Here is a 56,019-nt window from a genome sequence, read left to right as displayed (position 1 = left end):
TCCAGCGCAGGAAACCGCCGTGGATGGCATTGCCATGGTCGAAGCTGCGCGCATCGACGGCCAGTGGCTGTTCGGGGTCGGCTTCGGCCACCCAGCGCAGCACCGGCACCTTGTCCAGCGCCCCGATGAAGGCGAACAGATCACCCGCGCCCTTGTCCTGGTAAGCCGTCATGGTCGCCGCGTCGGGCAGCTCGGCCTGCGCCAGCAACGACGCGGTGACATCCTGCAGCGGTGCGGCTCCCTGTGCGATATAGGCGCGCATGCCCATGGTGGTTGCCGGGCAGTCCTGCAGCTGCACCAGATACCCGGTGGTACCGCCACGGCCGGAGAACGACCGCATCCAGTAGCGGAAACGCGGCCCGCTGCGATCGGTGACCATGAAATCCTGCTGGCCATCCTGCGCGGGAATGGAAAGTACCTGCACCTTGCTGGCGCCCTCCACGTTGCACTTCAACTGCGCCAGCACCTGCCTGGCAGGTTCGGGCAGCGCAGCGTAGCGACCGCCGGGATGGGCGCTGCCGGAGGCTTCCGGCAGTGCGGGCAATCCCCGATCAGCGGGCAGGGTCTGCGCAGGCAAGGCCTCCGGTTTCGCCGCCGGGCTGGCGGTGGGTGCTGCTACCGGCGCGACGTGTTCCCCAGCGGGCGCGCAGGCGCTGCAGGCCAGCAACAGCATCAACGAAACGCCCGGCATCAGGTGTGATCGGATCATCGCTCAACGCCCTCCCATCGCCGGCGCTTCCTGCAGGTGTGCAGGCGCGGGGGTGGGTGCCGCCTGTTCGCGTGATTGCTGCTGCAGCTGACGCAGGCTGGCTTCCACCGCAGTCTCGCGCACCTCGGCTGCATTGACCCCTGCGCGCAGCGCCGCAGGATCGCCCGGACTGCCCTGCACCAGGAACAGTGTCTCGCCCGCCGCGCGTCCAGCACTGGGATTGCTGGCCACGATCTGGTCGACCCGGGTGATGCCCGCGGCCTTCGCTTCGCGCAGCATCACCAGACTGTAGTCATCGGCATGCTCGGCGTAGCGTCCGCCCAGGGCCTGCAGGCGCGTGCTGATCTGCTGCTGCAGGGCATGATCGCGATGCTGCGGCTGACGGGGATCGTCAGTGGCCGCGAGCGGCACCTCCTGCCCCAGCTCGCGCGCCTGGCCGGGGGCAACCGAGGTCAGCACGTACTGCCAACGGTTCTGCCCGGGCGTGCCGCGCACCGTCGACACGAAGTCGTCGTACTCGCCGCCGCCGATGGTCTGGCAGCCGGCCGAATCGGTGTTGGAGCGGCTGCCACGATGGATCTTGAAGGTGTCGTTGAGGTCCTGCACGCCCTGGGTATCGCGCGCATCGAACCAGCCGTCGCCATTGCTGTCACGCTCCACCCGTCCGGCGCCTGCGGTGATCGCATCCTGCGAGGGGCGCAGCGCAAACTCATCGGGATGGCCATTGCGCGGATGGGTCGTTGCGCGCATCTCGGTGGTGCCCTCGCCCAGGCGCCCCAGGTCCTTGACCCGGTCGCCGTTGACGTCCTCACCCTCGGTCTTGATACGCGGTGCCACGTTGCCGAAGCCCGGGCTGCGCGGCGTGGTCTTGGCATGGCCGTCGTACTGGGCAGTCGGCTCGGTCGTGGCCTGGTTGAACTCACGCACATGGCCGTGGCCCTGCGCATCCTTCCACAGCACCACGATGCGGTCGTCGTAGACGCCACGCCCGCGCGCCTCGGTGGTGCGGTTCTCGTCGCGCAGCCCCAGCACCACGCGGTCCTGCGTTGCCATCGCGTCATTCGCCGCAGTGTTGCCGCGCTGGGCCACGATGCTGCCATACACATCGTACTGCTGGGCCTGGCTCAGCGCTGCGGTCTCTGCCGCATCGGGCATCCGCGGTGGCCGCGTCGCCTCGCCCAGACGATCCAGCATCGGGTTCACCGTGGCCGCATCCGCTGCGGCAACACCACCGCTGCGTCGCAACGCCTCGAGTTCGGTGGCGGCACGCGCCGAAATGTAGCGATCCAGCGATTCCTGCACCACGACACTCTGGCCGTCGTGCAGGGCCTCCAGGCGAACGGCGGCACCGCGCGCGTCGTTCTGTCGTAAAAGCGCGACGACTTCATTGGCCGCCGCGTTGATATCCATCTCAGGCATGGTCGGTCCTTGGGCGTGATCAGTACAGGGTCAGCCTACCCCAGCCGCCCGCTGGGGCTTTTGACGCACCGCACACCCTCGCTCCCACGCCGCATTCAGGCAGATCACGCCATCACTCATCCCCGTGGGCCGCCCATCACCGGCAGGATTACCCCGCTGATGTAACTGGCACAGACCGGCGAGGCCAGGAACACATAGGCCGGTGACAACTCTTCGGGCTGTGCAGGCCGGCCCATATCGCTGTCCTTGCCGAACTCGGCGACGTCCTCGGCCTGTTTGTCGGCCGGGTTCAGTGGCGTCCACACCGGCCCCGGCGCCACGCAGTTGACCCGGATGCCACGCGGCAGCAGCTGGCTGGCCAGCGCCTTGGTGAAGGCATGGATGGCGCCCTTGGTGGCCGAATAATCGATCAGCGCCTTGCTGCCGAAAATGCCGGTTTCCGAGCCGGTGTTGATGATGCTGGCACCCTCGCCCAAGTGCGGCAGCACCGCCCGCGCCATCTGGATGTAGCCGCCGATGTTGGTCTGCAGGGTTTCCTGCAGATGCGCGTCCTCCAGATCCTCCAGGCGTTCGCAATGCAGCTGGAAAGCAGCATTGTTGACCAGGATGTCGATACCGCCGAAGGCCTTGGCCACCTGCTTGACCGCTTTGTTGCAGAAGCGCGGGTCACGCACATCACCGGCGATCACCACGCAGCGGCCGCCTTCGCGCTCCACGTGCTGGCGGGTGATGTCGGCATCTTCGGCCTCGTCCAGGTGCAACACCGCCACGTCGGCGCCTTCGCGTGCGAACAGCACCGCCACCGCACGGCCGATGCCGGAATCGCCACCGGTGACAATCGCGCGCATGCCCTGCAGCTTGCCGCTGCCGGCGTAGTCCGGTGCAAGGAAACGCGGCGCCAACTCCAGTTCGTGTTCATGCCCGGGCTTGGCCAGCTGCTGCGCCGGCATCGCCTCCGGTTGCCGGCGTGTGCCGGCCTGGGTTGCGGGCTTCTTTGTGGCCTTTTTCGCTGCGCGCACGTCCTTGGCCTTCTCCTGGTCCTGCAGGCGTCGCTGTCGGGCCGCGACGCGCGCTGCCCGTGGATCGCTGGCCGCCGCCTTGCGGGTTGCGGTCTTCACCACCCGCGGGCGAGAGGGGTCGGCGACGGTCTTGGTTGCGGTGCTGCCTTTGCGCACCTTCGGCGATGCCTTGCGGCGGACGGGGGTCTTCTTGGCGGTGGCCATGCAGGTCTCCTCGGGGGGAATGGGGTTGCCGGCCAGCGGCCGGCACTACCCGGGGCGGCATCCGCCGCTCCTGCAGTGTCTCCACCTATGCTGTTGGCGGCAGTGAGCGCACCGTGTCCACGATGTGCACGGTATTCATTCCGCCACCACGTGCGGCATCGCACGCTGCACGCAACCACACAAGGAACGCCTCCATGAAACATGCCATCACCACCGCCGTCGTCTGCTTTTCCCTCGCCGCCTGCAGCAGCTCGCCGGTGGCCCAGGTGCAGCCGATCGACGGCGTCATTTCCGGGCAGTGCCACAGCGACATGGTGCGCGGCGCACTGGGCCTGGCCGCTTCGGATGCCACCGTGGCCCGCGCCCGCGTGGACAGCGACAGCCTGCACGTGCGGGTGCTGCGCCACGACGGTCCGCGGGTGCCGCCGGCCAGCGAGGGCGGCGACCGCCTGACCATCGAGAAGGGCCGCACCAACAACATCACCGCGATCTACTGCGGCTGAGCCTGCGCGCCCTGCGCAGCACGCGCAGGGTGGCCTGTTCCCACTGGCGCGGCCCACGCAGGCCGGCCAGCTTCGCCAGTTCGCCGCGCTCCCAGCCGGCGAACACGCACGGGTCGATGTAGGCCTTGCGGCATACCGCCGGGGTATTGCCCAGCAGCGATGCCACTTCGCACACCACCGCGCGCTGCGCCTGCGCCAGCGCGCGCTGGCTGGCCGGTTCCGGCAGCTCGGTGGCAGCAAACGCCTGCACCGCCGCGACGGTGCCGCCCCAGGTGCGGAAATCCTTGGCAGTGAAGTCCTCGCCCATCACTTCTCGCAGGTAGTCGTTCACCGCGCCGGAGTCCACAGGCTGTGGCGTGCCGTCCTCATCGCGGTACTGGAACAGCGCCTGCCCGGGCAACTGCTGCAGGCGCCGTACCAGCAGTCCCAGCCTGCGATCGCCCACGGTCACTTCCTGCAGCTGGCCGGACTTGCCACGGAAGCGCATGCGCACCCGGCCGCCGCGCAGCAGCTCCAGATGGCGGTTGCGCAGTGTGGTCAGTCCGAACGAACGGTTCTGTTGTGCATAGGTTTCATTGCCGACCCGCACCAGGGTGTCGGCCAGCAGCGCCACCACCACCGCCAGCACTTTCTCCCGCGGAAAGCCTGGTCGCTTGAGGTCGCGCGTCAACCGCCGCCGCAGCGTGGGCAACGCCTCGCCAAAGGCGATGATGCGGTCGAACTTGCCAGCGTCGCGCTCCCTGGCCCAATCGGCGTGGTAGCGGTACTGCTTGCGTCCGCGCGCATCGCGGCCGGTGGCCTGCAGGTGGCCGTTGGCGTGGGCGCAGATCCACACGGCGGTATACGCCGGCGGAATCGCCAGTGCACGGATGCGCTGCAGGGTGGTGGCGTCGCGTATCGCGTGGCCATCAGCATCGCGGTAGCTGAAACCCTTGCCGGCGCGGCGCCGGCTGATGCCCGGCTGGGTGTCGTCGACATAGCGCAGGCCGGCCGCGCGCGCGGCCTGTCGTTCGGGGGTGGAGGGTGTTGGCATGCCTGTAGTGTCGCCGTCGCCATGCCGCGATCCTGTCGATAACACAAGACAAACACGTGAGGGCCGGTTCGCCGCTATGCTCGGGTCTTCACAACCCCTTCCGGAGTCATGATGTCGTTCCCGATTCGCGCCCGTTCGCTCTCCGCCCTGTTGCTGCCGGCCGTGCTGGCCCTGACCGCCTGCCAGGCACCGGCGCTGGATGAACAGGATTCGGCCACGGCTCACGCCCAGCAGGCCGCCGAAGCCGCCAAGGCGCCGGCCGACGACGCCGGCAAGGCCACCGAGGCACCGCCGGTCGGCACCTGCGACGCCAGCCAGGTGCAGAGCCTGGTCGGCCAGGCCTACACCGATGCCCTGGGCAAGCAGGCGCAGGAAGACGCCGGCGCCAGCCAGGTGCGCGTGCTCAAGCCCAACGACGTGGCCACGATGGAGTTCCTCGGCGACCGCCTGAACATCGAAGTGGACGACAAGGGTGCAGTCAGCGGCGCGCGCTGCGGCTGAGTCCGACCCGGCGCCGGCACAGGGCTGCCGGCGCTTTCTGTTGCACCTGCAACCGTGTATTGCGGCGCTGCAGCAACCTGTGATCTAGTCGAGGCATCCGGTGGCCTCATGATGCGCTCCAGGGATTGAGCGGGCTTGAGTGTCCCCGTTCAATTCATTCCGCATCGAGGTAGAGATGGCCCCCCGCAACCGCCAAGGGCTTTACGACCCGCGCTCCGAGCGCGATGCCTGTGGATTTGGCATGGTCGCCCAGCTCGACGATCAACCATCGCGCCTGTTGGTTGATACCGCCATCGCCGCGCTTTCGCGCATGACCCACCGTGGCGGTGTCGCCGCCGATGGCCTGACCGGTGATGGCTGCGGCCTGCTGCTGCGCCGCCCCGATGCCTTCCTGAAACTGCTGGCCAGCGAAGCCGACATCGCGGTCTCCGCACGCTTCGCCGCCGGCCTGGTGTTCCTGCCGCACGACGCCGACGCAGCGCAGGCCTGCCGCGCGCAGTTGCAGACGCAGGTGGAAGCGGTGGGCTGCAAGGTCGCCGGCTGGCGCGAGGTACCCACCGATGACAGCGTCTGCGGCCAGCTGGCGCGCGATACGCTGCCGCGCATCGAACAGGTATTCGTCGATGCCGGCGTCGGTCAGGATGATGCCGGTTTCGCACTGGCGCTGTTCCTGGCCCGCCGTCGCAGCGAACAGCAGCTGCGCGAGCATGCCGATTTCTACGTCACCACCCTCACCCCGGATGCGATCAGCTACAAGGGCATGGTGCTGCCGGACAAGCTGAGCCGCTTTTTCCTGGACCTGCAGCGCCGCGAACTGGCCTCCAGCGCGATCGTGTTCCACCAGCGCTTCTCCACCAACACGCTGCCGCGCTGGCCGCTGGCGCACCCGTTCCGCATGCTCGCCCACAACGGCGAGATCAACACCATTGAAGGCAACCGGCGTTGGGCACAGGCGCGCAGCAAGGTGTGGAAGACGCCGCGCTTCGACATCGGTGAATTCGACCCGGTCATCTCCATGCATGGCTCCGATTCGCAGAGCCTGGACAACATGCTGGAGCTGATGGTCGCCGGTGGCATGGAGCTGATCCAGGCGCTGCGCATCCTGGTGCCGCCGGCCACGCAGTCGCTGGAGTTCAAGGACCCTGACCTGGCGGCCTTCTACGAGTTCCACGGCCTGAACAGCGAGCCGTGGGATGGCCCGGCCGGCATCGTCGCCTGCGACAGCCGCTACGCCGTGTGTACCCTCGACCGCAACGGCCTGCGCCCGGCGCGCTGGATGCTGACCGCCGATCGCCACTTCCTGGTCGCCTCCGAAGCAGGCGTGTGGGAAGTGCCGACCGAGCGCGTGGTTCGCAAGGGCAAGCTCGGCCCGGGCGAGATGATCGCCATCGACCTCAAGCGCGGCGACCTGCTCGACTCCGAAGCCATCGACCGCATCAACCGTGGCCGCGCGCCGTACAAGCAGTGGCTGCAGCAGGGCGTGACCTACCTGCAGACCGAGCTGATCGACCCCTCGCTGGTGGAAGAGCCCTTCGACGAAGGCACCCTGCGCAGCTACCACAAGCTGTACCAGCTCAGCAGCGAGGAAGTGGAGCAGGTGCTGCGGCCGCTGGCCGAGACCGAGCAGGAAGCCACCGGCTCGATGGGCGACGACACGCCGATGGCGGTGCTGAGCCAGCGCAGCCGTCCGCTGTACGACTATTTCCGCCAGGCCTTCGCGCAGGTCACCAACCCGCCGATCGACCCGCTACGCGAAGACTGCGCGATGTCGCTGTCCACCCAGCTCGGCAAGGAGACCAACATCTTCCATGCCGGCCCGGAAACGGTGAACCACGTCATCCTCAATTCGCCGGTGCTGAGCCAGCGCAAGCTGCGCCAGCTGCTGAAGATGGACCAGTACGTGCAGGCCAACCGCCTGCTCGACCTGTCCTACAGCGAGGACGAAGGCCTGCGCGCCGGCATCGAGCGCATCTGCGCCGAGGCCGAACAGGCTGCCCGCGAGGGCATGGTGATGCTGCTGCTGTCCGACCGCTACCCGGTGGCCGGGCGGCCGATGGTGCACGCCCTGCTGGCCACCAGCGCCATCCACCATCACCTCTCGCGCCTGGGCCTGCGCTGCGACGTCAACCTGATCGTCGAGACCGGCACCGCGCGCGATCCGCACCACATGGCCTGCCTGCTCGGCTTCGGTGCCACCGCGGTGTACCCGTACCTGGCCTACCAGACCCTGTTCGACCTGGGCCGCCGCGGCATCCTCAAGCTCAGCAAGGGTGGCGAGCAGTCGCAGATCGGCCGCCGCTACCGCAAGGGCGTCTACAAGGGCCTGTCCAAGATCATCTCGAAGATGGGCATCTGCACCGTGGCCAGCTACCGCGGCGCGCAGCTGTTCGAGATCATCGGCCTGGAACCTGAAGTGGTGGACCTGTGCTTCCCGGATACCGCCTCGCGCATCGGTGGTGCCGGTTTCGCGCGCCTGGATGCCGACGCGCGCGAACTGTGCACGCAGGCCTGGGACGAGCAGCAGGACGTGGACGTGGGCGGCCTGCTGAAGTACGTGCACGGCGGCGAGTACCACATGTACAACCCGGACGTGGTGACCACCCTGCAGCGCGCGGCGCGCAGCGGTGACCCGCGTGCGTGGCAGCAGTACTGCGATGCGGTGCATGCGCGCCCGCCGTCGGCGCTGCGTGACCTGCTGGAACTGGTGCCGGCGGCCACGCCGGTACCGCTGGACGAGGTGGCCCCGGCCAGCGAACTGTTCCCGCGCTTCGACACCGCCGCCATCAGCCTCGGCGCGCTGTCGCCGGAAGCGCATGAAGCGCTGGCCATTGCGATGAACCGCCTCGGTGGTCGCAGCAATTCCGGCGAAGGCGGTGAGGATCCCGCCCGCTATGGCACCACAAAGCGCAGCAAGATCAAGCAGGTGGCTTCGGGCCGTTTCGGCGTCACCGCTGAATATCTGGTCAATGCCGAGGTGCTGCAGATCAAGGTCGCGCAGGGCGCCAAGCCCGGCGAGGGCGGCCAGCTGCCCGGCCACAAGGTCAACGAGCTGATCGCACGGCTGCGCTATGCGCGTCCGGGCATCGGCCTGATTTCGCCGCCGCCGCACCACGACATCTATTCGATCGAGGACCTGGCGCAGCTGATCTACGACCTCAAGCAGGTCAACCCGACCGCGCTGGTGTCGGTGAAGCTGGTCAGCCATGCCGGCGTCGGAACGATTGCGGCGGGCGTGGTCAAGGCCGGTGCGGACCTGATCACCATCTCAGGCCATGACGGCGGCACCGGCGCCTCGCCGGTCAGCTCGATCCGTTATGCGGGCGTGCCGTGGGAGCTGGGCGTGGCCGAAGCGCATCAGGCGCTGCTGGCCAACGACCTGCGCGGGCGTACCCTGCTGCAGACCGATGGCGGCCTGAAGACCGGCCTGGACGTGGTCAAGGCCGCGCTGCTGGGCGCGGACAGCTTCGGCTTCGGCACCGCGCCGATGATCGTGCTGGGCTGCAAGTACCTGCGCATCTGCCACCTCAACAACTGCGCCACCGGCGTGGCCACCCAGGATGAGCGCCTGCGCGAGAACCACTTCACCGGCCAGCCCGAGCGCGTGGAGAACTTCTTCCGCCTGCTGGCCGAGGAAGTGCGTGGCTGGCTGTCCTACCTGGGCGCGCGTTCGCTGGAAGAGATCGTGGGCCGTACCGACCTGCTGCGGCAGATCGACGCCGCGCCGCGCGAGGGCGTGCGCGTGGATCTGTCGCGCCTGCTGGCCGACAGCCGCTACGAGGGCAGCCACTGCGCGGCGCAACGCCTGTACGAATCGCCGGACAGCCTGGCCACGCAGATGGACGGCCTGCTGGCGCCGGCCATCGAGCACAAGCGCGGCGGTGAACACCGCTTCCTGATCCACAACACCGACCGCAGCATCGGCACCCGCCTGGCCGGTGCGGTGGCGCGTGCGCATGGCAACCAGGGCATGGCCGAAGCGCCGCTGGAACTGCGCTTCCGCGGCAGCGCCGGGCAGAGCTTTGGCGCGTTCAACGTGGGTGGCCTGCACCTGGAAGTGGAGGGTGAAGCCAACGACTACGTCGGCAAGGGCATGGCCGGCGGCCGCCTGGTGGTGCGCCCGCCGCGCGGCGCGCGCTTTGAGGCCCGCAGCACCGCCATCATCGGCAACACCTGCCTGTACGGCGCCACCGGGGGCGAGCTGTTTGCCGCCGGCCGCGCGGGCGAACGCTTCGCGGTGCGCAATTCCGGCGCGCTGGCGGTGGTCGAAGGTGCCGGTGACCACTGCTGCGAGTACATGACCGACGGTGTGGTACTGGTGCTGGGCAAGGTCGGCCTGAACTTCGGTGCAGGCTTCACCGGCGGCCTGGCCTACGTACTGGACGTGGACCGCGATTTTGTCGACCGCTACAACCACGAGCTGATCGACATCCATCGCGTGTCGGCCGAAGGGTTCGAGAACTACCGCCAGCACCTGCACCGCCTGATCGGTCGTCATCGCGAGCTGACCGGCAGCATCTGGGCGCAGCAGATCCTGGACGAGTTCCGCGATTACATCGGCAAGTTCTGGCTGGTCAAACCCAAGGCCGCCAGCATCGAGTCGCTGACCGAAACCCTGCGCCGCGCTGCGTGATGTTTTCCGGTAGTGCCGGCCGCTGGCCGGCAACGTTCCCCCTTGCATTCCAGAGCCCGCCATGAGCCGCAAGCACGCCTTCCAGTTCCTCGACCTGCCCCGCACCATGCCGCAGCGCATCCCGGTGGAACTGCGCACGTCCGGCGACTGGGGCGAGCTGTATGGAAAGTTCGGCAAGGAAGATGCCCAGTACCAGGCCGGTCGCTGCCTGGATTGCGGCAACCCCTACTGCAGCTGGAAGTGCCCGGTGCACAACGCCATTCCGCAGTGGCTGCAGCTGGTGCAGGAGAACCGCATCCACGAAGCGGCCACGCTGTGCCACAGCACCAACCCGCTGCCGGAAGTCTGCGGCCGCGTCTGCCCGCAGGACCGCCTGTGCGAAGGCAGCTGCACGCTGGAGGAGTTCGGCGCGGTCACCATCGGTGCGGTGGAGAAGTACATCGTCGATACCGCGCTGGCCAGCGGCTGGCGTCCGGATCTGGACGCAGTGCAGCCAACCGGCCACAGCGTGGCGGTGATCGGCGCTGGTCCGGCCGGCCTGGCCTGCGCCGATCGCCTCGCACGCGCCGGCATTTCCGCCGTGGTCTACGACCGCTACGAGCAGATCGGCGGCCTGCTGCAGTTCGGCATTCCCAGCTTCAAGCTGGACAAGGACGTGATCCATCGCCGCCGCGAAGTGCTGGAGGGCATGGGCGTGCAGTTCCGCCTCGGCGTGGAGATCGGACGCGACCTCAGCGTGCAGCAGCTGCTGGACTCCCACGATGCGGTGTTCGTCGGCACTGGCGCCTACCGTTACACCGATGGCGGCCTCGACGGCCAGGACCTGAAGGGCGTGCTGCCGGCGCTGCCGTTCCTGGTGCAGAACAGCCGCATCGTCGGCGGCGATGATCCGAAAGGCCGGCCGATCGCCGGCTGGGAAGACACCATCGCCCTGCCCGATCTCAACGGCAAGCGCGTGGTGGTGCTCGGTGGTGGCGATACCGGCATGGACTGCGTGCGCAGCGCGGTGCGCCTGGGCGCGGCCAAGGTCACCTGTGCCTATCGCCGCGACGAGGCCAACATGCCCGGTAGTGCGCGCGAGGTGGCCAACGCACGCGAGGAGGGCGTGCGTTTCCTGTTCAACCGCCAGCCGCTGTCGATCGAAGCCGGTGCCGACGACGAAGTGATCGGCGTGACCGTGGTCGAAACCCGCCTCGGCGAACCCGATGCCAACGGCCGCCAGAACGCGGTGCCGATCGAAGGCAGCGAATCGCTGCTGGAAGCGGACGTGGTGATCATCGCCTTCGGCTTCTCGCCGACGCTGCCGGCGTGGCTGTCCGAGCATGGCGTGGAAGGCCAGTCCAACGGCCGCATCGTCGCCGGTGGCAAGGACCGGTTGCCGTACCAGACCGCCCATCCGCGCCTGTTCGCTGGTGGCGATGCGGTGCGCGGTGCCGACCTGGTAGTGACCGCCGTGGCCGAGGGTCGCGATGCCGCCGCCAGTATCGTGCGGCTACTGATCCACTGATACCGGCGCCAGCAGCACGGCCAACAGTGCGTGCAGTTCGTGGGTCTCCACCGGCTTGGCCAGGAAGTGCTCGATGCCGGCCGCGCGACAGGCCTCGCGGGTGCGATCCAGCACGCTGGCGGTCAGCGCAATGATCGGCACCTGCGCACGCGTCGGGCAAGGGTCGGCGCGGATCGCCTGCGCCAGCGCGAAGCCATCCATGTGCGGCATGTGGCAATCGGTGATGACCAGGTCGAACGATTGCGCCTGCCAGGCCTCGAAGGCCTGCCGGCCATCGCCGCAGGCGTGCACCTGCAGTCCCAGCTCGCACAGGCGCTGCTCCAGCAGTAGCAGGTTGGTGGGATGGTCATCGGCCGCCAATACCCGGGCCGGCGACAGTGGCCGCATTGCCGACAACGGCAGAGGCCGCGGCTCGGCGGGCAACGCACAGCCAGCCAGCTCCAGCTCCATCCTTACCGTGGTACCCCCGCCTGGCGTGCTGCGCAGCTGCAGCTGCGCGCCCATAGACTCGGCCAGCTCGCGGCAGATCGCCAGGCCCAGACCGCTGCCACCGAAGCGGCGTGTTGTGGATGCCTCGGCCTGGGTGTAAGCGGCAAACACCGCCTGCTGCCTCTCCGGACTGATGCCTACGCCGCTGTCGCTCACCTGCAGGCACAAGCGCTGGCCGCCATCGAATGGCTGCAGCACCTGCACGCGCAGTTCCACGCCCCCTTGCTCGGTGAACTTGAGCGCGTTGCCAGCAAGGTTGAACAGGATCTGGCGCACGCGCAGACCGTCGGCGAGCGATCCAGTCTGCAACGCCGGATCCAGCTCGGCGCGCAGGTACAAGCCGCGGCTGGCTGCGACCGGCATCAGCAGCTGCTGCACCGCGCGCACCAGCGCGCCCAGATCCGTGGGCCGCAGCTGCAGCGGCGCAACCTGGAATCGCTGGCTGTGCAGCACATCGTCGAGGATCTGCCGCAACATCCGCGCTGCATCACCGACCGTCGCCAGCACCTGCTGCTGGCCCGGATCCAGCTCGCTGCCAGCCAATCGTTCGAGCATGCCCAGCAGGGTGCTCATCGGCGTGCGTATCTCGTGGCTCATCGTTGCCAGGAAGTGGGTCTTGGCCTGCGCCACCTGCTCGGCCTCCCGCCGCGCTTCGGCCAGCGCCCGGGTGCGCGACTGCGCCTCGCTGACATCGATCCAGTAGCCACTCCACTCGACATCGCCGTCATCGCAGGACAGCGGCCGTCCATGGGAACGTACCCAACGCCAGCCCTGCGGCGATCGCGTGCGGAAGGTGACGTCGATCGGGCCACGCGCCAGCGCAGCCGCATCGACGGCTTCCATCAGCCGATTGCGATCATCGGGGTGGACCGCTGCCAGCAGGCGCTGCTGGTTGATCAACGCATTTTCCACGCTGATCCCGAACAAGGTCTGCACGTCACCCGCAATCTGCGGAAAACTGTAGTAGCCCGCTGCAGAGCGTCGCGCCTGGTAGACCACCGCCGGCAGATTCGAGGTCACCTCCTGCAGGCGTTGCGCGGCCACGCGGCGGCGTGCGCTTTCACGGTGCACGCGCCAATAGCCGAAGGCATATACCAGCGCGAGCGCCAGCACGATCAGCGAGGCGGTTACCAGCCAACGCAAGGGCGACGGTGACGACTGGCTGCGTGGCACGGCCGGCAGCCAGGCTGCGCGGATCGCCTCGCGCTGCGTGTCAGTCAGCTGCGCCGCGGCGTGCTCGAACGCACTGATGACACCGGCACAGGCGGGCACGGCGGCCAGCACCAGCGCATCGTCGATTCCCGCCGGTGCTGCGACCACCAGCGAATCTCCCCGGTAGCGGCGCAACGCGGCCTCGACCTCGCCGAGATTGGCGATCACGGCATCGACCAGGCCGGTACCCAGCAGCGACAGCGCGTCGTCGATCGGTGCCGGTGGCAGCAGCTGCGCACCCGGCGCCTGCTCGGCCAGCAGCGCAGTCAGCGGCAATGGATCGGGACTGGCCACGGTGCGCCCGCGCAGGGCTTCAAGCCCCATGACCGGCGGCGCATCCTGGCGCCGCACGATCACCTGCGGCAGCTGCAGGTACGGAGCACTGGCCACCCAGCCGATGGGCACCTGCGAACGTGGCCACCCCAGTAGGGCCTGGGTGTCGTGGGGCAACACCCCCTCGGCCACGGCAACGCCCGGCAGTGGCTGCATCTGCAGCGGGCGCTGTGCTTCCAGCAGCGCCAGGTACTCCGCGCTGAGCCCGCGCGCCTGGCCCTGTTCGCTGGAGGACAACGGTGCGCGGTCGGCGGGCCAGGCGATGCGCAGCGGCGACTCGCAGCCAGCGGCGGCAGCTGTCGCGGGCAGCAACAGGCAGGCCAGGACCACGGCGGCGGCAGGCAGGCCAGCGACGTTCACGATGGGCATCCTCATTTCGCGGGCGGAAGTGCACGGCCGCGCAGCGGTACCGCTGTCTGCCACGCTAGCGACGTGCGGACAGGCCGCAATGAAGAAAGTTGTAAAAGCATCCAGAGAGGGGAATGCCGACATACACTGCCGCCTTCACCCGTACCTGCGGAGCATTCGATGCGCATCGGCCTGGCTGCCAACCGTCTTCATCACCACGACGCGCGCGCCGCGCTGTTCCGTTGGTTGCTCAGCAGCGAGGCCGGCCTGCGGGAACTGGGCGTGTCGCTGCACGCGGTCGGCCGCACCCATGACGCGATCGAGCGACAGGGCTTCCTGGCTGGGTATGCGGGCCTGCACCGCTATCCCTACGGGCGCGAGGGTGGCCTGATGAAGCTGGTCGCCGAGGTGGTCGGGATGGGTCCGGATCGGACACTGGATGGAGCGATCTATCTGATTGATCCAGTCGATCCGTCCTCGGTGTTTCCGGAAGCCACGGCATTGAAACGGCAGTGCGTGATCCACGGCAAGCCGTTCATTTCGACCGTGGCCACCGCGCGCGACTGGGTCGAGGTGGAGCGCATCCACGCCGGGCTGGCGGCCGATGCCGGCGCCGACGACCTGCATGCGTTCGAAGGCCAGACGCTGGCGCTGATAGCGCACGATGCGATGAAGCCGGCGATGCTGGCCTTCGCCGATGAGCACTTCGATGTGCTGGCCCGGTTCGGCGAACGCGTGGCGACCGGCACCACCGGCCAGCGCTTGAACGAGCTGGCCTGGAGCCGGGGCTGGCCGCGTGATACGCCGTGGGTGACGCGCTACCAGAGCGGCCCGATGGGCGGTGATGCGCAGATTGCCGACCGGGTGCTGGAGGGGCGTTGCCAGCGCGCGATCTTCTTCGAGGATCCGCATGTGGCGCGCCAGCATGAGGCGGATATCCAGCTGCTGGAGCGCGCGGTGACGACGGTGACCGACCAGGCGGTGTGCATTACGGCGCCGCGGGTGGCGGCGCGGTGGGCGGCGGCGGCGGCGTTGCGGGCGGGGTGAGGATTTCGGCCAACGGCTGAGCCCCTCGTGGTGGGTGGCATCCGACGGCAAAGCCGTGCTTGGCCGGGCGGGTGAGCCATGCAGGGGACGCTGCAAGTCCCCCTCCGGGGCCCGGCCCAGCCGCTGGCGGCTGTGCGTTCAGGCGCTTGCGAAGCAGTGCTTCGCAAGCAAAGCGCCTTCACCCTTGTAAGCTCGGTCGCCGCATCCATGCGGCTCACGCCCCTGCGCAACCCACCCCGCCCGGCCACGGACAGTTTCCGCGCTCACCACGGAAGAGAGAAAGAAGAACAAGAGCGGAGGCGGATCGCGCGCTGCGCGCGCTCTTCTGTAGAGCCGAGCCATGCTCGGCTGCTCTTCGACGTGAAGACTGGAACCCCGCGCTGCGCGCGTTAGCCGAGCATCGGCTCGGCTCTACAACAGCTGGCGCAGCATGGCTTTCAAGCGGCGCCCTTCCAGCTGGAAGTAGTCGCGCTGTTCGCGCCAGGCGGGAAAGCGTTGCTCCACTTCGTGCCAGAACGCGGGCGAGTGATTCGGCTGGATCAGGTGGCAGAGTTCGTGCACCAGCACGTACTCGAACGCGTCGGAGCGGCCCAGCACCAGGGCCAGGTCCAATGCCATGCTGCCGTCGGGCGCCAGCGAGCCCCATTGCGAGGACATCACCTTCAGGCGCAGGCGGCTGGGTGCGCGCGGCAGGGTGGGCAGGTACTTCGGCAACCATCGGCCGACGTCGGCGCGGGTCTGGGCTTCGTAGAACTCGCGTAGCAGACGGCGCAGGGTGGCGTCACCGCCGCGGGTCGGCCACTGCACACAGGCGCCGTGCGCGTCGATCTCCAGGCGCGCGTATCGGCCTTCCTGCCAGCGCAGCGGCAGCAGTTCGCCGCGCAGGGGCAGCACACCGTCTTCGCCCGGCTGCAGCGGTGCCGGCAGGCCCTGGCCCTGATACTGGCGCAGCTGCAGCGCCAGCCAGTCGCGGTGCTGTTCCAGAAAGCGTTCGCCCATCACCAGGCTTGCGCGCGGCGGCAGGGTCAAGCGTGCGCCGCGTTCGTCCACGCTCAGCTTGATGCGGCGCGCACGCGGATCGCGCACGCGCAGTACCTCGATCTCGGCATCCTCCAGGCGCAGGCGAACGGTGTCGCGCTGTACGGTGGCGGGCGGGGTCGGGCTGATCAGGCGGCGCAGCAGACGGCTCATGCGCCCAGCATAGCGCCGCTTCGGGCCGCCGGATGACCGGCGGCCGTCGGGCTGCCTGTTCAGTCAGCCTTGCTGAGCTTGAAGGCTTCTTCCAGCAACAGGAACAGGCGGCGGATCTCGGCGCTCTGCAGGGCGAAACGGGCGTCGAACTCGGCGCGGCGGCCGTCTTCGTCGGCATGCTCCAGCTGGTCCAGCGCACCGTCGAGGAACTTCAGCTTGCGCACGATCAGGTCGTCGCCGATGACGAAGGACAGGTTGTCCTCGAAGATCAGCGCCAGCTTGGTCACCTGCTTGCCGGCGTCCAGGTGCTTGTCGATCTCGTCGCAGCGCAGTTCCTGGTGCTGGCACTTGACCACCGCACCACCTTCCACCGGGTCCTTCATCTCGCACTCTTCGCCCAGGCTCAGCCCGGTCGGCAGCGGCTCGCCGGCGATCCAGCCGGTCAGGATCGAGCGCGGCGCGACTTCGGCGTTCAGCGGCATCGCCGGGAAGCTGCCGAGCAGGCCGCGGATGTCGGACATGAAGTACTCGCCGGTCTTGCGGCTGGAGGTATCCACCGCCACGTAGCCGTGCTGCAGGTCGATGAAGGCGTCGTTGCGCGAGGACTTCACGAACGCGCGCGGCAGCAGTTCATGCAGCAGGTCGTCCTTCATGCGCTTGCGCTCGCGGCCACCCGGGCGGCGGCCTTCCTTCTCCTCGATCTCCTCCAGCTTGCGCTCGAGCAGGTCGTTGACCACCGCCGCCGGCAGGATCTTGTCCTCGCCGCCCACGGTCAGCCACAGGTGTTCGGCGATGCGGTGGGAGAGCAGTTCCTTCTCCTCGCGGCCGAACGGCGAGATGAAGCCGCGCGAATTCATTTCCAGCGCGCCGACCGGCTTCAGCAGGGCGTGCGGCAGCAGGGTGTCGACTTCGGAAAAATCGGTGGTGGTCGGGAAACGGAAGAACGTCAGGTTGCGAAAGAACATGGAATTCCGGATGGCAAAGAGGAAGGGCGACCGACCTTAAACGGTGGGCGTCTCGGGATCTGCGTCGGCGTCGGCCGGGGAACCGGCCAGCCAGGCATGGGCGTCGGGCAGCGGCGCGTCGTCGCGACGGCCCAGCGCCATGAAGTCGAACAGGGTGGTGTCGGCCAGCTGCGAGGGCCGGACTTCGCCCATGGCACGCGCGATCTGCTCGATGCGGCCCGGGTGGTCCTTTTCCCACTGCTTCAGCATCAGGCCGACCTGGCGGCGCTGCAGGTTCTCCTGGCTGCCGCACAGGTTGCAGGGAATGATCGGGAACTGGCGTGCCTGTGCGTACTCGACGATGTCACTTTCGCGCACGTAGGCCAGCGGCCGGATCACCACATGCTTGCCGTCGTCGCTGCGCAGCTTCGGCGGCATGCCCGACAGCTTGGCGTGGTGGAACAGGTTCATGAAGAACGTGGCCACCATGTCGTCGCGGTGGTGGCCCAGCGCGATCTTGGTGAAGCCATGGATTTCGGCGTAGTTGTACAGCGCACCACGACGCAGCCGCGAGCACAGCGAGCACATCGTCTTGCCTTCCGGAATGACCCGGCTGACCACCGAATAGGTGTCCTGCTCGATGATGTGGTACGGCACGCCCAGGCCTGCCAGGTATTCCGGCAGCACGTGCTCGGGGAAGTCCGGCTGCTTCTGGTCCAGGTTCACCGCCACCAGCTCGAACGGTACCGGCGCCTTCTTCTGCAGCTGCAGCAGCACGTCCAGCAGGGTGTAGCTGTCCTTGCCGCCGGACAGGCAGACCATGACCTTGTCGCCGGCCTCGATCATGCCGAAGTCGGCAATCGCCTCGCCGACCTGGCGGCGCAGGCGCTTGGCCAGCTTGTGCTGCTCGCGCTCGGCCACGCGCGGATCACGGGCGGCGCGCGGCTGGGGATCGGGAAGGGAAATCACGGCACTCATGGGCTCCATTCTAACGGCTCGGAGCGGCCACGGCCGGGGGTCGGGATTCCCCTCTCCCGGCAGTCATCAACGCTGTGTATGCTCGGAGGCTGTGGACACCTACAGCCCCGCCGAGATCGTCGAGCACCTCGCCGCCCTGCGCGCCGAGCACCGCCTGCTGGATGAACAGATCACCCGCATGGCCGCCAACGGCGAGGACGAACTGGAAGCCAAGCGCCTGAAGCGGCGCAAGCTGCAGCTGAAGGACTGCATCGCCAGGCTGGAAAGCCTGCAGATTCCCGACGAACCGGCCTGAGCGGTGGCCCATCCACGCATGGCGTGGATCTACTGCTTCGCCCCGGTAGATGCCAACCTTGGTTGGCATGCTGTTCGCCGGGCATCGCCCGGCACTACCTTCAATCCTGTGGCGCCGCCTCGTCCGGGCGTGCCGCTTCCGGGCTGACCCGTTCGATGGTGTGGCGCAGCTCGCGGCCGAGGATGAACTTGGCGTCCTTGGCCCAGGCATCCAGGCGCTCGTCGAACAGCAGCTTGCTGTTCTCGTCCGGCCACACCAGGCGCAGTTCGCGCAGCTTCTGGATGAAACCGCGGAACAGGGACTTGTCGAAGAACTCCGGTGCCGCCGGTGCATAGAGCAGGCTCAGCCGCTGCGCCGCCTGCTGGCACAGGCTTTCCAGCTCGGCGGCGCCGAGCATGCCGGGGCCGTTCTTCACCAGCACCGAGATGGCGATGTAATAGCGCTCGAACGCCTGCTGCAGCGAATGGCCGATCGCACGCAGGCGGAACACCTCGTCGGTCTGCCCCGTATTGCGCGCCAGGATGCCGCCGTCGTCATCGTTGACGTTCTGCAGCAGGCCCTCGCGCACGAACACATCGATGGTCCGGTCGATGCGCAGGGCGAACTCGTCCTCGCTCCACGGCAGGAACAGCTCGGCCTGCAGGAACGGGTACACCGTACGGCCCAGCTGGACCAGGCCGGTGCGGCTCATGCGGCGGTTGTTCTGGAAGCAGCAGGCCACCCACGACGAGGCGGTGAACAGGTGCACCACGTTGTTGCGGAAGTAGCTCAGCAGCACCGCGGTGTCGCCGCTGACGCTGAGCACATCGCCCAGCGGGTGCTTGATGCGGGTGAGGACGTTGATTTCCTCGGCGTGGGCGATGATCCGCTCCGGCGAGTGCGGGGTCACCGTCACCCGGTCCGAGTACGGCATCTCGACCAGCAGGGTCTTGCACAGCTCGATCTGCGCGATCAGGTCGGCCTCGCCCATCGCGTGCTTCGGCGTGGACAGCAGGGCCAGCGCCAGCAGGTTGATCGGGTTGACGTCGGCGGCGCCGTTGATGCGCACCTGGATGCGTTCGGCCAGCGTGTCCACCGTGGTCGACAGCCAGGCCGGCTTCTCGTCCTCGGACACCGCCTCGCCCTTCCACTCCGGCGCCTTCTCGGCCAGCACGTCGTTCAGCGCGATCGGCTCGCCGAAGTTCACCACCACCTGGCCGTAGTTCTGCTTGAGCACCTTGGGGATGCCCCACAGCAGCGACCAGATCGATTCCTTTTCCTTCGGCCGGCCGGACAGTTCGTCCAGGTAGCTGCCGCCTTCCATCAGCTTCTCGTAGCCGATGTAGATGGGCTGGAACAGCACCGGCTTGCGCGGCTGGCGCAGGAACGCGCGCAGCGTCATCGAGATCATGCCGCCCTTGGGCTGCAGCAGGCGCCCGGTACGCGAGCGGCCGCCTTCGACGAAGTACTCCAGCGAGTAGCCACCGGCCACCAGCTGCGCGACGTATTCGCTGAGCACTGCCGAATACAGCGCGTTGCCACGGATCGAGCGGCGGATGAAGAACGCACCGCCCTTGCGCAGCAGGGTGCCGACCACCGGCAGGTTCAGGTTGATGCCGGCCACGATGTGCGGCGGCACGATGCCACGGTCGTACAACAGGTACGACAGCAGCAGGTAGTCCATGTGGCTGCGGTGGCTGGGCACGTAGACCACTTCATGGCCCGGCGCGGCGGCCTTGAACTTGTCCAGATGGTGCACCAGCACGCCTGCATAGATGCGGTTCCACACGTGGCTGAGCATGAAGCTGGCCGAGCGCACCACCGGGCTGGAATAGTCCGCGGCGATTTCCCAGGCATAGGCGTGCGCCTTCTTCCAGGCATCGGCCGGCTTCGAGTTGTCGCGCTTGGCCTGTGCGGCGATCGCCTCGCGCACCGGTTCGGCCGCCAGCACCTGGTCCACCAGCAGGCGCCGGGTCGACAGGTCGGGACCGATCACCGATTCACGGATGCGGCGGAAATGGGTACGCAGCACGCGCTGCAGCTTGCGCACCGTGCGCTCCGGTTCCAGGCCTTCATCCACGGTGCTGCGCAGCGAGATCGGCGGGGCGAAGCGGACGATGGTGCTGCGGCCGTTGAGCAGCACCGCCAGCAGGCGGCGGAAGCGACCCACCAGCGCCCAGTTTTCCGAGAACAGCACGGCGAACCAGCCGCTCTGCTTGTCCGGCGCGCGGCCGACGAAGATCGACACCGGCACCAGGTGCACGTCCAGGTCATCGCGCACGCGATGGGCCTGCAGCACTTTGGCCAGCGAATCGGAGTGGGTCTTGGCGCCGCGCTGCTCGGGGATCAGCGAATTGCTGGAGCTGCGCCGCGACAGCGCCAGGTAGGCGCGCTTGCGCCCGGTCGGGTCACCGGCCAGCGGCACCAGTGGCGACGGCAGTCCGGCCTGGCGGCAGGCCTTGTCCAGGATCAGCGCATTGGACAGGCCGTAGTCTTCCAGCACGTACATGACCGGGCGGCCATCGTTGTACTGGCCCGGGTCTTCCGGTTCGATCTTCAGCGACAGCCACGGCTCGACCAGGCGGCCCAGCAACCGTGCCCACAGCGGGCGGCGGCCAGCCGGACGCGCGTGCGCGGGCGGCGGTACCGGGTTCGGGCCGGTACCGGTCGAGGGGGACGCCGGCACCGTATCGGCGGGCGTCGACTGGGATTCTTCGCCGGGGAACGGCAGCGGGTTCTGTTTCGACATCGGCGCCATTATGGCTTAGGCGGCGGCGTTGCCGCTTCCCCACCCTCGGCGGGGGCTTCAGCCGGTGACGGCGACGCAGCAGCGCGGGCCGCGTCGGCCTTGCGCAGCAGCGCGTCGGTGTCAGCCAGGGTGCGGGTCAGGTACCAGTGGCCCTCGCGGCGGCTCAGCGGCAGCTGCAGGGTCATTTCGCGGCCAGCCAGGTCGTAGTGCAGGCGTACCAGCGCATTGTCGCCCTCCACCGAGAGCAGCTCGCCCCGGACGCTGCGCAGCGCGTCATCCACGCCCAGCCCGTAGCTGCCCAGCACCGCCTTGAGGGTATGGATGAAGGGCGCCAGCTGCTGCAGGCTGCCTTCCATGCCGGCGGCCTGCAGGCCGGCCTCATCGTCGAAGCCGACCTTGCCGGCGGCACCCACCAGCGCGGCGATCGTGCTGCGCGCGCGGGCGCGGTCACTGATTGGTGCCCCCTGCGCCCAGCTGGCGAGGGTTTCCACCAGGGCGATGTAGTGAGCCTGTTGGCCGGGCGTATAGCCCTTCTGATGGCGCAGGTACTGCACGCCGAAGTTGCCCATCGACTGCGCGGCCTGGCGCACGGCACCCGCCTGACCGGCCAGCTGGCGGTCGAAGCTGCGTTGCAGTTCGACGCTGGCATTGGGCGTGCGCAGTGCGGCCAGCATCGGCAGCAGCTGGTCGCCCAGTGGCAGTTCGGTCAGCGGCCACTGGCTGTGGCCCTCGGCCCAGGCCTGCTGCAGGCGCTGGTACTGGTTCGGCGGTACCGACAGCTTCGCGTAGCCGACCAGATCGTCTTCGGCCAGGCGCAGGGCCATCGCCTGCACCGCAGCCACTGGCTCGGCCGCCGGCTTGGCCGGATCGTTGGCCGATTCACGGCAGGCGGCCACGGCCAGCAACAGCATGGCTGCCAGCCCCCATCCACGCGCAGACCTTCCTCGCACTGCCACGCTCATTCACTCGGACTCCCCGGACCGGTCCGCATCTTGCGGCCTGCGACGTGACAGCGGCAAGCCGGGACGTCACGGTTTCCAACCAATGGGGTCAGATCCCTTCTGCCGCAGGCACAAGGGATCTGACCCCAGAACCGCCACCGGCATAAAAAAAGAGCCGGGATCACGGGGATCACAGGCTCTTCAAGCCGGCGCAGGGCCGGTGGACAGTGTTGTGGCACATGTCCGGTCCGAGGACCGGATGGCGGCGATCCTACGCTGCCGCTCAAGTTAAGGCAACACTTCACGTAGTTCGTCATAAATCATTGATTTTATTGAATCACCTGGTGTTTGGGGCCAGGGTCAGGAAATCTACGGCAGGTTTTGCGGCGATTCGGGCACAACCGCTCCCCGGCCGGATGCAAAAACGCCATCCCGCGCGGGTCGGGATGGCGTTAGCGCTTGCAGTCCTGGCAGTGGAATCTCAGCGCGCAGCCAGCGCCGACGCGATTTCCTGCTGGATCGCCCGGGCCGCGGCCTGCGGATCGGCGGCCAGGCGGATCGGGCGGCCGACCACGATGGCATCGGCGCCATCGGCAAAGGCCTGGTCCACGCCAACGGTACGCTTCTGGTCATCACCGACCGGGCCGCCGGGGCGGATGCCCGGGCAGACGATCGAGAACCCGGCGCCGGTAGCGGCACGGATCGGGCCGGCTTCCTGGCCCGAGGCGATCACGCCATCGATGCCAGCCGCCTGGGCGGCCAGCGCGCGCTCGACCACCACGTCCACCGGTTCACGGTCGATGCCCATCTGCGCCAGGTCCGGACGGCCCATCGAGGTCAGCACGGTCACTGCCAGCAGGCGCATGTCGCTGCTGTTGGCGGCGGCGCAGGCTTCCATCATCGCCGGGTGCCAGCCGTGGATGGTGGCGTAGCTGACCGGCCACTGCGACAGGCGCTTGATCACCGCCGCGGCGGTGGCCGGGATATCGAAGAACTTCAGGTCGACGAACACGCGCTTGTCGCGGCGGGCCAGTTCATCGAGCACCTGGAAGTACTCGCCGGAGGCGAGCAGTTCCATGCCGATCTTGTAGAACGCCACGCTGTCGCCGAGGCGATCGACCCAGTCCAGCGCCTGCGCGCGGTCCGGCACGTCCAGCGCGAAGATCAGGCGCTCGTCGTCGCGCAGCGGCAGCGGCGCGCGGCTCACGGTGCGTAGTCCAGGGCGGCGCGCTTGGCGTCGTGGCGGGCCTGGCGCGACTGGCTGTAGTCGTTGTTGAACTGCGCCGGCTCGAAGCCGCCGTAGGTCGGGTTCGGCAGCATCCACCAGCGCTCGCCGAACCAGTCGTGGTACTGCTGCAGCAGGGCGTCACGGCCTTCATTGGTGTTGGCGGTCACTTCCACGAAGTCGCCCAGCTGGTCGCCGAACTGCATCAGCACGCGGTACTTCTGCCCGGCCAGGCGGCGGCGGCAGTTCTTCTCGCTGCCGGCCTGCTCACAGCCTTCCACCACGGTGCCCAGGCCCAGGAACACGCTGTCATCGGCCACCGGCAGGCCCTGCTCGCGCAGGTTGGCCAGGGTCGCGTCCTTCAGGTGCACGGCGCGGTTGGAGATGTACAGCAGGGTCACGCCCTTGGCATTGGCAGCCTTGGCGAAATCGACCACGCCCGGAATGGCCTTGGCCTTCTTTTCGGCCACCCACTGGTCCCAGGTCATTTCATCGTATTCCTTGCCGTCGCGGACCAGGCGCGCCTGGTAGGGCGAGTTGTCCAGCACCGTCTCATCCACGTCCAGCACCACGGCCGGCTTCAGGCCCTTGGCCTCGTTGCCGCGTTCTTCCGGCACCAGCGCATCCCAGTGGGCTTCCTTCAGCGCGGCATCCAGGTGGTCGGCGGCGGCACGGTAGGTCTGCTCGGTGATCGCCTTGTACTCCTGCGCACGCTGCATCCACAGCACCGCATTGAGGTTGTCGTTGGCAGTGGCATCGAGCGCGCCACCGGCCTTGGCGGCGGCGGCCGGGGCCTCCGGGGTTGCGGCTTCAGCGGCAGGCGCATCCACGCGCTTGCAGGCGGACAGGCCCAGCGCCGCGGTAGCGAGCAGGGTCAGGGACAGGGAAACAGGACGACGCATGGATTCACCGGCAATCAGATATACCGGCGCATTTTACCGGCAAAGGCGGTCCCGGGACGGCTATGCTTGGCGGTTGACCCGTTGCCCTTCCGGAGGCCGCCATGACCGATTCCACCCAGACCCCCGACGTCCCCCTGCTCGACGCCGTGCAGGCCCGCCTGCTGGGCTGCCTGGTGGAAAAGGAGGCAACCACTCCGGACACCTATCCACTGACGGTCAACGCTGCCCAATCGGCCGCCAACCAGAAGACCGCCCGCGAGCCGGTGATGAACGTCGATGCCGGCAGCGTGCAGCACGCGCTGCGCCAACTGGAGACGCTGGGCCTGGCCCGCCAGCACTTCTCCTCGCGCGCGGACCGCTACGAGCACCGCCTGCAGGCCGCGCTGGACCTGACCCGGCAGCAGACCGTGCTGCTGGCGCTGCTGCTGCTGCGTGGGCCGCAGACGCTGGGCGAGCTGGTGACGCGCAGCGAACGCCTGCACCGCTTCGCCGATACCGACGAAGCCCGCCACGCCATCGAGCGCCTGCAGCAGCGCGCCTTGCTGGTGGTGCTGCCGCGCGCCAGCGGCCAGCGCGAAGACCGCTACATGCACCTGCTGTGCGGTGAAGTGGACGGCGCGGCGCTGGCGGCGAAGTACGCCAGCAGCGGCGGTGGCAGCAGCGATGCGGTCGACCCGGGCCTGGCCGAGCGCGTGGCCCAGCTGGAAGCGGCGGTGGCCGAACTGCAGGCGCAGTTGGCAGAACTGCGCGGCTGATGGTAGGTGCCGACCGTGGTCGGCACTGCATCTAAATCGTGCCGACCAACGGTCGGCACCCACCGTCAGCTGCTACTGTGCCGGCCAGCGGCCGGCACTACCCGACGTCAGCCGCCCCCGGCGTGGCATACAACCGGCTCGGGCTGTCCACGCCCGGCAACTGGATCACCCCGCGCTCCTGCATGCCCAGGCCCAGCAGGATCTTCCCGGACACCACGTTGTCCAGATCAGTAATGCCATACAGATCCTGCAGGCCCAGCGCTCCGCGCGCATGCGCGAACACCGCGCGTGCCGCCTCACCGGCATAGCCCTGCCCGGCGAATTCCGACAGCACCGCATAGCCGATGTCCGGCCCCGGCAGGCCATCCCGCCGCACCAGCCCGACGTTGCCCAGCCAGGCACCATCGGACAACCGCTCGATGGCATACATGCCGAAGCCATTCAACGCATAGCTGTGCAGCACCCGCAGCGCGATGTATTCCCGCGCCTGTTCTTCGTCGCGCACGTTGCGGTCACCGATGAAACGCACGAAGCCCGGATCGTTGAGCAGGGCCAGCATCGGCGCAGCATCCCGGTCTGGTTCCAGGCGGCGCAGCCGCAGGCGTTCGCTTTCGATGGGATGCATGGGTGGGCTCCGGAAGGAATACCTCGATTTTGCAACGCCAGCGCCCGCCGTGCAGCACGCTCAGGCCAGGTGGGCCACTACGATGCCCAGCCTAGCCACATGCCCCGTCACGCTGGCCGAACAGGATCGGCCAGTAGCGCACGCACAGGCGATGGACGCATGCGGCGATCAGGCAGAACCCCATGCCCATCAGCGCCAACAGCAGCGGTGCGCCCCAGCGCAATCCCGGGTGCTGGATACGAGCCTTGGAAGGCATGCCGCCGGGATATAGCACCTGTACCTGTTCGCCGACCACGTACAGTGGTGCTCCGGTAGCAAAGGACGCGGTGAACTGAATCATCTGCCCCTGTGCGGTCTGGAACCTCACCACCGGGCGATGCAGGGTGATGTCACGTGCGGGCATCCCCTCCATTTCCGACCGGGCATCCTCTGCCTGGACGGCCACCACCGTTCCGGTTACGGAAACGGCCTTGCGCGCGAAACGCTGGACGTCCACGAACAGCCAGGCGGCGGCCAGAAGGATCAGCAGGCCCACGGCAAAGAAAAACAGCAAAAAACATCTGAGGAGGGTGGGCATGGTGCTGGCCGGGTTGATCGATCAGCGTGCCGGTGCCGGCGCTGATCGAATGAAGGAAATATCGACATGGTAGTAGCGCGGATTGCCCGGCATGACATGGACATCCAGTTCACGCCCACTCACCTGTGCACGGGGATCGGCCCAGAGATACGCACTGTGGAAGACATGCCATCGAGTGGTTTCAGGATCGCGCCAGGCGCAGACGATGACGAACGGATGCCGTCCCCCCGAGAATACTCCGCGATCGCGCTTGATCGCCCGGACCTTGGCTTGCACCCGTGTCCCGTGGCGAAGGAGCTGCCTGCGCCGCCATGCCCTCGCCGCCTGCGGCAGGTGCAGAAGTCCCACCCCCAGCAAGAATGGGCCGCCGGTCACTCCCAGTATGACGCTCAGGCCCCAGGGTGATGAGAGCGAACGCACCAGGGCCTTGTCCGGGCGGTCCGGCAGGTACAGCACATCTACATGATCGCCCGTCATGTAGGCACGATGGCGGGTACGACCTGCGAAGAACCGCATCACTTGCCCGCTGCTGGTAGTGAAGTCCACCCAGTACAGGAACTTCACCCCTGAAGTGCGCGAACCACCGCGATCAACACGGATGGCATCCACATGGGTGATCCTGCCATCGGCAATGACCGCCGCATCGAGGAAGCGCCTGGCCCCAACGTAGGCCAGAAGCGCTGAAACAAGCAGGACCAGGCCCAGCCCGAGGAAGGTACGGGTGAGAACAGCAGGGATATCGTTGGACACGATGAAAGACACGGCGCGCACTTCGGGTGCGCTCACACTAGGCCTTAACCCGATGCAGGCTCAAGGCCAGAAGCGTCAATCGGACGGATTGGAATACCACTTTAGTGGCTTTTCGATCCTCAATCGAACAGCGCCTCGATCGCGGCCAACCCCGCCGTCGCGCGCTCCTTCTTGCGCACCGCATCAGCCACCGGATCAGCACCGTCGCGCTGGATCTCCTCGGCCGGAATCTCCTCGAAGAACCGGCTCGGCTTCAGCCGCACATGCTCGCCGAACTTGCGCGTCAGCTTGCTGTAACTCATCCACAGCTGGATCTTGGCGCGGGTGATGCCCACGTACAGCAGGCGCCGTTCCTCTTGCAGGTTGCCCTCGTCCAGGCTGACCTGGTGCGGCAGCACGCCGTCTTCGCAGCCCACGATGAACACGTACGGGAACTCCAGGCCCTTGGAAGCGTGCATGGTCATCATGCGCACCTGGTTGCCGCCCTCGTCCTTGTCGCTGCGCGACAGCAGCGCCAGCTGGCCGGCCAGGTCGGCGGCGGTAGCACCACGTGGGCCACCCTCGAACCACTGCGCCAGTTCCTCGATGTTGTTGGCGCGACGCTGGTAACTGGCCTCTTCCTTGGCCTGCTGGCGCAGTTCGCTGAGCAGACCGGATTCCTTGGCGACCTTGCGGATCATGTCGCCGGAAGTGACCTGCCGGGTCTGTGCACGCAGGTCACGCAGGATGTCGGTGAAGCGCGCCAGGCTGTTGGCCGCGCGCGGCGGCAACTGCTGCAGGGCGCCAATCGCCTCGGCGGCCTGTGCCATCGGCATGTCCTTTTCCTGCGCCAGCTCGGCCAGCTTGGCCAGCGTGCCGGCACCGACGTCACGCTTGGGCGACTGCACCGCACGCATGAACGCGGTGTCGTCGTCCGGGTTCACCAGCAACCGCAACCAGGCCAGCGTGTCCTTCACTTCCTGGCGTTCCAGGAACATGGTGCCGCCGGTCAGGTGATACGGGATGCGCAGCAGCTGCATCGCCTTTTCCAGCGGGCGCGACTGGAAGTTGCCGCGGAACAGGATGCAGAAATCACTCCACGGCACATTGCGCGACTGCGCCACGAAGGCGATCTCGGCAGCGACCTTCTCCGCTTCGTGCTCGCTGTTGCGGCACTCCCACACGCGGATGCGCTCGCCGTCAGCCTGGTCACTCCACAGCTTCTTCAGGTGTTCGTGCGGGTTGTTGGCGATCAGCGCATTGGCCGCACGCAGCACGCGGTTGGAGCAGCGGTAGTTCTGCTCCAGCTTGATGATCTCCAGCGCAGGATAGTCGCGCCCCATCTGCTGCAGGTTTTCAGGGTTGGCGCCGCGCCAGGCGTAGATCGACTGGTCATCGTCACCCACGCAGGTGAAGTTGCCCTTGTCACCGGCCAGCTGCTTGAGCAGCCGGTACTGCGCGTCGTTGGTGTCCTGGCATTCGTCCACCAGCAGGTAGCCGATGCGCTCGCGCCAGGCCAGCGCGATCTCTGGATTTTCTTCCAGGATCTGCACCGGCAAACGGATCAGGTCATCGAAGTCGACCGCGTTGAACGCGGTCAGGCGCAGCTGGTAGCGCTCGTAGACACTGGCCGCTTCCTTCTCGCGGTTGCTGCGCGCTGCGGCCATCGCCTGCTCGGGCGAAAGGCCGGCGTTCTTCGCGCGCGACACCAGGTTCTTCATGTCCTCGATGTCGTCGGGCTTGGCGCCGTACATCAGGTCCTTGATCTGCGCCGCGGCATCGTCGGCATCGAAGATCGAGAATCCACGCTTCAGGCCCACGGCCGCGTGCTCGATCTGCAGGAACTTCAGGCCCAGCGCATGGAAGGTGCAGATCGTCACCTCGTCGGCGTCCTGCTCGCGCAGGCGCTTGGCCACACGCTCGCGCATTTCCTTGGCCGACTTGTTGGTGAAGGTGATCGCCGCGATGCGGCGCGCCGGATAGCGGCCGCAGCCGATCAGGTGGGCGATCTTTTCCACGATCACGCGCGTCTTGCCGCTGCCCGCACCGGCGAGCACCAGCAACGGACCTTCGATGTGCAGGACGGCGGCGGCTTGGGGGGGATTGAGACCGTGCATGGGATGGGGATTGTAACGGGGCCGGGTGACGACCACAGCCGGCCGCCGGTGGGGTTGCTGAACGACTTCGGTGGAGCGGGGCTGCGGCGTACAATCCGTCGATGGCCAAGCTCTACTTCTACTATTCGGCGATGAACGCCGGCAAGACCACCACCCTGCTGCAGAGCGCCCACAACTACCGCGAACGCGGCATGCGGGTGGCGATCCTGACCCCGCGCCTGGATGATCGTGCCGGCGCCGGCGTGGTCGCTTCGCGGATCGGCCTGCGTGCCGATGGCATGGCCTTCGACCGTGACACCGATCTGCAGCGCTGGGTCGAGCAGGACCTGGCCGCGAACGGGCCGATGGGCTGCGTGCTGGTGGACGAGGCGCAGTTCCTGACCCGCGCCCAGGTCTGGCAGCTCAGCGAAGTGGTCGACCAGCTGCGCATTCCGGTGCTGTGCTACGGCCTGCGCACCGACTTCCGCGGCGAGCTGTTCGAAGGCAGCCAGTACCTGCTGGCCTGGGCCGACGAGATGCAGGAGATCAAGACCATCTGCCACAGCGGCAAGAAGGCGACGATGACGGTGCGCGTGGACGAGCATGGGCACGCGGTGCAGGACGGCCCGCAGGTGGAGATCGGCGGCAACGACCGCTACGTGTCGGTCAGCCGCGCGGAGTTCAAGAAGATCACCCGCGGCGAAGGCCGGATCGATCCGGCGCAGGCGCCCCTGCCGCTGTAAAGGGTTCTTTTGCAGGGCTGCGCCCTGTACCTGCTCAACGCAACGGCAACGGCCAAAGCCAAAGCGGCATTCCGTGGGATGGCGGGGCGGTGTGGGTTGGCAGGACACGCCGTAAACCCGTCCATGGGGGCTCGATGGCGCCATCCATGGCGCCAACGGTCCTGCCCACCCACACCGCCCCACCTCTGACAGATCCCCACGGCTGTTGGTAGGTGTCGACCTTGGTCGACACATCTGTCAGATATCGAAATAGATCTGGGGTCAGATCCGTTTTCCTTCGGAAAACAGATCTGACCCCACGAGCTGTTCCAACAGATCGCGCAAAACTGTCGAAGGCGGGGTGGGTCCGGTTGAGGGGGCGTGAGCGCCATGGATGGCGCGACCGAGGCTACATGGACGTATTTACGCCGTCCCCCTCAACCGGACCCACCCCGCCATCCCACGGAATGCCCGCTTTTGACGTTGACGTTGACGTCAGCAGGTGCAGGGCTGCAAGCCCTGCAAACCCATCCCCCCTCTTAGTACAGCGTGCGCTCCGGCGCGCCCGCCGGCGGCGGGGTGTACTGGTACAGCCAGGTTTCCGTAAGCGTCTTGCCGCCACTGCGCAGGAACAGTCGGATGTCGATCTGCTCAGTGCTGCCTTCCGGCGGCACCAGGTCGAACATCGCGCGGTAGCCGTTGATCTCGCGCAGCGGGCGCGCCGACACGATCTCGACCCGGCCACGGCTGGCTTCCACCACCGCTTCAACCTCGCCCTTGTCGATCAGCCTGGCCAGTTCGCCGCCTTCGAAGTCCACCGCGAAGCGCCAGCTGAAATACTCGCGCTTCTTGCCGACCACGCCACCCAGGCCGGTACGGCTGGCCACGCAGTGCGCCAGCGGCGGCCGCGCCGGCGGTTCGGCGCCCCAGTACAGGCGGTAGCCGACCAGCAGCTCCTGGCCCGGCTGCGGCTTTTCCTTCGGGTTCCAGAACGCCACGATGTTGTCGAAGGTCTCGTCCACGGTGGGAATCTCCACCAGCTGCACCGAGCCTTCGCCCCATTCGCCCTTCGGCTCCACCCACAGGCACGGGCGCTTCTCGTAGAACACGCCGTCGTCCTGGTAATGGTCGAAATTGCGGTCGCGCTGCAGCAGGCCGAAACCACGCGGGTTGCGGTCCACGAACATGTTGAAGCGCAGGTTGCGCGGGTTCAGCAGCGGGCGCCAGATCCACTCGCCAGCACCGGTCCACAGTGACAGGCCGTCGGTATCGTGGATCTCCGGGCGCCAGTCCCATGCCATGCGGCGGTCGTTCTCGCCCACCTGGTACATGCTGGTGCACGGGGCGATGCCCAGCCGCTCGATCGCCTTGCGCGGGTAAAGCGCGCTGTCGATGTCCATCAACAGCACGTCGCCATTGGTGATCGCGAAGCGGTAGGCACCGGCCACGCTGGGCGAATCCAGCAGGCCGTAGACCACGATCGTCTCCGAATCGGCCGACGGCTGTTCCAGGTAGTAGGCGATGAAGTCCGGGAACTCCTCCGGCTTGCCCATGCCGGTGTCGATCGCCAGGCCGCGCGCGGACTGGCCGTACTGGCCTTCCTTGCCGACCGCGCGGAAGTAGCTGGCGCCGAGGAAGGCGGCGAAGTCGCGGTCGGTGTCCTTGCGGGTGTTCAGGCGGAAACCGGCGAAGCCCAGATCGGCCGGCAGCTCGCCGTCCTTGATGCCGCTCTTGCCGTAGTTGAACGCCGCGCCGTCATAGGCCAGCTCCTGCGCCTTGCCGTCGACCACATCGAACATGCGCACCGGCGAATGGAAGTACAGGCCCAGGTGGAAGAACTTGGCCTGGAATTTGCCCGGCTGGTCAGCCCACAGTGCATGGTCCTGGCGGTAGCCGATCGACTGGTACTGGTCCCAGTCCAGGCCTTCCAGACGCCCAGGCAGCACCCGCTTGTGGCTCTTGTAGGGCGCCTGTGCCAGCGCGCGCGCCTGGCCCTTCAGGGTGGCGAAGTCGAACGGCTGCGGCTGGCCGAGGCGGCGCAGGCCCATCTGGCCGCTCTTGCTGGCCGCACAGGCGGGCAGGGACGGCAGGCCGAATGCAGCCAGGGCGAGGGAGGCATTGCGGATGAAGTCGCGTCGTTGCATGCAGGCGCGTCAGGCACAGAGGGAAGGTCGGCCATCATAGGCAGACAAACGTTAACGGGCAGCGGAGACGCGCCCTGCCCGTTCAGCTGCCGCTGGCCGCCGGCTCAGCGCTGGCAATGGCTGCACCAGACGCTGGCGCGCTGGCCGATGGTGGCGTGCTTCAGCGTGCGGCCACAGTTCGGGCAGGGCAGGCCGTCACGGCCGTACACCAGCAGCTCCTGCTCGAAGTAGCCCGGCGCACCATCGGGGCTGATGAAATCGCGCAGCGTGGTGCCGCCACGGGTAATCGCGTAGCCGAGGATCTCCTTCACCACGTCTGCCAGGCGCTGGTAACGCCCGCGCGAGATCTTGCCCGCCTCGCGCAGCGGGCTGATGCCGGCCTTGAACAGGCTCTCGGCGGCGTAGATGTTGCCCACCCCCACCACCACCGCCTGGTCCATCAGGAAGGTCTTCACCGGCGCGCTGCGGCCACGGCTGCGGGCGAACAGGTAGTCGCCGTCAAACGCGTCGTCCAGAGGCTCCGGGCCCAGCCCCTGCAACAGCGGGTGGATCTCGCCGGCCGGCTGCCAGAGCAGGCTACCGAAACGGCGCGGGTCGTTGAAGCGCAGCAGGCGGCCGTTGTCCAGGCTGATGTCCACATGGTCATGGGCGCGCACCGGCGTGTCACCGGGCAGCACGCGCAGGCTGCCGGACATGCCCAGGTGCAGCACCGCGCTGCCGATGGCGGTATCCAGCAGCAGGTACTTGGCGCGCCGGCGGATCTCCTCGATACGCTGGCCCGGCAGCAGTTCGACCACTTCCGGCGGAATCGGCCAGCGCAGATCGGCGCGGCGCAGGATCACGCCATGCACGCGGCGACCCTGCAGGTGCGGCGCCAGGCCGCGGCGGGTGGTTTCTACTTCGGGCAGTTCAGGCATGGGGCGATTCTACGCCCGCCCCTCATGCAATCCGTCACCGACCGGTAGCGCCGGGCCATGCTCAGCGCGGTGGCGCCGCCAGCTCTCGCGCATCCAGGACGCCATCACCGTTGGCATCCTGCTTGTGGAAGCGCTGCACGATCACCTGCCGCTGCTGTTCGCGGCTGATCGCCCTGCCCTTGCCGCCGGGCAGCTCGTCTGCGCTCAGCACACCATCGCCATTGCGGTCCATGCGGTCGAAGGCATACAGCATCCACTGCACGTACTCGGATTCACTCACCCGGCCGTCGCCATCGCTGTCCATCCGCTGCAGGTAGCTGGTGGTGTCGGTGACCTGGGCCAGCGCCACGCCCGGCAGCAGCACCGCCAGCAGAAGCCCGTACCCTGCCCTCACGCGCCCACCAGGCTGTAGCCCTTCAGCCGTGCGGCGTAGGCCTGCAACGCGGCGATTCCGCTTTCCTCGGCCTCGCGGCACCAGGCCTGCAGCTGGTGCAGGCGCTCGGCGGCGTCGTGGCCTCGGGCTTCCAGCAACGCGGCCAATCGCGCGCGGTACTCGACCAGGGTGCGGATACGCGGCCGTTGTGCCACCCATGCGCTGAGCTGGGCGCGACTGTCCGGCTTCAGCCAGCGACCGTCGTTGACCAGGCCACGGCGCAGACGGCGCGGCAGCAGACGGCGCAGCTTGGCCCCGGCCTGTGCTGCTTCCTCGCGCAGGGCCGGCATGAACACATTGCGCTGGTAGTCGGTCATTGCCTGGAAGCGGTGCGACAGCAGCGCCTTCAGGGTTTCGGCATCGGGCACGGCGATGTTCGGGCGCACGTCCATGGCCGGTGCCACCCGCAGCACCTTGGCCAGGCGCAGCGCCTGCAGCAGGCGGATCGCACTCCAGCCGATGTCGAACTCCCAGCGCCGCATCGCGAAGCGCGCCGAGCTGGGGAAGGCATGGTGATTGTTGTGCAGCTCCTCGCCACCGATCCAGAACCCCCACGGCGTGAGATTGGTGGAGGTATCGGCGGACTCGTAGTTGCGGTAGCCCCACCAGTGGCCCAGGCCATTGACCACGCCGGCCGCCCAGAACGGGATCCACGCCATCTGGATCGCCCACAGGGCCACGCCGGGCAGGCCAAACAACACGGTATTGATCGCGAACAGCAGCACCGGCCCCAACGTGGCATGCGGGGTATACAGGCGGCGCTCGATCGCATCATCGGGGGTGCCGCGCCCGTACTGCTCGATGTCCGCGCGCTGGCCCCGAGCTTCCCGGTACAGCTCCACGCCGTGCCAGAACACCTTGCCGATGCCGCGGGTGACCGGGCTGTGCGGGTCGTCCTCGGTCTCCACCTTGGCGTGGTGCTTGCGGTGGATGGCTACCCACTCGCGGGTGATCATCGAGGTGGTCAGCCACAGCCAGAAGCGGAACACGTGGGCCAGCGCCGGGTGGAAATCGACCCCGCGATGGGCCTGGCTGCGGTGCAGGTACAGGGTTACCGAGAAGATGGTGATCTGGGTGAAGACCAGCAGCACTGCCAGCATGGCCCACCAGCCCAGGCCGAGCACACCACCGGTCAACAGGGACATCAGGGCATCAGGCATGGCAGCTCTCCGGATCGACGCGGGGATGGCAGACATGATGGGCGCTTGCGTTGCAAACTGCATCCCTGCGGCGGTGATTGCCACCGCCTTCCGTGGCACCGTTCACAGTTGGGGACCTGAGTTGTCGAGCCTTGATCCACGCGCCAGCGCCATGACCGCCGCCCCGCCCCTGGCGGAGCTGCCCCCCTTGATCGAACTGGACCGCGCCACCGTGGTGCGCGGCCAGGTGAAGGTGCTGCACGGGCTCAGCCTGCGCATTGCGCAGGGCCAGCACACCGCCCTGCTCGGCCCCAACGGCTGCGGCAAGTCCACCTTCATCAAGCTGATCACCCGCGAGCTGTACCCGCTGGCCCAGGGCGACGGCACGGTGGCGGTGAAGGTGCTGGGCCAGAACCGCTGGCAGGTGGACCGGCTGCGCTCACAGCTGGGCATCGTAACCGGCGACCTCAGCAGCAACCTGGCCGACATGCCCGGGCTGACCGTGGAACAGGCGGTGCTGTCCGGTTTCTTTGCCAGCTACGTGGTGCCGGCGTTCCGCGAGGTGACCGCCGACATGCGTGCACGCGTTGGCGAGACGCTGGCGATGACCGGCGCGCTGTCGCTGCGCGAGCGCGCCTATGCCGAGCTGTCCGCCGGCGAGACCCGCCGCGTGCTGATCGCCCGCGCGCTGGTCAACCGGCCGCAGGCACTGCTGCTGGACGAACCCTCCACCGGGCTGGACCTGGTGGCCCGCGAGCAACTGGTAGCGACCATGCGGGTACTGGCGCAGCAGGGCATCACCCTGGTGCTGGTGACCCACCACATCGAAGAGATCATTCCCGAAATCGAGCGGGTGGTGCTGCTGCGCGACGGCCGCGTACTGGCCGACGGCACCCGCGCCGAGCTGCTGCGCAACGAACCGCTGTCGGCGGTGTTCGGCGGCGCGATTACGGTGGTCGAGCAGGAAGGCCGCTTGACCGCGTACGCGGGGTAATCGACATGCCGTTGTAGAGCCGAGCCCACGCTCGGCTGCTCGTGATCACGGCAAACGGCAGCCGAGCATGGGCTTGGCTCTACAGGAAGCAATGCAGCGGGCCGGAAAGTCCGGCCCGCCGCAGTTCCTCAGAACCGCAACGCCAGCGCGCGTGACTCGATCGGTGCCATCCGGCTCTGATCCTGCAGCTGCAGGTCGCGCAGCTCGTACGGCGCACCGAAGCCGGCCGGCAATGCGGCCTGGTCGAACGGCAGCACCAGCTGGCCTGCGCCCGGGCCTTCGAACCACGCGGCCGCATGTGCCTGCGCGACCGGCTTCAGCTGGCCATCGCGGGCCGTGGCATACAGCGTGCCGCGTGCTTCGTAGCGGCCGGCCGCAGCCACCTGCAGCGGCAGTGCCACCTGGCGGCTGGCCGGGTCCGGTGCCGCCTGGCCACTGAAGCGTGCGGTCGGGCGTGCCACCGCGAAGGCCACCTTGCCATCGCGCAGCACGCCATCGGCCTGGGCGAACACCTGCAGCTCCCACAGCCCCTGCACGCTGCCGACATCGGCCGGGATGCGCACCTGCGCGCGCAGGCTGCCATCGGTGGTGCGCAGCAGGCGCTGCGGCCAGCTGCGACCATCCGGAGCAACCAGCAGGGCTTCGCCGCCCAGGCCGCCACGACGCGATGCCAGCTGCGCGGTGGTCGCGCCATCTTCCAGCAGCCGTGCCTGCAGCTGCACGTTGCCACCGGCCAGCACCTGCGCCTGGTTGGCCTGCAGTTCCAGCCGCAGCGGGCTGTTCGGCTCCAGCACCTGCACCACGTAGCGGCCCTGTGCCTGCGCGCTCTGCAGCGTGTACGCACCGACTGCGCTGGTCGCGCCGGTACGCAGCATGCTGCTGCCATCGTTGACCGGCATGCCGGCCTCCTGCAGTGCGCGCGCATCGACACTGCGCGCCACGCTGCTACGGCCGGCCGGGTCGCGCACCTGCAGGGTGTTGGCCGGCAGCGCGCGGGCACCGTCGGCCGGGCTCAGCTGAATCACCGCATCCGGTGCCGTCAGCGGCAGGTCCAGGCCGCGCTGCAGCTGCGTGCCATCGACCTGCTGCCAGTAGCTGCGGCTGACCGAGGCATACGGCGTGGTCGCCTGCAGCGGCTGTGCCGGGTCCAGCGCCCAGGCAAAGGCCAGTGGCGCGTGTTCGCTTTCATCGGTGGGCAGCGGTGCGGCCACCAAGGCGGCAGGCACCTGATCGCCCGCACGGGCAGCCTGCAGCGGCTGCGCGGCCTGCGCGGCGGAAAGGGACAGCACTGCCAGCACGGCGCTGGCCAGCAGGGTGGAATGGATCGTCATGGTCGTCTTCCTCACTGGGCCAGGTCGGTGCGCAGGATCGTGCCGAGGCCGAAGCACTCGCGGCGGCTCTGGTTGTGGCTGAGCGGCTCGGCATCCTTGGTGCGCTGCTTGTCGGTGAACCAGGTAGTGCCGGCGGCCTTCTGGCTGCTGCACTCCAGGAAGCCGTCGGAGCAGGACGACAGCCAGTTCTGGGTGAACTCCAGACCAACATTGGCGGCGTAGCCACCGCAGTAGCTGTTGCTGTCCCACACCGCCGATTCCACGTCGCTGCCGACCACGGCGCGGAACGGTTTGGGCAGCGCCGGGCGACCCGCGGTGCCGTACAGGTTCTGTGCGTTGTAGGTGGCCATGCTCGCCACCTGCTGCTGGCGCACCGCGTCGTTCTTGTAACCCAGCAGCCAGCCCAGCGAGGTTTCGAAGGTGTTGCCGTTGAGCACCGCATCGGCCAGCGGCGTGCCGGCCGAGGACGGTGCCAGCGCGTTGACCTTGCGCACCGTGCGGATGATCTTCGGATAGCGGCTGTCGTAGGTCGGGTTGGACAGGATCCAGCGCATCACGTTGCCGCCGTTGGAGTGGGTGATCACCACCAGCTGGGTGATGCCACGGCTGTCGATGAAGCCGGTCAGCTGGTTGGCCAGGCAACCGGCGGCTTCCGGCTTCCACATGTACTGGGTGAAGTCACAGTTGATGACCACATAGTTGCTGCTGTTCGGCAGGCCCTGGCGCACGGTGTCGATGATCGCCGGCTGCCAGTAGTCCTGGGTGGCATTGGTCTGTGCGCCGGTGCCATGCACGAAGGCCACGCCAACCACGTCGGCGGCCTGCGCTTGGGCGGTTGCCAGCCCGAGGAGCAGGGCCAGGACGGTACTTCCTGTTGCGGTGCTGCGCATCGCTTTCTCTCCCTCTGTCAGCGGATCCCCCCGACCCGGCTGGAACTGGACGGCATCTCGATCGCCGTTGTGCCGATGCTCACGGCGCGGCCGCGTGAAAATCCGTGCGCTGCGCCCGGATTCACGAGACTGACGACACTCGATGACGTTTTTCATACTGCTGCGGTGACCATGCCGGGTCTGGCCGTATGACCGATGGCCACTGCGGTGTCGTATACGGGCTGCGATCATGGCGCGATGTTTTTCCTCCGGAGCCCGTCCATGTCGCTGATTTCCCACCCTGCCCGCCCGCTGCTCGGCCTTGCCGTCGTTGCGGCCCTGGCTGGTTGTGCCGCCACCGCCGCCAAGCCGACCGCCGTCGAAGCCAACATCACCACCAAGGCGGTGGGCTATCTCGACAAGGGCGCGGTACCGGCCAGCCTCGACCTGGTGCCGGCACCGCCGGTGGCCGGTTCGGCCGCCCTCGCCCTGGACGAACAGGTCAGCCGTGAAGCCCGTGCGCTGCGTGGCAGCCCGCGCTTCGCCCAGGCCGGCGTCGATGCCGAACTCGGCTTCCCCGAAGGCGCCAACCACTTCTCCTGTGCCGCCGACATCGACGTCGATGCGGTGAAGACCCCGGCGCTGTACCGCCTGCTCGAGCGCAGCCGGATCGACGCCAGTGCCGCCACCAAGGCGGCCAAGAACCACTACCAGCGCCCGCGCCCGTTCATGGTCAACGGTGAGCCGACCTGTTCGCCGAAGGACGAGGAAGGCCTGCGCAAGAACGGCTCCTACCCGTCCGGCCACACCTCGATCGGCTGGGCCTGGGCACTGATCCTGTCGGAGATCGCACCGGACCGCGCCGATGCCATCCAGGCCCGCGGCCGCAACTACGGTGAGAGCCGCCTGGTCTGCAACGTGCACTGGCAGAGCGACATCCTCGAAGGCCGCTTCATGGGCGCCGCCGCCGTGGCCCGCCTGCACGACAACGCCGCGTTCAACAAGGACCTGCTGGCCGCACGCAAGGAGATCGCTGCCGCGCGCAAGGCTGGCCTGCACTCCAGCCGCGACTGCGCAGCCGAGAATGCGGTACTGAAGGTGCGCCCGCAGAGCGCGCTGTAAGGCGCGTGCCAGATCAATCGTTGCCGGCCAGCGGCCGGCACTACCGATGGGTGTGAAGCAGAAGGGCCGGCATTGCGCCGGCCCTTCTTCATTGCATCACGCCATCAACCGCATCAGAACTTCGCGGTGAACTCCACGCCCCAGGTACGCGGCTCGTTGAGGAAGCCGGTCAGGTTGTTGAAGTCGATCGCGCCGACCACGCGGGTCTGGTTGGTCAGGTTGCGGCCGAACACGGCCACGTCGTACTGGCCGTAATCCCAGTTGTAGCCCAGGCGCAGGCCGCCTTCCAGCGAACTACGGCCGCGGAATTCCGGCGACTCGTAGATGAAGAAGTTCACCGCGCTGCGGTAGGCCCAGTCGGTGTAGGCGTACAGCTCGCTGCCATCGCTGAGCGGGAAGCCCACGCGCAGGGTCGCGTTGTGGATCCACTTCGGTGCCTGCGGCAGCGGGTTGCCGTTCACCAGCGCATAGGTCTGGCCGTTGATCACCGTGGTCGGGTCGGTGATGGTGCAGCCACCGCCGCAGATCGCCACCGCCAGGTTCTTGTCCTTGATCTCGGTGTCGTTGTAGCTGCTGCCGAAGGTCAGCAGCACGTTGTCGGCCAGGTAGGCCTCCAGGTCCAGCTCGACGCCCTGGCCGATGGTCTTGTCGGCGTTGAGCAGGGTGGCGGTGTTGTTGGTGCCGCCCACCGCGATCAGCTGCTGGCCGTCCACGTTATAGCGGAACACGCTCAGGCCCAGGCGCGCGCGGCGCTCGAACAGGTCGGCCTTGATGCCGGCTTCGTACGAGATCACCTTCTCCGAATCGGCCTGCGACAGGCCCGGCGCGAAGGCCAGGCGGCCCTGGATCGACGGCGCGCGGAAGCCCTTGGCCACGCGGGCGTAGGCGTTGATGTCGTCGGTCAGCTTGTACACGCCGCTGACATCCCAGCTGACGTCGTTGACGTCGGTGTTGGCCAGGTACGGGCCACTGACCGGGGTACCGAACGGAACGGCCTGCAGCACGCTGGCGCTGAAGTCCTTCTTGTCCTGCGTGTAGCGCACGCCGGCGCGCAGCTTGAAGCGGTCGGTGACATCGAAGTCACCCGAGGCGAACACCGCCCAGGCCTTGTTGCGCTGGTTCTGCACCACGTGGCCGGTCTGCGGATTGCCCGGCTTCAGCGAGTTGTAGTTGAAGTTGTTGATGGTCACGTCTTCATCGAAATAGAAGACGCCGGCCTGCCAGTCGAAACGGCCCCATTCGTTGGACTCGATGCGGAATTCCTGCGTCCACTGGCGGTGGTGCGGCAGGCCATCGGCCGATTCGGACGCGAACGGGATGAAGCCCGGGCCGTAGTTGCCGGCGCCCAGCGATGCCTCGCCGTAGCCACCGTCGATGTCGCCGCGGTTGAGCGATTCGGCGGTTTCGTAGCCGGTGATCGAGTGCAGCGTCACCGAGCCGAGGTTCCACTGCAGGCGCGCGCTGCCGCCCCAGGTCTTCAGGTCGGAGAAGTTGACGCCATCGTTGGCCACCTTGTCGCGATCGAAGTTCTCGACCAGCGAATTGCCACCCTTCTGGATGATGTTGGCGCGGAACAGGCGCGCGGTGCCGTTGAGCTTGCGCTTGTGCAGGTTGAACAGCGCTTCGAAGTCGTCGCCTTCGTACAGGAACTGCACGCGGCCGGCGGCTTCGTCATAGCCTTCGAAACCGCTGTTGGGGGCGCCAACGCGGGTGTTGTCGACCCAGTCGTCGCGGCGCTGGTAGATGGCCGAGACACGTGCCGACCAGCGGTCGGTCAGCGGACCGCCGTACGCGCCCTGCACGTTCCAGCTGTTGTAGCTGCCGTAACCGACGCGGATGTAGCCATCGGCATCCTGCGACGGACGCGCCGAATCGAACTTGACCACGCCGGCCGGGGTGTTGCGGCCGAACAGCGTGCCCTGCGGGCCACGCAGCACTTCCACGTTGGCCAGGTCGAACAGCGGGAAGCCCTTCAGCAGCGGGCTTTCCTGCACCACGTCGTCGTACACCAGCGACACCGGCTGCGACGCATTGAGGTCGAAGTCGGTGTTGCCCAGGCCGCGGATGTAGAAGCGCGGGAACGCACGGCCGTAGGACGACTCGATGTTGAGGCTGGGCACGCGTGCGGCCAGGAAGCGGATGTCATCGCCGGCCGAGCCGAGCACATCCAGCTTCTCGCCCTGGATCGCGCTGACCGCGACCGGCACGTCCTTGGCGTTCTCGACGCGACGCTGCGCAGTCACCTGCAGGGTGTCGAGGGCAACCGGATCCTTGGCAGCGGGGGTTTCCTGGGCGGCTGCTACCAGCGGCAGCAGGGCGGAAAGAGCGGCAACGAGGGGGCGCGCGACCGGAAATCGGCCACGGGAAGTGCGGGTCGGGGACATGGCGGTAGGCTGTGTTTGGAGGGGTGGTAAAACGGCGCTACCAGATAATTGTTGCAATACAGCACCTGCCCCGCAAATGCCCGCCGTTCATGGCCACGTCGCCCCGGCCCCCGCGCCCTCGCTAGACTCGGGGTTTTCCAGCCTCGCGGAGCCGCCGCAATGACCCAGTGGTACTTCCATGCCTCCGCCCAGGCCGAACGCGTCGGGCCGCTCGATGACGAAGCCGCGCGCCGCTATGCGCAGGCCAACCCGCGCGCGTTGGCCTGGTGCCAGGGCATGAGCGGGTGGACGCCGATCGCCGAGGTGGCCGAACTGCAGGCGCCGGCCCCGGGCATGCCCAATACCCCGCCGCCCGTCCCGGTCCCAGCCGCCGCCAGCGGCCGTGCCGACGACATCGAATTCCGCATCGTCGGCCATGAAATGCAGTTCGTGGAGATCGAGCTCGACCCCGGCGAAAGCGCCATCGCCGAGGCGGGGGCGCTGATGTTCAAGGACGCCACGGTGCAGATGGACACCGTGTTCGGCGCTGCCAACGGCGACCAGGGCGGCTTCATGGGCAAGGTGATGGCCGCCGGCAAGCGCGTGCTGACCGGCGAGAGCCTGTTCGCCACCGTCTACACCCAGAGCGGCCATGGCAAGGGCAAGGTCGCCTTCGCCGCGCCCTACCCCGGCACCGTACTGGCAATGAAGCTGGACCAGCACGGCGGCCGCCTGATCTGCCAGAAGGACAGTTTCCTGGCCGGCGCGCGCGGCGTGCAGATCGGCGTGCAGTTCCAGCGCAAGATCATGACCGGCCTGTTCGGCGGCGAGGGCTTCATCATGCAGAAGCTCGAGGGCGACGGCTGGGTGTTCATCCACGCCGGCGGCTGCGTGGTCGAGCGCGAACTGGCCGCGGGTGAGCGGCTGGATGTGGATACCGGCTGCGTGGTGGCCTACCACCCGACCGTGGACATGGATGTGCGCCGGGTCGCCGGCATCAAGAGCATGCTGTTCGGTGGCGAAGGCGTATTCCTGGCCACACTGACCGGTCCGGGCAAGGTCTGGCTGCAGTCGCTGCCGTTCTCGCGCCTGGCCGGCCGCATGTGGATGGCAGCACCGCAGGGCGGCGGCCAGAACCGCGGCGAAGGCTCGGTGCTGGGCGGCCTGGGCCGGATGCTGGACGGCGACAACCGGTTCTGACCGCCCCCGGTAGTGCCGGCCGCTGGCCGGCAGCCTCATGAACCGTTGCCAGGTTCCCAATGATTGCCGGCCAGCGGCCGGCACTACCTTTATGAATGGGCGATGTTTCCCACCCTGCCCGCCCCGCCACGGCTTAGGTATGCTGGCGCCCTTTCCTGAATCCGGCGCCACGAGCGCACTGCCGATGAGCCTGTTCCGCCCCCGCATGCTGCTGTCCGTCGCCCTGATCGGCCTGCTGGCCGGCTGCGGTGGCGATCCGGTCCGCCCCGCGCCGCCGCCTGCGCCGACCGTGGTGCCGCAGGCCAAGCCGGTGAAGATCGGCATCGCCCTCGGCGGTGGCGCAGCCAAGGGCTTCGCCCACATCGGCGTGATCAAGATGCTGGAGGCCAATGGCTTCGAGCCGGCCGTGGTGTCCGGCACCAGCGCCGGCAGCGTGGTCGGTGCGCTGTATGCCAGCGGCATGGACGCGTTCCAGATGCAGAGCAAGGCGGTGGCACTGGACGAAGCCAGCATCCGCGACGTGCGCCTGTTCTCCGGTGGCTTGGTGCAGGGCCAGAAGCTGCAGGACTACGTCAACGAACAGGTCGCCAACCGTCCCGCCGAGCGCCTGAAGAAGCCGTTCGCCGCCGTGGCCACCCAGCTCGAAACCGGTGAGCGTGCGATCTTCGTGCGCGGCAACGTCGGCCAGGCGGTGCGCGCGTCCAGCAGCATTCCCGGCGTGTTCGAGCCGGTGAAGATCGGTGGCCGCAACTACATCGATGGCGGCGTGGTCAGCCCGGTGCCGGTGGATGCCGCGCGCCAGCTCGGCGCCGACTTCGTGATCGCCGTGGACATCTCCAGCAAGGCCAGCGGCAAGGCGCCGACCGACATGCTGGGCATCGTCAACCAGTCGATCTCGATCATGGGCCAGCGCCTGGGCGAACAGGAACTGGCACGCGCCGACATCGTCATCCGCCCGAAGGTGCTGGACATCGGCGCCGCCGACTTCAGCCAGCGTGGCACCGCGATCCTGGAAGGCGAGAAGGCCGCGATGGCCGCGATGCCGCAGATCCGCGCCAAGATCCAGCAGCTGCAGCGTGCACGCGCCGCCGCAGCGGCACCGGCACCGGTGGCCGCGCCGAAGTGCGAGGAAGCCTCGCGCCTGGGCAAGCTGATGGGCCGCAAGGACAAGTGCTGATCTGAGCCGGCGTGTCGCTGCCAGACAGCGACGCGCGTTCTAGCGTGCGGGCCGGTAACCGCTGGCCTGCTGCCGCTCGCGCCTGCGCATCTGGCGGGCCTGCTCCTGCAGCGCCGCCGTGTGTTGCAGCTGTTCCATGCCATCGGCCGGCACATGCAGCTGGCGTCGCGCACGGGTGAGTGCCAGATAGACCGCGCGCACCGGGTTGTGCCAGATGCGCCCGCCCTGCCCCGCACTGAAGCAACCAGGCGACAGCGAGACCACGTCGAACTGCAGGTTCTTCGCGTGTTCGGCCAGGCACAGCGCCACCCGCCCTTCAGCGGGCGTGTCCTGGTCATCGAGCGCCTGCAGCAGTGACTGCACCCGATCGGCGGACCCGAACAGTTCAACCAGCGCGCCTTGCCCTTCGTCGGCCTGCGTGGCCAGGAAGCGCTCCCATTCCTGGTCCGATGCGCTGTCGCGGCGCCGGCGCCACGCATCCAGCGGCCGCTGCAGCACGCTGCGCAGCGCGCGCAGCGATGCCGGATGCAGGTAGGGCCGCAGCCCGAGCGCGTGCAGCTGTGCCGCATCCAGGGCCAGATCGACGACGCTGCCATGGATGCGCAGGCCCTCGCTCGGCACCTGCGTCCAGTCGCGGTAATGCAGCACACCGGTGGCGCGGTCGGCGGCACCGACGAACGGCCCACTGTCCTGGCCCAGTCCATCCAGCGCCAGGGCCTGGTTGACCAGACCCTCGACCTGGTTGCCCTGGCGCACCGACTGGTGCATTTCCAGCACCTTCGACGCGGCCCAGCGCGGCACCGTACCGGTCAGGCACTGGTGCGGATCACCCAGGCTGACCACGCCAGGCGCATGGCCGGCCAGCAACTGCTTCCACGACGGGCTCAGGTCATGCGCCTCGTCCACCAGCAGCATGCCCATGTCCTGCGGCGGGGTGACGCCGCGCAGCGCCAACCACTTGCCGATGTGCGCCGGGCTGAGGCTCAGCAGCGTGCCCCGCTGCAGTTCGGCGTCGAACATGCAGCGCCAGACGTGCTCGGCGGCCGCCATGTACGGCGATACGTCGAGCATCGCGGCGGGCACCGAACGGTCGAAATGCTGGAACGCCATGCCCGGTGCCGACGACGCGCACCAACGGTTGATGGCCTCGAACGCGGTCAGCAGCACCTGCTCCGGGCTGCGCCCACCGATGCCCTGCAGGCCGATGCGGCCGGCAATCTCGCGCGGCGTACGGGTGCTGCGCCGGTAGCTGGCAACGAAGCCACCGGTCTGGCCGCTGCGCGCGGCGTGCTGGGCCACGCGGTTGGCGAACTCGATCTGGGTCAGCAGGCGCACTGCGGTGCTGGCCGGCACGCGGGCGCGGAAGGCTTCCACCTGCCCACGCGAGGGCGCCACGTAGGTGTAGCGGCCCGGCCGCGCCTCCATCAGCGCCAGCACCAGGTGGCCCTTGCCGGTGCCGGCATAGCCATCGAGGTCGATCAGCTCATCGGGATTCGCGGCGATGGCGCGCAGCACGCGGGCCTGCTCGGAGGTGTACAGGCCATGGTGCTCGGCCGACCGCGCATCCGCGGCGGCGACGTCATCCAGCGTTGCCTCGTCGTCGTCACTGGAAAAGGTGGCGGGAAAGCGGATCTCATGTTCGACCAGGGTTTCCTGGCAGGCCTGCTGCAGGGCCAGGCCCGGGTACTCCCGTGGCGACTGCGCGATGACGTCCTGCAGGATCTCCGCCGGTGCCAGCAGCACGCCGTGGGCAGCCAATGCGCTCAGCCAGGCATCCAGTTCCGGTTGGCCACCGCCACCGGGCCCGGCCAGCTGCGCGGCGGCGCCTTCGTTGTCGGCAAACAGCGCGCAGGCATCATGCAGCAGGCGCTCGATCTCGGCCGCTGGATGCAGGCGCGTCCGGCACAGCTGCGCGGCCATCAGCCCGGCCTGCTCCAAGGCCGTCTGCGGTGGCGTGCCATGGGCGATATAGCGCGCCAGCGACTTGCGCTGCAGCGGCAGGAAGGTGGTGGTAAGCACCGGGTGCTGGAGTTCGGACATGCGTGGAACCGGAAAGGAACGCTGCGGCGCGCGCAGGGCGGAGATGCTCGGCTACCCGACCGGCGCCGTCAAATCGCGGCGGCGCGTTTATTCCAGCTGCGAAAGCGGCAATGCCTGGAAGCCCTTCACCGTGCGCAGCACGAAGCTGGAATTGGCATCGGCCACGCCGCCGGCATTGAGCAGCCGGTCCAGCAGGAAGTGCGAGAAGTGCTCCAGGTCACGCACGTAGACGTGCAGCAGGTAGTCCATGTCACCGGTCAGTGCATGGCAGGCCACCACTTCATCCCAGCCCTGCACGCTGTCCACGAAGTGGCCGATCGCGGCCTGGTCGTGCTTTTCCAGCTGCACGCGCACGAAGGCCTGCAGGCCCAGGCGCAGCTGGCGCGGTTCGAGCCGCGCGCCATAGCCGACGATCACGCCCTCGCTTTCCAGCCGCTGCAGGCGGCGCAGGCAGGCCGAGGGCGAGAGGTTCACCCGTGTCGCCAGCTCGGCGTTGGTGGCGCGCCCATCCCGCTGGATTTCAGCCAGCAGACGTATATCCGTGCGATCGAACTGGACTTCTCCGGCCATTGTTGCCCCGCAACATGGTGAGTACGCAAGGATATTGCGCCAACAAGGCCAATCGGCGCAACTTTTGCAACCCTGTTGCGCGCGCCCTGCCCTAGCATCGTGGGTATCCCGTCAAGGAGTGCCCCATGGACCTCGCCCAGCCCCGCCGCGTCGAACACCAGCAGACCGACAAGGGCTACGTGCCGGTGTATACCACCGCGCTCGTCGAGCAGCCGTGGGACACCTACAGCGCCGACGACCACGCCACCTGGAGCACGCTGTACCAGCGCCAGCGCGAACTGCTGGTCGGCCGCGCCTGCCAGGAATTCCTGGATGCACAGGACGAGATGGGCATGAACGCGCACATGATTCCGCGCTTCGACCAGCTCAACGAGGTACTGGGCGCGGCCACCGGCTGGACCCTGGTCGGCGTGGAAGGCCTGTTGCCGGAACTGGATTTCTTCGACCATCTGGCCAACCGCCGATTCCCGGTGACCTGGTGGATCCGTCGCCCGGACCAGATCGACTACATCGCCGAACCGGACCTGTTCCACGATCTGTTCGGCCATGTGCCGCTGCTGATGAACCCGGTGTTCGCCGACTACATGGAGGCGTACGGCCGTGGCGGCGTCAAAGCCCACGCGATCGGCCCGGATGCGCTGCAGAACCTGACCCGCCTGTACTGGTACACGGTGGAGTTCGGCCTGATCGATACGCCCGACGGCCTGCGCATCTACGGCGCCGGCATCGTGTCGTCGAAGGGCGAATCGCTGTACTCGCTGGAGTCGGCCGCGCCCAACCGCATCGGTTTCGACCTGCAGCGGATCATGCGCACCAAGTACCGCATCGACACCTTCCAGAAGACCTACTTCGTCATCGACAGCTTCGAACAGCTGATGCAGGCAACGTCGCCGGACTTCACCCCGATCTACGCGGCACTGTCAGACCAGGCGCATCTGCCGGCAGGCGATGTGCAGGGCGATGACCGCGTGTTCCAGGCCGGCACCGGCGAAGGCTGGGCCGACGGCGGCGACGTGTAAGCGCACGGCGCACACCGCTTCGCACTGAAAACGGCGCACCTGGATGCGCCGTTTTCGTTGCTGCCTGCCTGCACCGTTACGGCGGTGCAGGCGAGGGCAGGGCAATCAGGCATCCACGGCCCGGCAGGAACCGCGCACCATCAATTGCGGATGCACGCTGGTTGCGGTCGGCACATCCGGCACGTCGGCCTGCACCAGCATCGCCGCCGCCATGCGTCCGATGTCGGACACATGGCGGCGCACCGAGGTCAGCGGCGGCCACAGCCGCGACGCCAGCGGGCTGTCGTCGTAGCTGACGATCGACAACTGCTGCGGCACCGCGATACCCGCACGCAACGCCACCTGGTACACGCCGGCGGCCATTTCGTCGTTGCCGGCAAAGATCGCACTGGGGCGTTGTCCGCCCATCAGCAGCCGTTCGGCGGCATGCACGCCCGACTCGAACGTATCGCCCGCTTCCAGCACGCGTTCACCCGGCAGGGTCAGGCCCACCTGCGCCAGCCGGTCGAGGAAGCCATGGGTGCGCTCGCGTGCGGTACGGCGGTCGCCCGGACCGGCAATCACCGCGATATCGCGATGGCCGAGCGAGAGCAGGTAGCCCGCTGCCGCGGCCGCACCGTCGCGATCGTGGGTGACCACGGCCTGTGCCTCGTCATCCGACACATGCGCGTTGATGCGGACATAGCGGCATTCGATGCCGTCGAGCATCTCCGTCAACGCGGCCGACTCGGAGGCACGCGGGCCCAGGATCACGCCGTGCAGCTTCTGCTGCTGCACGAAGCGCCGCACGCCGTGCGCGCAGTCCGGAGACTGGCTGTCGCAGGGATGCACCACCAGCTCATAGCCGGTGCCGCGCAGCGCTTCCAGCGCGCCGTGCTGCAGGTCGACAATGCATTGGGCGCCCGGGTCGTCATACACCAGGCCGATCAGGAAGGAGCGGCGGAACGCGAGGCCGCGCGCCAGGGGGTCGGGCACGTAACCGACCTCGCGCATCAACGCCTCGACCTTGTCGCGGGTGTCTTTGCGCACCAGCGGCGAGTTGTTGATGATTCTTGAAACCGTTTTCTTGGAAACTCCCGACAGTCGTGCGATGTCGTTGATCGTGGCAGCCTTGCCCTTCGATGCCGGCAACGCGGCATCGCTAATAATTCGCACTGACATGTATAGAACCAGGTAAGTCGGAGAAGTCTAGCCTTGCGCCCGTGGGGCGCGAAGTTGCGGAATGTCGCAGCGAAGATGGATCGCGTCGTGTTCGACCACTTCTGCTGCGCGAGGTTCCATTGTGATCGCTCTACTGGATGTGCATCTGAACCGTTCTTCCGCGCGTGTTCACCCTGAATGCGGACGCGACGCGCGCGAACGCCAACATTCCCTTAACCAGGCTCCGATACAGTCGGGGGCATGGACCTGCAGACCTCTCCGTTTCCGGCGTTCCGTGGCCGCGACCGGTTGATCGCCGCAGTCGACGCGGCGATGACCTCCGGTGATGCCGAGCGCATCACCGCCGACCTGCAGCTGGCGCTGCAGGAAGCCATCGCGGACAGCCGCATCGAGTTGCCCGAGTGCGTGCACCGTCCGGTCAGTGATCATTACGCGCGACGCCCGCTGTACCACAGCCGCGAACACGGCTACAGCGTGATTGCCATGAGCTGGGGCCCAGGGCAGGGCACGCCGCTGCACGACCACGATGCCATGTGGTGTGTGGAGGGAGTGTGGTCAGGCGAGCTGGAGATCACCCGCTATGAACTGCTGGAGTGCGCCGGTGAGCGCTGGCGTTTCCGCCGCCACGCCGTGCTGCGCGGGGGCTGCGGCAGTGCCGGCAGCCTGATTCCGCCGCACGAGTACCACACCCTGCGCAACGCCAGCGACGAAGCACTGGCGATCTCGGTACACGTGTACGAGGCACAGATGGAGCGCTCGGCGGTGTTCGACCCGCTCGGTGGCGACTGGTACCAGCGCCGCATCCAGGCATTGCAGGCCGACCCGGCCTGAGCCGGGAACGGGGCAGGGCGCTGCCAGCACCTTCGTGAGCCACGTGGCATCATGCGCCGCTGCGCTGCCGGCCCCGGCGGCGATCCGCGATGCCCGGTCGGGCAAGGAGCAAGACGATGTCCAGCGCTGATCCGCGCCTGCGCGCGCTGTTGAAGCTGGCACCGGTGATTCCGGTGTACACCCCCGAAGATGTGAATGAAGCGGTCGAAGTGGCCCAGGCGCTGTTCCGCGGCGGCCTGCCGGTGATCGAAGTGACGCTGCGTACGCCGCAGGCGCTGGATGCGATCAAGGCGATGGTCGAGGCCGTGCCCGATGCCGTGATCGGCGCCGGCACCGTGCTCGACGCCGCGCAGATGCAGGCGGCAAAGCAGGCCGGTGCGCGTTTTGCGGTGTCCCCCGGTGCCACGCCGGCGCTGTATGCCGCCGCGCGCGATGCCGACCTGCCGTACCTGCCTGGTGCCGCCACCGCCTCGGACCTGATCCTGGGCCTGGAACACGGCCACGACACCTTCAAGTTCTTCCCGGCGGTGCAGGCCGGTGGCGCCGCACTGCTGGCGGCCTGGCACGGCCCGTTCGCCGATGTGCGCTTCTGCCCGACCGGCGGCATCAGCGCGCAGACTGCGCCGCAGTTCCTGCACCTGCCCAACGTGCTGTGCGTGGGCGGCTCGTGGCTGACCACCCCGGCGCTGCTGCAGACCCGTGATTGGGACGCCATCGAACGCCTCGCCCGCGAGGCGTCGGTGCTGGCCGGCTGAACCTGCTGCACGAATCGTCAAAGGTTTGATCGTGATCAAAGCGCCGGCCTCGAGCCGGCGTCATTCTGTGGGCAAGCGCACTACGGAGATCCGAACATGAATTCGACCATGAAGGCCGCTGTCGTGCGTGAGTTCGGCAAGCCACTGGTGATCGAGGAAGTCTCGGTACCGCGCCCGGGGGCGGGCGAGGTACTGGTCAAGATCGAGGCCTGTGGCGTCTGCCACACCGACCTGCACGCCGCCGAGGGCGACTGGCCGGTGAAACCGAACCCGCCGTTCATCCCCGGTCACGAGGGCGTGGGGCACGTCGTGGCCGTGGGAGGCGGGGTAGGGCACGTCAAGGAAGGCGACAGGGTCGGCATCCCCTGGTTGTACTCGGCGTGTGGCCATTGCGAACACTGCCTGGGTGGCTGGGAAACGCTGTGCGAGACACAGCGCAACACCGGTTACTCGGTCAACGGCGGCTTCGCCGAGTACGCACTGGCCGATGCCAACTATGTCGGCCTGCTTCCGAAGGAAGTGGGCTTCGTGGAGATCGCGCCGGTGCTGTGCGCCGGCGTGACCGTCTACAAGGGCCTGAAAGTTACCGATACCAAGCCAGGGGACTGGGTGGTGATTTCCGGTATCGGCGGCCTGGGCCACATGGCCGTGCAGTATGCCCGCGCAATGGGCCTGAACGTGGCTGCGGTGGACGTGGACGACAACAAGCTGGCGTTGGCCCGGCAGCTCGGCGCGCAGATCACCGTCAACGCGCGCACCACTGACCCTGCTGCCTTCCTGAAGAAGGAAATCGGCGGCGCGCACGGCGCGCTGGTCACGGCGGTGTCGCCGAAGGCGTTCGAGCAGGCACTGGGCATGGTCCGCCGTGGCGGTACCGTTTCGCTCAATGGCCTGCCGCCCGGCAACTTCCCACTGGATATCTTCGGCATGGTGCTCAACGGCATCACCGTGCGTGGCTCGATCGTCGGCACCCGGCTGGACCTGCAGGAGTCGTTGCAGTTCGCTGCCGAAGGCAAGGTTGCCGCCACGATCAGCACCGACCGCCTGGAAAACATCAACGACGTGTTCGCGCGCATGCACGCGGGCACCATCGAAGGCCGCGTGGTGCTCGACTTCGCCGCCTGACCGCCTGTGCATGGCCGCCGTCGCTCCGTCCCCCTCTCCCACGGACGCGGCGGCCATGCCGATCCATCGGTAGTACCGGCCGCTGGCCGGCAACCCCAGGCACTTCGCGCAGCCGTACAATGCGGGCATGCCCGGCCTGCTCAAGACCCTGTTCCTGTCCCTCGTCGCCCTGATCGGCGGCGTGCTGTCGCTTGCGCTGGTCAGCAGCGTCGCCAGCTGGCTGCCCCCGCTGGTGGGCATGTTGCCGGACAACAACAGCGTGCAGCTGGGGTGGGACCTGGCGTTCAGCGTGCTCGGCGGCGTCGCCGGCATTTCCTTCGCCACCTACTACGCACCGTGCTGGCCGCGTTCGCATGGGTTCTCGATCTGGTCACTGATCGCGCTCGGTTGCGGCTACGCGATGTGGACCGCAGGCGCGGATTTCCCGTTGTGGTTCGTCATTTCGCTGCTGGCATCGCTACCGCTGCAGCTGCTGGCCGGCTGGTGGTTAGGCCGTCGCGCGTCGCGCGATCCGCGCTGAGCGCATCCAGGTAGTGCCGGCCGCTGGCCGGCAACCTCGGCCATCCCACAGTTGCCGGCCAGGGGGGGGGCGGCCCACCCCCGCCCCCCCCGCGGCGGGCCGGGCCCGGCCCCGCCACTACCGCTTCAGCGACGGCAGCGTCTGCTTCAACCGTTCGATGCCCTGCCATGGGTCACCCTTCAGCCGTTTCGCGCGCGCCAGCGCCTTGGCCATCGGAAACGCGTCGGCCGCGCTCACCCGCGCCAGTTCTTCCCAGCGCAGCGGCACCGCCACGCCGGCACCCTCGCGCGCGCGCAGCGACCACGAACACACGCTGGTCGCACCGCGTGTGTTGCGCAACCAGTCGATGAAGATCACGCCGCCGCGCTTGGCCTTGCTCATCGTCGCCACGTAGCGATCAGGCTGCTCCAGCGCCATTGCCTGCGCGAACGCCTCGCAGAACGTCTTCGCTTCGCCCCAGCCAGCCTTGGGCTGCAGCGGCACCACCACGTGCACGCCCTTGCCACCAGACAGGCGTACGAAGCTCTTCAGGCCCACCTGCAGAAGGCGGTCACGCACATCGCGTGCACCGGCTTTCACCTGTGCCCAGCTGACGCCTTCGCCGGGATCGAGATCGAACACCAGGCGATCCGGGTGCTCGGGGTCGGCCACGGTCGCGCCCCAGGGATGCAGTTCCAGGGTGTTCATCTGCACCAGCTGCAGCAGACCGCGCGTGTCGTCGATGTAGACGTAATCCTCGCGGCCGCTTTTCTGCTGCAGGGGCACCGCATGTACCGCATCGCCCAGGCCGGGACCATGGTGCTTCTGGAAGAAACAGGCCTTGCCCACGCCGTCCGGGCAGCGCAGCAGTGACAGCGGACGTCCGGTGATTTCAGGCAGGATCCAGCGCGCCATGCGCTGGTAGTAGTCGGCCACGTCGCCCTTGCTCAGCTTCTCCTTTGGAAACACCACCCGCTCCGGGTGAGTGATCTGGACCTCGCCTCCAGTCCCGGCATCTGCGGTGCTCATTCCCAGGTCCTCCTTCTGCTTGTCGCTGCGCAGCCGCTTGAAACTGGCCTGGCGCAGCAGGCCTTCCTTGCCCCAGCCACGGAATGCCACCTCCGCCACCGCCACCGGTTTCACCCAGCGTACGTCGGCAGCGCGGAACGACACATGCGCTGGCAGCTGCAGCGCGGGCGTCTTCACTGCCAACGGCTGCAGTGCCCTGAGCAGCGCGCGCAGGCTCTCGTCGTCGAAGCCGGTGCCCACGCGGCCCACATAGCGCAGGCCAGCCTTGTCCGGCGTGGCCAGAAGCAGCGAGCCGAATCCCACCCGGGAACCCTTGGGCGCCGTGTGGCCGACAATCACGAACTCGTCGGTGTCTTCATGCTTCACCTTCACCCAGCTGCGCGCACGGGTGTTCACGTACGGCGCATCCACCTGCTTGCTGACGATGCCCTCGAATCCCGCCTCGCCGCTGGCGTCGAACACCTGCGGCCCATGGTCGACCACGTGTTCGCTGAAGGCCAGTGTGCCGGGCGCCGGCCCGATGAGATCCTTCAGCAGCGCCTTGCGTTCCAGCAGCGGCGCACGACTGATGTCCACGCCGGCCACACCCGGAAGATCGAACACGATGTAGCGCAGCGGTTGTTTCGAACTGCCGTCGATCACCCGCTGCAACGCCGCGAAGTCACTGCGTCCTTCCTTGTCCAACACCACCAGCTCACCATCCAGGCGTGCATCGCGCACCGGCAGCGCCTGCACGGCCTGCACGACCTCGGGAAAATCGGACGTCCAGTCCAGACCGTTGCGCGAGCGGAGTTTCACCTCGCCGTCGTGCAGGTCGGCCAGCAGACGATAGCCGTCCCACTTGATCTCATGCAGCCAGCGCTCGCCGTCCGGGGCACTGTCGCGATGATCGGTCAACTGCGGTTTGAACCCGCGGGGATAGGGCGTATCACGTGCGCCGTGCAGCTGCAGTGCGCGTGCATGCCAGCGGGCATCGGCCTTGCGTGTGATCGTGCGTGTGGCAGGTGCATCGCGCGCCGCCTTCTCTGTGGAACGCTTCTTTGCCGCAGGCGCTCGTTTCGGCATCGAGGCCGTCAGCAGGTCATCTGCCTCGGCGTCGCGCGCTTCGCCGTCGTCACGCTTGATCAGCAGCCACTGCACCTGGCGTGCCTTCATCGCGGTGCGCACCAGCTTCCAGCCACCGGCCAGACGTTGTCCATGCAGCACGAAGTCGATCTTGCCAGCGGCCAGCGCCTGCAGAGGATCACCTTCGCAGGCCCAGGTGCCGTGATCGAACACCTCGACGTGACCTGCACCATAGTGGCCTTCGGGAATGTCACCTTCGAAGCCGGCATAGGACAACGGGTGATCTTCCACTTCCACGGCGAGCCGCTTCTCGCCGACGCGAAGCGAAGGCCCTTTCGGCACCGCCCAGCTCTTCAGCACACCGTCCATCTCAAGGCGGAAGTCATAGTGGCGCGAACTGGCATGGTGCAGCTGGATGACGAAGGTCGGCCGCCGCTTCGGATCACCCTGGGCGCGCGTGTCGTCAGGCTCCGGCGTCTGTCCGGCGCCACCGCCCAGTCTGCGTTTGCGCCGGTACTGGTGCAGCGACATGGTTCAACCTGCCTTGCGCCGCGTGGTCTTTTTCACGGCCTTTTTGGCAGCCTTCTTCGCAGCCTTCTTCGCCGGTGCCTTGCGCGTCGCCGTCTTCTTCGCCGGCGTGCGCGTGTTCGCGTCCAGGCTCTTCTGCAGCAGCGCCATGAAATCGACCACATTGGTGCTGGCATCCTCACGCGGTGCCGGCTCATCGTCCACCCGGGTAGTGCCGCCCTTGGACTTGATGCGCTTGTTCAACACCTGCTGCAGGCGCTCGCGGAACTCGTCGTGGTATTGGGATGGGTCCCAATCGCCGGCCATCGACTTGATCAGCTGCTCGGCCATCGCCGTTTCCTTGCTGGTGATGCGGTAGTCGGAGAGTTTTCCGGTGGGCAGCTTGTAGTCCTCGGGATCCACCAGTTCCTGCGGATAGCGCAGGATCATCAGCACCAGCGCGTCCTCATGCGGCATCACCGCGCACAGGTATTCGCGCGTGCGCACCACCACCCGCGCGATGCCCACCTTGCCGGTACTGCGCAATGTCTCGCGCAGCAGCACGTAGCCCTTTTCGGCCTTCTTGCCGGGTACCAGCAGATACGGTTTCTCGTAGTAACGCGGGTCGATCTGCGCCGCATCCACGAAAGATTCCACCTCCACCGCTTCGTGGCTTTCCGGCGCGGCCGAACGGATATCACCTTCCTCCAGCACGACATAGCTGCCCTTGTCGTACTCATAGGCTTTGACGATGTCCTTCCACGGCACTTCCTCGCCGGTGTCGGCGTTGACCCGTTCGAAACGGATCGGCTTGCGGTCGCGGGAGTCGAGCATGCGGAACTGCAGATCGACCTTGCGTTCGCCGGACATCAGCGACACCGGCACATTGAGCAGGCCAAACGACAGCGTGCCGGTCCAGATCGGGCGGGCCATGGGCGCACCTTTGGCGGGGCAGGGTGCCCAGCTTGGGCTGGCAGGCGTAAATCAACCGTGTCCGTGCCGTGCACGCCAAGTGGCGCGGCGACCTGGCTGTAGAGCCGAGCCCACGCTCGGCTGCATCAGGTGCCCTGCGCTACTGCAACAACGGCCTCACCGCCGCCGCCGGGATATGGTCCAGCGCGCGCCATGCATCCTCCACCACCGGCCGTGCCTGCGACCAGCCCAGCCGCGACTGCCCGCGCATCTGTTCCCAGTGCTCGGCCAGTTCCTCGCAGGTATCGGCGGCATCACCGCGCGGCCAGTCGGCAGCGTGGGTGGTCAGCGCGAAGGCATAGACCGGGCACAGATCACGCCAGTTGCGGTGGCTCTGGCCACGCCTCTCCTCGTAGTCGCTGAGCATGTACTGCAGGTAGTCCTGCGCCACCGCCTGCGGATCTTCATGGCGGCGCGTGCGGCGCTGCGCGGTGCGTTGGCCGAGCGGATCGAGCAGGGCGTTGAACACGGACGGTGCGGGTCGTTCAAGACGGGGCATGGCCGGCTCCTGCAACGGGGGCGGGTGGGCAGGAATACGCGCGGTGCCGTTACCGGGGGGTGAGCGAGATGTTCATGACGCCAGGTTCGCGGCGGCTTTACCTGCTGGGCGGTGTAGTGGAAGCCCCCGAGCGCAGGTACCAGACCATGAGCCGAGAGACCTCACGAGACCCGCTGCGGGAAAACCACCCGCCCATTCCCGGCGAGCAGCGCGGCAAGCGCGATGCCGACAACGCCGACTACCGCGGCACCGGTGCACCGTTCTTCGACGCTGAGCACGGTGACGACCACCTGCCGGTGAAGCACGAGGCTGAACAGGCCGCCCAGGACCGCAAGGATGGCGGTGACCGCCATCGCGGCGGCCAGGAAAGCCCGCTCAAGCGGCGTGAGCGCAAGCAGCGCGCCAGCGACAACCAGGACGAGGCGCTGGAGGAGACGTTCCCGGCCAGCGACCCGACCTCGCCGTTCGTGCCAGCCAAGGCCCCCGACTGACCGGTAGTGCCGGCCGCTGGCCGGCAACGTCTGGGCTGCCCTACACAAAGCGATGCCGGCCAGCGGCCGGCCCAACCAACACAAACCCCCCACCAAAGCACCCCC

Annotated in this window: 47 protein-coding genes (1 of these 47 cut by a window edge); 18 read left to right on the top strand and 29 right to left on the bottom strand. The window is 67.8% G+C overall.

The features are described from left to right. The 3 genes from ACJ7C5_RS12080 to ACJ7C5_RS12070 form a co-directional block, all read right to left on the bottom strand. On the bottom strand, window positions 1-709 hold the 5' portion of the coding sequence (locus ACJ7C5_RS12080) for a hypothetical protein (protein ID WP_412704024.1). 107 nt of this gene lie to the left of the window's left edge; 709 of the gene's 816 nt are visible here — the first part of the coding sequence; the start codon lies at window positions 707-709; its stop codon lies beyond the left edge, outside the window. A 3-nt stretch (window positions 710-712) separates the two neighbouring features. Continuing rightward, window positions 713-2,128, bottom strand: coding sequence for an XVIPCD domain-containing protein (locus ACJ7C5_RS12075; protein ID WP_412704023.1), 1,416 nt, complete (start codon window positions 2,126-2,128; stop codon window positions 713-715). 116 nt (window positions 2,129-2,244) lie between these two features. After that, window positions 2,245-3,351 carry an SDR family oxidoreductase gene (locus ACJ7C5_RS12070; protein WP_412704022.1) on the bottom strand — a complete coding sequence of 369 codons (1,107 nt, stop codon included), beginning with the start codon at window positions 3,349-3,351 and terminating at the stop codon, window positions 2,245-2,247. 194 nt (window positions 3,352-3,545) lie between these two features. Here ACJ7C5_RS12070 and ACJ7C5_RS12065 point away from each other — a divergent pair, with 194 nt between their 5' ends. Then, window positions 3,546-3,854 (top strand): hypothetical protein, encoded by a 309-nt coding sequence (locus ACJ7C5_RS12065; RefSeq protein ID WP_094001724.1) that lies wholly within the window; start codon window positions 3,546-3,548, stop codon window positions 3,852-3,854. Here ACJ7C5_RS12065 and ACJ7C5_RS12060 read toward each other — a convergent pair. Next, window positions 3,832-4,887 carry a DNA topoisomerase IB gene (locus tag ACJ7C5_RS12060; protein WP_412704021.1) on the bottom strand — a complete coding sequence of 352 codons (1,056 nt, stop codon included), beginning with the start codon at window positions 4,885-4,887 and terminating at the stop codon, window positions 3,832-3,834. The genes ACJ7C5_RS12065 and ACJ7C5_RS12060 overlap by 23 nt on opposite strands. A gap of 111 nt (window positions 4,888-4,998) precedes the next feature. Between ACJ7C5_RS12060 and ACJ7C5_RS12055 the strand changes: the two genes are divergently transcribed. From ACJ7C5_RS12055 to ACJ7C5_RS12045, 3 genes are all read left to right on the top strand, one after another. Next, on the top strand, window positions 4,999-5,388 hold the full coding sequence (locus ACJ7C5_RS12055; RefSeq protein WP_012509644.1) for an I78 family peptidase inhibitor: 390 nt from the start codon (window positions 4,999-5,001) through the stop codon (window positions 5,386-5,388). A gap of 175 nt (window positions 5,389-5,563) precedes the next feature. Continuing rightward, entirely contained in the window at window positions 5,564-10,018 is a 4,455-nt protein-coding gene (gltB, locus tag ACJ7C5_RS12050) for a glutamate synthase large subunit (protein ID WP_412704020.1), read from the top strand. Window positions 10,019-10,079: 61 nt separating this feature from the next. Then, window positions 10,080-11,525, top strand: a complete 1,446-nt coding sequence (locus tag ACJ7C5_RS12045) for an FAD-dependent oxidoreductase (protein ID WP_412704019.1) — start codon at window positions 10,080-10,082, stop codon at window positions 11,523-11,525. Here the strand turns inward: ACJ7C5_RS12045 and ACJ7C5_RS12040 are convergent. Beyond that, window positions 11,511-13,919 carry an ATP-binding protein gene (locus ACJ7C5_RS12040; RefSeq protein ID WP_412704018.1) on the bottom strand — a complete coding sequence of 803 codons (2,409 nt, stop codon included), beginning with the start codon at window positions 13,917-13,919 and terminating at the stop codon, window positions 11,511-11,513. The two genes, ACJ7C5_RS12045 and ACJ7C5_RS12040, sit on opposite strands and share 15 nt — an antisense overlap. 168 nt (window positions 13,920-14,087) lie before the next feature. On the opposite strand from ACJ7C5_RS12040, the gene ACJ7C5_RS12035 reads away from it, so the two are divergent. Continuing rightward, complete coding sequence (locus ACJ7C5_RS12035) at window positions 14,088-14,954, top strand: methylglyoxal synthase (RefSeq protein WP_412704017.1); 867 nt, start codon at window positions 14,088-14,090, stop codon at window positions 14,952-14,954. A gap of 411 nt (window positions 14,955-15,365) precedes the next feature. Here the strand turns inward: ACJ7C5_RS12035 and ACJ7C5_RS12030 are convergent, their stop codons facing one another. Genes ACJ7C5_RS12030 through ttcA form a run of 3 tightly spaced genes read right to left on the bottom strand, consistent with a single transcriptional unit; the run spans window position 15,366 to window position 18,067 of the window. Then, entirely contained in the window at window positions 15,366-16,145 is a 780-nt protein-coding gene (locus tag ACJ7C5_RS12030; RefSeq protein WP_049430906.1) for a M48 family metallopeptidase, read from the bottom strand. Window positions 16,146-16,204: 59 nt separating this feature from the next. Continuing rightward, window positions 16,205-17,110, bottom strand: coding sequence for a recombination-associated protein RdgC (locus tag ACJ7C5_RS12025; protein ID WP_005411825.1), 906 nt, complete (start codon window positions 17,108-17,110; stop codon window positions 16,205-16,207). Between the two features lie 36 nt (window positions 17,111-17,146). After that, window positions 17,147-18,067: a tRNA 2-thiocytidine(32) synthetase TtcA gene (gene ttcA / locus ACJ7C5_RS12020; RefSeq protein ID WP_176433107.1), complete on the bottom strand. Its 921-nt coding sequence runs from the start codon at window positions 18,065-18,067 to the stop codon at window positions 17,147-17,149. A 91-nt stretch (window positions 18,068-18,158) separates the two neighbouring features. On the opposite strand from ttcA, the gene ACJ7C5_RS12015 reads away from it, so the two are divergent. Beyond that, window positions 18,159-18,362, top strand: a complete 204-nt coding sequence (locus ACJ7C5_RS12015) for a YdcH family protein (protein WP_005421068.1) — start codon at window positions 18,159-18,161, stop codon at window positions 18,360-18,362. A gap of 100 nt (window positions 18,363-18,462) precedes the next feature. On the opposite strand, the gene plsB is transcribed toward ACJ7C5_RS12015, so the two are convergent. The 4 genes from plsB to ACJ7C5_RS11995 form a co-directional block, all read right to left on the bottom strand. Continuing rightward, entirely contained in the window at window positions 18,463-21,090 is a 2,628-nt protein-coding gene (plsB, locus tag ACJ7C5_RS12010) for a glycerol-3-phosphate 1-O-acyltransferase PlsB (protein WP_412704016.1), read from the bottom strand. A gap of 8 nt (window positions 21,091-21,098) precedes the next feature. Next, window positions 21,099-22,001, bottom strand: coding sequence for a hypothetical protein (locus ACJ7C5_RS12005; RefSeq protein WP_412704015.1), 903 nt, complete (start codon window positions 21,999-22,001; stop codon window positions 21,099-21,101). A gap of 511 nt (window positions 22,002-22,512) precedes the next feature. Continuing rightward, complete coding sequence (gene pyrF, locus ACJ7C5_RS12000; protein ID WP_412704014.1) at window positions 22,513-23,238, bottom strand: orotidine-5'-phosphate decarboxylase; 726 nt, start codon at window positions 23,236-23,238, stop codon at window positions 22,513-22,515. Continuing rightward, complete coding sequence (locus ACJ7C5_RS11995; RefSeq protein WP_094001733.1) at window positions 23,235-24,158, bottom strand: 5'-nucleotidase, lipoprotein e(P4) family; 924 nt, start codon at window positions 24,156-24,158, stop codon at window positions 23,235-23,237. The genes pyrF and ACJ7C5_RS11995 overlap by 4 nt, the downstream gene beginning before the upstream one ends. Before the next feature lie 101 nt (window positions 24,159-24,259). Between ACJ7C5_RS11995 and ACJ7C5_RS11990 the strand changes: the two genes are divergently transcribed. Further along, window positions 24,260-24,913 carry a YceH family protein gene (locus ACJ7C5_RS11990; RefSeq protein ID WP_412704013.1) on the top strand — a complete coding sequence of 218 codons (654 nt, stop codon included), beginning with the start codon at window positions 24,260-24,262 and terminating at the stop codon, window positions 24,911-24,913. Between the two features lie 97 nt (window positions 24,914-25,010). Here ACJ7C5_RS11990 and ACJ7C5_RS11985 read toward each other — a convergent pair whose 3' ends face one another. The 4 genes from ACJ7C5_RS11985 to ACJ7C5_RS11970 form a co-directional block, all read right to left on the bottom strand. Then, complete coding sequence (locus tag ACJ7C5_RS11985) at window positions 25,011-25,538, bottom strand: GNAT family N-acetyltransferase (protein WP_412704012.1); 528 nt, start codon at window positions 25,536-25,538, stop codon at window positions 25,011-25,013. 91 nt (window positions 25,539-25,629) lie between these two features. Further along, entirely contained in the window at window positions 25,630-26,115 is a 486-nt protein-coding gene (locus tag ACJ7C5_RS11980; RefSeq protein WP_081323674.1) for a DUF3592 domain-containing protein, read from the bottom strand. Window positions 26,116-26,136: 21 nt separating this feature from the next. Continuing rightward, window positions 26,137-26,877 carry a DUF3592 domain-containing protein gene (locus ACJ7C5_RS11975; protein WP_412704011.1) on the bottom strand — a complete coding sequence of 247 codons (741 nt, stop codon included), beginning with the start codon at window positions 26,875-26,877 and terminating at the stop codon, window positions 26,137-26,139. A 107-nt stretch (window positions 26,878-26,984) separates the two neighbouring features. Continuing rightward, the gene (locus tag ACJ7C5_RS11970; RefSeq protein WP_412704010.1) at window positions 26,985-28,961 is read right to left on the bottom strand and encodes a UvrD-helicase domain-containing protein; all 1,977 of its coding nucleotides are present in this window, start codon (window positions 28,959-28,961) and stop codon (window positions 26,985-26,987) included. 101 nt (window positions 28,962-29,062) lie between these two features. Here ACJ7C5_RS11970 and ACJ7C5_RS11965 point away from each other — a divergent pair, with 101 nt between their 5' ends. Next, window positions 29,063-29,683, top strand: a complete 621-nt coding sequence (locus ACJ7C5_RS11965) for a thymidine kinase (RefSeq protein ID WP_008264720.1) — start codon at window positions 29,063-29,065, stop codon at window positions 29,681-29,683. Window positions 29,684-30,201: 518 nt separating this feature from the next. Here the strand turns inward: ACJ7C5_RS11965 and ACJ7C5_RS11960 are convergent. The 4 genes from ACJ7C5_RS11960 to ACJ7C5_RS11945 form a co-directional block, all read right to left on the bottom strand. Next, window positions 30,202-31,806 (bottom strand): OpgD/OpgG family glucan biosynthesis protein, encoded by a 1,605-nt coding sequence (locus ACJ7C5_RS11960; RefSeq protein WP_012509627.1) that lies wholly within the window; start codon window positions 31,804-31,806, stop codon window positions 30,202-30,204. A 104-nt stretch (window positions 31,807-31,910) separates the two neighbouring features. Beyond that, entirely contained in the window at window positions 31,911-32,723 is an 813-nt protein-coding gene (gene mutM / locus ACJ7C5_RS11955; RefSeq protein WP_412704009.1) for a bifunctional DNA-formamidopyrimidine glycosylase/DNA-(apurinic or apyrimidinic site) lyase, read from the bottom strand. Window positions 32,724-32,784: 61 nt separating this feature from the next. Continuing rightward, window positions 32,785-33,117, bottom strand: a complete 333-nt coding sequence (locus tag ACJ7C5_RS11950) for an EF-hand domain-containing protein (RefSeq protein WP_049398994.1) — start codon at window positions 33,115-33,117, stop codon at window positions 32,785-32,787. Beyond that, window positions 33,114-34,316, bottom strand: coding sequence for a DesA family fatty acid desaturase (locus ACJ7C5_RS11945; protein ID WP_412704008.1), 1,203 nt, complete (start codon window positions 34,314-34,316; stop codon window positions 33,114-33,116). The genes ACJ7C5_RS11950 and ACJ7C5_RS11945 overlap by 4 nt, the downstream gene beginning before the upstream one ends. A 151-nt stretch (window positions 34,317-34,467) precedes the next feature. Between ACJ7C5_RS11945 and ACJ7C5_RS11940 the strand changes: the two genes are divergently transcribed. Continuing rightward, a complete protein-coding gene (locus tag ACJ7C5_RS11940; protein WP_412704007.1) occupies window positions 34,468-35,289 on the top strand; it encodes an ABC transporter ATP-binding protein in 822 nt (273 codons plus the stop codon). 128 nt (window positions 35,290-35,417) lie between these two features. Here the strand turns inward: ACJ7C5_RS11940 and ACJ7C5_RS11935 are convergent, their stop codons facing one another. After that, window positions 35,418-36,620, bottom strand: coding sequence for a DUF4785 domain-containing protein (locus tag ACJ7C5_RS11935; RefSeq protein WP_412704006.1), 1,203 nt, complete (start codon window positions 36,618-36,620; stop codon window positions 35,418-35,420). 11 nt (window positions 36,621-36,631) lie between these two features. Beyond that, window positions 36,632-37,510 carry a hypothetical protein gene (locus ACJ7C5_RS11930; RefSeq protein ID WP_197617059.1) on the bottom strand — a complete coding sequence of 293 codons (879 nt, stop codon included), beginning with the start codon at window positions 37,508-37,510 and terminating at the stop codon, window positions 36,632-36,634. Window positions 37,511-37,771: 261 nt separating this feature from the next. Between ACJ7C5_RS11930 and ACJ7C5_RS11925 the strand changes: the two genes are divergently transcribed. After that, a complete protein-coding gene (locus ACJ7C5_RS11925; protein WP_412704005.1) occupies window positions 37,772-38,611 on the top strand; it encodes an acid phosphatase in 840 nt (279 codons plus the stop codon). A 113-nt stretch (window positions 38,612-38,724) separates the two neighbouring features. Here ACJ7C5_RS11925 and ACJ7C5_RS11920 read toward each other — a convergent pair whose 3' ends face one another. Next, a complete protein-coding gene (locus tag ACJ7C5_RS11920) occupies window positions 38,725-40,995 on the bottom strand; it encodes a TonB-dependent receptor (protein WP_412704004.1) in 2,271 nt (756 codons plus the stop codon). Window positions 40,996-41,154: 159 nt separating this feature from the next. Between ACJ7C5_RS11920 and ACJ7C5_RS11915 the strand changes: the two genes are divergently transcribed. Both ACJ7C5_RS11915 and ACJ7C5_RS11910 read left to right on the top strand, forming a co-directional pair. Then, window positions 41,155-42,174, top strand: coding sequence for a TIGR00266 family protein (locus tag ACJ7C5_RS11915; RefSeq protein WP_097048113.1), 1,020 nt, complete (start codon window positions 41,155-41,157; stop codon window positions 42,172-42,174). 184 nt (window positions 42,175-42,358) lie between these two features. Then, entirely contained in the window at window positions 42,359-43,351 is a 993-nt protein-coding gene (locus ACJ7C5_RS11910; protein WP_019658835.1) for a patatin-like phospholipase family protein, read from the top strand. 39 nt (window positions 43,352-43,390) lie between these two features. On the opposite strand, the gene ACJ7C5_RS11905 is transcribed toward ACJ7C5_RS11910, so the two are convergent. Beyond that, window positions 43,391-45,391 carry a hypothetical protein gene (locus tag ACJ7C5_RS11905; protein ID WP_412704003.1) on the bottom strand — a complete coding sequence of 667 codons (2,001 nt, stop codon included), beginning with the start codon at window positions 45,389-45,391 and terminating at the stop codon, window positions 43,391-43,393. An 87-nt stretch (window positions 45,392-45,478) separates the two neighbouring features. Next, the gene (locus tag ACJ7C5_RS11900; RefSeq protein ID WP_004153377.1) at window positions 45,479-45,961 is read right to left on the bottom strand and encodes an Lrp/AsnC family transcriptional regulator; all 483 of its coding nucleotides are present in this window, start codon (window positions 45,959-45,961) and stop codon (window positions 45,479-45,481) included. 125 nt (window positions 45,962-46,086) lie between these two features. Between ACJ7C5_RS11900 and phhA the strand changes: the two genes are divergently transcribed. Beyond that, window positions 46,087-46,980 carry a phenylalanine 4-monooxygenase gene (gene phhA, locus ACJ7C5_RS11895; protein ID WP_094001749.1) on the top strand — a complete coding sequence of 298 codons (894 nt, stop codon included), beginning with the start codon at window positions 46,087-46,089 and terminating at the stop codon, window positions 46,978-46,980. Window positions 46,981-47,085: 105 nt separating this feature from the next. On the opposite strand, the gene ACJ7C5_RS11890 is transcribed toward phhA, so the two are convergent. Then, window positions 47,086-48,141 (bottom strand): LacI family DNA-binding transcriptional regulator, encoded by a 1,056-nt coding sequence (locus ACJ7C5_RS11890; protein WP_329914134.1) that lies wholly within the window; start codon window positions 48,139-48,141, stop codon window positions 47,086-47,088. Window positions 48,142-48,381: 240 nt separating this feature from the next. Here ACJ7C5_RS11890 and ACJ7C5_RS11885 point away from each other — a divergent pair, with 240 nt between their 5' ends. From ACJ7C5_RS11885 to ACJ7C5_RS11870, 4 genes are all read left to right on the top strand, one after another. After that, complete coding sequence (locus tag ACJ7C5_RS11885) at window positions 48,382-48,972, top strand: cysteine dioxygenase family protein (protein ID WP_088023016.1); 591 nt, start codon at window positions 48,382-48,384, stop codon at window positions 48,970-48,972. Between the two features lie 116 nt (window positions 48,973-49,088). After that, window positions 49,089-49,727 (top strand): bifunctional 4-hydroxy-2-oxoglutarate aldolase/2-dehydro-3-deoxy-phosphogluconate aldolase, encoded by a 639-nt coding sequence (gene eda, locus ACJ7C5_RS11880; protein ID WP_088023012.1) that lies wholly within the window; start codon window positions 49,089-49,091, stop codon window positions 49,725-49,727. Between the two features lie 96 nt (window positions 49,728-49,823). Beyond that, window positions 49,824-50,852, top strand: coding sequence for an alcohol dehydrogenase AdhP (gene adhP, locus ACJ7C5_RS11875; RefSeq protein WP_412704002.1), 1,029 nt, complete (start codon window positions 49,824-49,826; stop codon window positions 50,850-50,852). 127 nt (window positions 50,853-50,979) lie between these two features. Continuing rightward, complete coding sequence (locus ACJ7C5_RS11870) at window positions 50,980-51,372, top strand: hypothetical protein (RefSeq protein WP_412704001.1); 393 nt, start codon at window positions 50,980-50,982, stop codon at window positions 51,370-51,372. 117 nt (window positions 51,373-51,489) lie between these two features. Here ACJ7C5_RS11870 and ligD read toward each other — a convergent pair whose 3' ends face one another. The 3 genes from ligD to ACJ7C5_RS11855 all read right to left on the bottom strand — a co-directional run bounded on the left by ligD (window position 51,490) and on the right by ACJ7C5_RS11855 (window position 55,423). After that, on the bottom strand, window positions 51,490-53,976 hold the full coding sequence (gene ligD, locus ACJ7C5_RS11865; RefSeq protein WP_412704000.1) for a DNA ligase D: 2,487 nt from the start codon (window positions 53,974-53,976) through the stop codon (window positions 51,490-51,492). A gap of 3 nt (window positions 53,977-53,979) precedes the next feature. Further along, window positions 53,980-54,885 carry a non-homologous end joining protein Ku gene (gene ku / locus ACJ7C5_RS11860; protein WP_412703999.1) on the bottom strand — a complete coding sequence of 302 codons (906 nt, stop codon included), beginning with the start codon at window positions 54,883-54,885 and terminating at the stop codon, window positions 53,980-53,982. 139 nt (window positions 54,886-55,024) lie between these two features. Continuing rightward, complete coding sequence (locus tag ACJ7C5_RS11855; protein ID WP_014035432.1) at window positions 55,025-55,423, bottom strand: hypothetical protein; 399 nt, start codon at window positions 55,421-55,423, stop codon at window positions 55,025-55,027. A 146-nt stretch (window positions 55,424-55,569) separates the two neighbouring features. Between ACJ7C5_RS11855 and ACJ7C5_RS11850 the strand changes: the two genes are divergently transcribed. Then, window positions 55,570-55,914, top strand: coding sequence for a hypothetical protein (locus ACJ7C5_RS11850; protein WP_088023001.1), 345 nt, complete (start codon window positions 55,570-55,572; stop codon window positions 55,912-55,914). Window positions 55,915-56,019: the final 105 nt, after the last annotated feature.

The sequence above is a fragment of the Nocardiopsis yanglingensis genome, assembly GCF_045809185.1.
Classification (GTDB): Bacteria; Pseudomonadota; Gammaproteobacteria; order Xanthomonadales; family Xanthomonadaceae; genus Stenotrophomonas; species Stenotrophomonas yanglingensis.
This window is presented reverse-complemented; position numbering and strand designations above follow the sequence as displayed.

Bases quoted from the DNA above. Each gene is read 5' to 3' on its own strand.
- ACJ7C5_RS12075 (WP_412704023.1), bottom strand. From the start codon at position 2,128: ATGCCTGAGATGGATATCAACGCGGCGGCCAATGAAGTCGTCGCGCTT.
- ACJ7C5_RS12070 (WP_412704022.1), bottom strand. From the start codon at position 3,351: ATGGCCACCGCCAAGAAGACCCCCGTCCGCCGCAAGGCATCGCCGAAG.
- ACJ7C5_RS12065 (WP_094001724.1), top strand. From the start codon at position 3,546: ATGAAACATGCCATCACCACCGCCGTCGTCTGCTTTTCCCTCGCCGCC.
- ACJ7C5_RS12060 (WP_412704021.1), bottom strand. From the start codon at position 4,887: ATGCCAACACCCTCCACCCCCGAACGACAGGCCGCGCGCGCGGCCGGC.
- ACJ7C5_RS12055 (WP_012509644.1), top strand. From the start codon at position 4,999: ATGTCGTTCCCGATTCGCGCCCGTTCGCTCTCCGCCCTGTTGCTGCCG.
- gltB (WP_412704020.1), top strand. From the start codon at position 5,564: ATGGCCCCCCGCAACCGCCAAGGGCTTTACGACCCGCGCTCCGAGCGC.
- ACJ7C5_RS12045 (WP_412704019.1), top strand. From the start codon at position 10,080: ATGAGCCGCAAGCACGCCTTCCAGTTCCTCGACCTGCCCCGCACCATG.
- ACJ7C5_RS12035 (WP_412704017.1), top strand. From the start codon at position 14,088: ATGCGCATCGGCCTGGCTGCCAACCGTCTTCATCACCACGACGCGCGC.
- ACJ7C5_RS12030 (WP_049430906.1), bottom strand. From the start codon at position 16,145: ATGAGCCGTCTGCTGCGCCGCCTGATCAGCCCGACCCCGCCCGCCACC.
- ACJ7C5_RS12025 (WP_005411825.1), bottom strand. From the start codon at position 17,110: ATGTTCTTTCGCAACCTGACGTTCTTCCGTTTCCCGACCACCACCGAT.
- ttcA (WP_176433107.1), bottom strand. From the start codon at position 18,067: ATGAGTGCCGTGATTTCCCTTCCCGATCCCCAGCCGCGCGCCGCCCGT.
- plsB (WP_412704016.1), bottom strand. From the start codon at position 21,090: ATGTCGAAACAGAACCCGCTGCCGTTCCCCGGCGAAGAATCCCAGTCG.
- ACJ7C5_RS12005 (WP_412704015.1), bottom strand. From the start codon at position 22,001: ATGCTGTTGCTGGCCGTGGCCGCCTGCCGTGAATCGGCCAACGATCCG.
- ACJ7C5_RS11995 (WP_094001733.1), bottom strand. From the start codon at position 24,158: ATGCGTCGTCCTGTTTCCCTGTCCCTGACCCTGCTCGCTACCGCGGCG.
- ACJ7C5_RS11990 (WP_412704013.1), top strand. From the start codon at position 24,260: ATGACCGATTCCACCCAGACCCCCGACGTCCCCCTGCTCGACGCCGTG.
- ACJ7C5_RS11985 (WP_412704012.1), bottom strand. From the start codon at position 25,538: ATGCATCCCATCGAAAGCGAACGCCTGCGGCTGCGCCGCCTGGAACCA.
- ACJ7C5_RS11980 (WP_081323674.1), bottom strand. From the start codon at position 26,115: ATGCCCACCCTCCTCAGATGTTTTTTGCTGTTTTTCTTTGCCGTGGGC.
- ACJ7C5_RS11970 (WP_412704010.1), bottom strand. From the start codon at position 28,961: ATGCACGGTCTCAATCCCCCCCAAGCCGCCGCCGTCCTGCACATCGAA.
- ACJ7C5_RS11965 (WP_008264720.1), top strand. From the start codon at position 29,063: ATGGCCAAGCTCTACTTCTACTATTCGGCGATGAACGCCGGCAAGACC.
- ACJ7C5_RS11960 (WP_012509627.1), bottom strand. From the start codon at position 31,806: ATGCAACGACGCGACTTCATCCGCAATGCCTCCCTCGCCCTGGCTGCA.
- mutM (WP_412704009.1), bottom strand. From the start codon at position 32,723: ATGCCTGAACTGCCCGAAGTAGAAACCACCCGCCGCGGCCTGGCGCCG.
- ACJ7C5_RS11945 (WP_412704008.1), bottom strand. From the start codon at position 34,316: ATGCCTGATGCCCTGATGTCCCTGTTGACCGGTGGTGTGCTCGGCCTG.
- ACJ7C5_RS11940 (WP_412704007.1), top strand. From the start codon at position 34,468: ATGACCGCCGCCCCGCCCCTGGCGGAGCTGCCCCCCTTGATCGAACTG.
- ACJ7C5_RS11935 (WP_412704006.1), bottom strand. From the start codon at position 36,620: ATGACGATCCATTCCACCCTGCTGGCCAGCGCCGTGCTGGCAGTGCTG.
- ACJ7C5_RS11930 (WP_197617059.1), bottom strand. From the start codon at position 37,510: ATGCGCAGCACCGCAACAGGAAGTACCGTCCTGGCCCTGCTCCTCGGG.
- ACJ7C5_RS11925 (WP_412704005.1), top strand. From the start codon at position 37,772: ATGTCGCTGATTTCCCACCCTGCCCGCCCGCTGCTCGGCCTTGCCGTC.
- ACJ7C5_RS11920 (WP_412704004.1), bottom strand. From the start codon at position 40,995: ATGTCCCCGACCCGCACTTCCCGTGGCCGATTTCCGGTCGCGCGCCCC.
- ACJ7C5_RS11915 (WP_097048113.1), top strand. From the start codon at position 41,155: ATGACCCAGTGGTACTTCCATGCCTCCGCCCAGGCCGAACGCGTCGGG.
- ACJ7C5_RS11910 (WP_019658835.1), top strand. From the start codon at position 42,359: ATGAGCCTGTTCCGCCCCCGCATGCTGCTGTCCGTCGCCCTGATCGGC.
- ACJ7C5_RS11905 (WP_412704003.1), bottom strand. From the start codon at position 45,391: ATGTCCGAACTCCAGCACCCGGTGCTTACCACCACCTTCCTGCCGCTG.
- ACJ7C5_RS11900 (WP_004153377.1), bottom strand. From the start codon at position 45,961: ATGGCCGGAGAAGTCCAGTTCGATCGCACGGATATACGTCTGCTGGCT.
- phhA (WP_094001749.1), top strand. From the start codon at position 46,087: ATGGACCTCGCCCAGCCCCGCCGCGTCGAACACCAGCAGACCGACAAG.
- ACJ7C5_RS11890 (WP_329914134.1), bottom strand. From the start codon at position 48,141: ATGTCAGTGCGAATTATTAGCGATGCCGCGTTGCCGGCATCGAAGGGC.
- ACJ7C5_RS11885 (WP_088023016.1), top strand. From the start codon at position 48,382: ATGGACCTGCAGACCTCTCCGTTTCCGGCGTTCCGTGGCCGCGACCGG.
- eda (WP_088023012.1), top strand. From the start codon at position 49,089: ATGTCCAGCGCTGATCCGCGCCTGCGCGCGCTGTTGAAGCTGGCACCG.
- adhP (WP_412704002.1), top strand. From the start codon at position 49,824: ATGAATTCGACCATGAAGGCCGCTGTCGTGCGTGAGTTCGGCAAGCCA.
- ACJ7C5_RS11870 (WP_412704001.1), top strand. From the start codon at position 50,980: ATGCCCGGCCTGCTCAAGACCCTGTTCCTGTCCCTCGTCGCCCTGATC.
- ligD (WP_412704000.1), bottom strand. From the start codon at position 53,976: ATGTCGCTGCACCAGTACCGGCGCAAACGCAGACTGGGCGGTGGCGCC.
- ku (WP_412703999.1), bottom strand. From the start codon at position 54,885: ATGGCCCGCCCGATCTGGACCGGCACGCTGTCGTTTGGCCTGCTCAAT.
- ACJ7C5_RS11855 (WP_014035432.1), bottom strand. From the start codon at position 55,423: ATGCCCCGTCTTGAACGACCCGCACCGTCCGTGTTCAACGCCCTGCTC.
- ACJ7C5_RS11850 (WP_088023001.1), top strand. From the start codon at position 55,570: ATGAGCCGAGAGACCTCACGAGACCCGCTGCGGGAAAACCACCCGCCC.